At 41.6% G+C, this 57,671-nt stretch carries 56 protein-coding genes and 1 rRNA gene (1 of these 57 running past the window's edge); 42 read left to right on the top strand and 15 right to left on the bottom strand.

Annotation, left to right across the window (positions count from 1 at the left end; translation table 11 throughout):
• The first annotated feature begins 4 nt into the window (after positions 1–4).
• From rrf to hisC, 8 genes are all read left to right on the top strand, one after another.
• Positions 5–119, top strand: a 5S ribosomal RNA gene (rrf, locus tag FTU66_RS04280).
• Positions 120–339: 220 nt separating this feature from the next.
• Positions 340–1,794 carry an RNA polymerase factor sigma-54 gene (locus FTU66_RS04285; protein WP_154320393.1) on the top strand — a complete coding sequence of 485 codons (1,455 nt, stop codon included), beginning with the start codon at positions 340–342 and terminating at the stop codon, positions 1,792–1,794.
• A gap of 166 nt (positions 1,795–1,960) precedes the next feature.
• Positions 1,961–2,293: a ribosome hibernation-promoting factor, HPF/YfiA family gene (gene hpf / locus FTU66_RS04290; RefSeq protein WP_004975196.1), complete on the top strand. Its 333-nt coding sequence runs from the start codon at positions 1,961–1,963 to the stop codon at positions 2,291–2,293.
• 138 nt (positions 2,294–2,431) lie between these two features.
• Positions 2,432–2,683 (top strand): BolA family iron metabolism protein IbaG, encoded by a 252-nt coding sequence (gene ibaG / locus FTU66_RS04295; protein WP_004975198.1) that lies wholly within the window; start codon positions 2,432–2,434, stop codon positions 2,681–2,683.
• A gap of 7 nt (positions 2,684–2,690) precedes the next feature.
• Positions 2,691–3,947, top strand: a complete 1,257-nt coding sequence (gene murA, locus FTU66_RS04300; RefSeq protein ID WP_180112366.1) for a UDP-N-acetylglucosamine 1-carboxyvinyltransferase — start codon at positions 2,691–2,693, stop codon at positions 3,945–3,947.
• Complete coding sequence (gene hisG, locus FTU66_RS04305) at positions 3,947–4,651, top strand: ATP phosphoribosyltransferase (protein ID WP_167846233.1); 705 nt, start codon at positions 3,947–3,949, stop codon at positions 4,649–4,651. The genes murA and hisG overlap by 1 nt, the downstream gene beginning before the upstream one ends.
• 186 nt (positions 4,652–4,837) lie before the next feature.
• Entirely contained in the window at positions 4,838–6,142 is a 1,305-nt protein-coding gene (gene hisD, locus FTU66_RS04310) for a histidinol dehydrogenase (protein WP_180112367.1), read from the top strand.
• A gap of 135 nt (positions 6,143–6,277) precedes the next feature.
• Entirely contained in the window at positions 6,278–7,366 is a 1,089-nt protein-coding gene (gene hisC / locus FTU66_RS04315) for a histidinol-phosphate transaminase (protein WP_180112368.1), read from the top strand.
• Between the two features lie 66 nt (positions 7,367–7,432).
• On the opposite strand, the gene pabB is transcribed toward hisC, so the two are convergent.
• Positions 7,433–8,773, bottom strand: coding sequence for an aminodeoxychorismate synthase component I (gene pabB / locus FTU66_RS04320; protein WP_180112369.1), 1,341 nt, complete (start codon positions 8,771–8,773; stop codon positions 7,433–7,435).
• 255 nt (positions 8,774–9,028) lie between these two features.
• Here pabB and FTU66_RS04325 point away from each other — a divergent pair, with 255 nt between their 5' ends.
• From FTU66_RS04325 to FTU66_RS04350, 6 genes are all read left to right on the top strand, one after another.
• A complete protein-coding gene (locus FTU66_RS04325; protein WP_180112370.1) occupies positions 9,029–10,060 on the top strand; it encodes a DUF6160 family protein in 1,032 nt (343 codons plus the stop codon).
• A 192-nt stretch (positions 10,061–10,252) separates the two neighbouring features.
• Positions 10,253–11,086, top strand: a complete 834-nt coding sequence (locus FTU66_RS04330; protein WP_096902113.1) for a C39 family peptidase — start codon at positions 10,253–10,255, stop codon at positions 11,084–11,086.
• Between the two features lie 46 nt (positions 11,087–11,132).
• Positions 11,133–12,263: a hypothetical protein gene (locus FTU66_RS04335; protein ID WP_180112371.1), complete on the top strand. Its 1,131-nt coding sequence runs from the start codon at positions 11,133–11,135 to the stop codon at positions 12,261–12,263.
• Positions 12,264–12,275: 12 nt separating this feature from the next.
• Positions 12,276–13,940, top strand: a complete 1,665-nt coding sequence (locus FTU66_RS04340) for an OmpP1/FadL family transporter (protein ID WP_070154334.1) — start codon at positions 12,276–12,278, stop codon at positions 13,938–13,940.
• Positions 13,934–15,286, top strand: coding sequence for a putative pilus assembly protein FilE (gene filE, locus FTU66_RS04345; RefSeq protein WP_180112372.1), 1,353 nt, complete (start codon positions 13,934–13,936; stop codon positions 15,284–15,286). Before FTU66_RS04340 ends, filE begins: the two co-directional genes overlap by 7 nt.
• Before the next feature lie 20 nt (positions 15,287–15,306).
• A complete protein-coding gene (locus FTU66_RS04350; protein ID WP_180112373.1) occupies positions 15,307–17,217 on the top strand; it encodes a flagellar protein FilF in 1,911 nt (636 codons plus the stop codon).
• 101 nt (positions 17,218–17,318) lie between these two features.
• Here the strand turns inward: FTU66_RS04350 and FTU66_RS04355 are convergent, their stop codons facing one another.
• Positions 17,319–17,867 carry an NUDIX hydrolase gene (locus FTU66_RS04355; protein WP_026438436.1) on the bottom strand — a complete coding sequence of 183 codons (549 nt, stop codon included), beginning with the start codon at positions 17,865–17,867 and terminating at the stop codon, positions 17,319–17,321.
• 123 nt (positions 17,868–17,990) lie between these two features.
• On the opposite strand from FTU66_RS04355, the gene FTU66_RS04360 reads away from it, so the two are divergent.
• From FTU66_RS04360 to FTU66_RS04400, 9 genes are all read left to right on the top strand, one after another.
• The gene (locus FTU66_RS04360; protein ID WP_004975226.1) at positions 17,991–18,587 is read left to right on the top strand and encodes a CoA pyrophosphatase; all 597 of its coding nucleotides are present in this window, start codon (positions 17,991–17,993) and stop codon (positions 18,585–18,587) included.
• 31 nt (positions 18,588–18,618) lie between these two features.
• Entirely contained in the window at positions 18,619–19,149 is a 531-nt protein-coding gene (locus tag FTU66_RS04365; protein WP_180112374.1) for a gamma carbonic anhydrase family protein, read from the top strand.
• A gap of 160 nt (positions 19,150–19,309) precedes the next feature.
• A complete protein-coding gene (tsaB, locus tag FTU66_RS04370; protein WP_180112375.1) occupies positions 19,310–19,975 on the top strand; it encodes a tRNA (adenosine(37)-N6)-threonylcarbamoyltransferase complex dimerization subunit type 1 TsaB in 666 nt (221 codons plus the stop codon).
• A 12-nt stretch (positions 19,976–19,987) separates the two neighbouring features.
• Complete coding sequence (locus tag FTU66_RS04375; protein WP_004975233.1) at positions 19,988–20,812, top strand: undecaprenyl-diphosphate phosphatase; 825 nt, start codon at positions 19,988–19,990, stop codon at positions 20,810–20,812.
• Positions 20,806–21,627 carry a class I SAM-dependent methyltransferase gene (locus tag FTU66_RS04380; RefSeq protein ID WP_179993981.1) on the top strand — a complete coding sequence of 274 codons (822 nt, stop codon included), beginning with the start codon at positions 20,806–20,808 and terminating at the stop codon, positions 21,625–21,627. The genes FTU66_RS04375 and FTU66_RS04380 overlap by 7 nt, the downstream gene beginning before the upstream one ends.
• Positions 21,628–21,773: 146 nt before the next feature.
• The gene (locus FTU66_RS04385; RefSeq protein WP_180112376.1) at positions 21,774–23,183 is read left to right on the top strand and encodes a C13 family peptidase; all 1,410 of its coding nucleotides are present in this window, start codon (positions 21,774–21,776) and stop codon (positions 23,181–23,183) included.
• An 18-nt stretch (positions 23,184–23,201) separates the two neighbouring features.
• Positions 23,202–24,041 (top strand): S-formylglutathione hydrolase, encoded by an 840-nt coding sequence (gene fghA / locus FTU66_RS04390; RefSeq protein WP_180112377.1) that lies wholly within the window; start codon positions 23,202–23,204, stop codon positions 24,039–24,041.
• 168 nt (positions 24,042–24,209) lie between these two features.
• A complete protein-coding gene (locus FTU66_RS04395) occupies positions 24,210–25,313 on the top strand; it encodes a YjgN family protein (RefSeq protein ID WP_180112378.1) in 1,104 nt (367 codons plus the stop codon).
• Between the two features lie 14 nt (positions 25,314–25,327).
• Entirely contained in the window at positions 25,328–26,359 is a 1,032-nt protein-coding gene (locus FTU66_RS04400; RefSeq protein ID WP_180112379.1) for a M48 family metallopeptidase, read from the top strand.
• A 10-nt stretch (positions 26,360–26,369) separates the two neighbouring features.
• On the opposite strand, the gene FTU66_RS04405 is transcribed toward FTU66_RS04400, so the two are convergent.
• Entirely contained in the window at positions 26,370–26,651 is a 282-nt protein-coding gene (locus FTU66_RS04405) for a DUF2218 domain-containing protein (protein WP_026438437.1), read from the bottom strand.
• A 229-nt stretch (positions 26,652–26,880) separates the two neighbouring features.
• Here FTU66_RS04405 and rpe point away from each other — a divergent pair, with 229 nt between their 5' ends.
• From rpe to FTU66_RS04445, 8 genes are all read left to right on the top strand, one after another.
• A complete protein-coding gene (gene rpe / locus FTU66_RS04410) occupies positions 26,881–27,567 on the top strand; it encodes a ribulose-phosphate 3-epimerase (protein WP_004975246.1) in 687 nt (228 codons plus the stop codon).
• Positions 27,568–27,993: 426 nt separating this feature from the next.
• Complete coding sequence (locus FTU66_RS04415; RefSeq protein ID WP_373684816.1) at positions 27,994–28,515, top strand: hypothetical protein; 522 nt, start codon at positions 27,994–27,996, stop codon at positions 28,513–28,515.
• A 45-nt stretch (positions 28,516–28,560) separates the two neighbouring features.
• The gene (locus FTU66_RS04420) at positions 28,561–30,528 is read left to right on the top strand and encodes a multicopper oxidase domain-containing protein (RefSeq protein WP_180112380.1); all 1,968 of its coding nucleotides are present in this window, start codon (positions 28,561–28,563) and stop codon (positions 30,526–30,528) included.
• Positions 30,515–31,432 carry a copper resistance protein B gene (locus tag FTU66_RS04425; protein WP_180112381.1) on the top strand — a complete coding sequence of 306 codons (918 nt, stop codon included), beginning with the start codon at positions 30,515–30,517 and terminating at the stop codon, positions 31,430–31,432. Before FTU66_RS04420 ends, FTU66_RS04425 begins: the two co-directional genes overlap by 14 nt.
• A 122-nt stretch (positions 31,433–31,554) precedes the next feature.
• Positions 31,555–32,616 (top strand): cation transporter, encoded by a 1,062-nt coding sequence (locus tag FTU66_RS04430; RefSeq protein WP_180112382.1) that lies wholly within the window; start codon positions 31,555–31,557, stop codon positions 32,614–32,616.
• A 146-nt stretch (positions 32,617–32,762) separates the two neighbouring features.
• The gene (gene sugE / locus FTU66_RS04435) at positions 32,763–33,080 is read left to right on the top strand and encodes a quaternary ammonium compound efflux SMR transporter SugE (RefSeq protein WP_004975255.1); all 318 of its coding nucleotides are present in this window, start codon (positions 32,763–32,765) and stop codon (positions 33,078–33,080) included.
• Positions 33,081–33,175: 95 nt separating this feature from the next.
• Positions 33,176–33,667: a methylated-DNA--[protein]-cysteine S-methyltransferase gene (locus FTU66_RS04440; RefSeq protein ID WP_004975257.1), complete on the top strand. Its 492-nt coding sequence runs from the start codon at positions 33,176–33,178 to the stop codon at positions 33,665–33,667.
• Between the two features lie 51 nt (positions 33,668–33,718).
• Entirely contained in the window at positions 33,719–34,357 is a 639-nt protein-coding gene (locus FTU66_RS04445) for a nuclease-related domain-containing protein (protein ID WP_004975258.1), read from the top strand.
• Positions 34,358–34,420: 63 nt separating this feature from the next.
• Here the strand turns inward: FTU66_RS04445 and FTU66_RS04450 are convergent, their stop codons facing one another.
• Positions 34,421–35,188: a hydroxymethylpyrimidine/phosphomethylpyrimidine kinase gene (locus tag FTU66_RS04450; protein ID WP_180112383.1), complete on the bottom strand. Its 768-nt coding sequence runs from the start codon at positions 35,186–35,188 to the stop codon at positions 34,421–34,423.
• A gap of 88 nt (positions 35,189–35,276) precedes the next feature.
• Between FTU66_RS04450 and FTU66_RS04455 the strand changes: the two genes are divergently transcribed.
• Entirely contained in the window at positions 35,277–35,936 is a 660-nt protein-coding gene (locus FTU66_RS04455; RefSeq protein WP_019837216.1) for an HAD-IA family hydrolase, read from the top strand.
• 106 nt (positions 35,937–36,042) lie between these two features.
• The gene (locus tag FTU66_RS04460) at positions 36,043–36,405 is read left to right on the top strand and encodes a hypothetical protein (protein WP_180112384.1); all 363 of its coding nucleotides are present in this window, start codon (positions 36,043–36,045) and stop codon (positions 36,403–36,405) included.
• 105 nt (positions 36,406–36,510) lie between these two features.
• On the opposite strand, the gene hemJ is transcribed toward FTU66_RS04460, so the two are convergent.
• Together hemJ and FTU66_RS04470 are read right to left on the bottom strand one after the other, a co-directional pair.
• Positions 36,511–36,963 (bottom strand): protoporphyrinogen oxidase HemJ, encoded by a 453-nt coding sequence (gene hemJ, locus FTU66_RS04465; protein WP_004975266.1) that lies wholly within the window; start codon positions 36,961–36,963, stop codon positions 36,511–36,513.
• A 17-nt stretch (positions 36,964–36,980) separates the two neighbouring features.
• Positions 36,981–38,210, bottom strand: a complete 1,230-nt coding sequence (locus FTU66_RS04470; RefSeq protein WP_180038141.1) for a beta-ketoacyl synthase N-terminal-like domain-containing protein — start codon at positions 38,208–38,210, stop codon at positions 36,981–36,983.
• Between the two features lie 284 nt (positions 38,211–38,494).
• On the opposite strand from FTU66_RS04470, the gene FTU66_RS04475 reads away from it, so the two are divergent.
• From FTU66_RS04475 to rimI, 7 genes are all read left to right on the top strand, one after another.
• Entirely contained in the window at positions 38,495–40,003 is a 1,509-nt protein-coding gene (locus FTU66_RS04475; RefSeq protein WP_167846213.1) for an EcsC family protein, read from the top strand.
• A 139-nt stretch (positions 40,004–40,142) separates the two neighbouring features.
• Positions 40,143–40,517: a 30S ribosomal protein S12 gene (gene rpsL, locus FTU66_RS04480; RefSeq protein WP_000246374.1), complete on the top strand. Its 375-nt coding sequence runs from the start codon at positions 40,143–40,145 to the stop codon at positions 40,515–40,517.
• A gap of 179 nt (positions 40,518–40,696) precedes the next feature.
• A complete protein-coding gene (rpsG, locus tag FTU66_RS04485) occupies positions 40,697–41,167 on the top strand; it encodes a 30S ribosomal protein S7 (RefSeq protein WP_004975277.1) in 471 nt (156 codons plus the stop codon).
• Between the two features lie 131 nt (positions 41,168–41,298).
• Positions 41,299–43,434: an elongation factor G gene (gene fusA, locus FTU66_RS04490; protein ID WP_179990306.1), complete on the top strand. Its 2,136-nt coding sequence runs from the start codon at positions 41,299–41,301 to the stop codon at positions 43,432–43,434.
• Between the two features lie 94 nt (positions 43,435–43,528).
• Positions 43,529–44,719: an elongation factor Tu gene (gene tuf / locus FTU66_RS04495; RefSeq protein ID WP_179989672.1), complete on the top strand. Its 1,191-nt coding sequence runs from the start codon at positions 43,529–43,531 to the stop codon at positions 44,717–44,719.
• Between the two features lie 287 nt (positions 44,720–45,006).
• Positions 45,007–45,888, top strand: coding sequence for a metal-dependent hydrolase (locus tag FTU66_RS04500; protein ID WP_180112385.1), 882 nt, complete (start codon positions 45,007–45,009; stop codon positions 45,886–45,888).
• A 106-nt stretch (positions 45,889–45,994) separates the two neighbouring features.
• Positions 45,995–46,453: a ribosomal protein S18-alanine N-acetyltransferase gene (rimI, locus tag FTU66_RS04505; RefSeq protein WP_004975283.1), complete on the top strand. Its 459-nt coding sequence runs from the start codon at positions 45,995–45,997 to the stop codon at positions 46,451–46,453.
• 40 nt (positions 46,454–46,493) lie between these two features.
• Here rimI and FTU66_RS04510 read toward each other — a convergent pair whose 3' ends face one another.
• From FTU66_RS04510 to trxB, 3 genes are all read right to left on the bottom strand, one after another.
• Positions 46,494–47,309, bottom strand: coding sequence for an arginyltransferase (locus FTU66_RS04510; protein WP_180112386.1), 816 nt, complete (start codon positions 47,307–47,309; stop codon positions 46,494–46,496).
• A gap of 24 nt (positions 47,310–47,333) precedes the next feature.
• The gene (gene aat / locus FTU66_RS04515) at positions 47,334–48,065 is read right to left on the bottom strand and encodes a leucyl/phenylalanyl-tRNA--protein transferase (protein WP_096902699.1); all 732 of its coding nucleotides are present in this window, start codon (positions 48,063–48,065) and stop codon (positions 47,334–47,336) included.
• 107 nt (positions 48,066–48,172) lie between these two features.
• Positions 48,173–49,126, bottom strand: a complete 954-nt coding sequence (trxB, locus tag FTU66_RS04520) for a thioredoxin-disulfide reductase (RefSeq protein WP_004975288.1) — start codon at positions 49,124–49,126, stop codon at positions 48,173–48,175.
• Positions 49,127–49,467: 341 nt separating this feature from the next.
• On the opposite strand from trxB, the gene FTU66_RS04525 reads away from it, so the two are divergent.
• Positions 49,468–52,656 carry a DNA translocase FtsK gene (locus tag FTU66_RS04525; protein ID WP_104853253.1) on the top strand — a complete coding sequence of 1,063 codons (3,189 nt, stop codon included), beginning with the start codon at positions 49,468–49,470 and terminating at the stop codon, positions 52,654–52,656.
• Positions 52,657–52,786: 130 nt separating this feature from the next.
• Here FTU66_RS04525 and FTU66_RS04530 read toward each other — a convergent pair whose 3' ends face one another.
• The 6 genes from FTU66_RS04530 to FTU66_RS04555 all read right to left on the bottom strand — a co-directional run bounded on the left by FTU66_RS04530 (position 52,787) and on the right by FTU66_RS04555 (position 57,400).
• Positions 52,787–53,074, bottom strand: coding sequence for a PA4642 family protein (locus FTU66_RS04530; protein ID WP_004975291.1), 288 nt, complete (start codon positions 53,072–53,074; stop codon positions 52,787–52,789).
• A gap of 299 nt (positions 53,075–53,373) precedes the next feature.
• Positions 53,374–53,646: a cell division topological specificity factor MinE gene (gene minE, locus FTU66_RS04535; RefSeq protein ID WP_096902698.1), complete on the bottom strand. Its 273-nt coding sequence runs from the start codon at positions 53,644–53,646 to the stop codon at positions 53,374–53,376.
• Between the two features lie 2 nt (positions 53,647–53,648).
• Entirely contained in the window at positions 53,649–54,461 is an 813-nt protein-coding gene (gene minD / locus FTU66_RS04540) for a septum site-determining protein MinD (protein WP_096902697.1), read from the bottom strand.
• A gap of 69 nt (positions 54,462–54,530) precedes the next feature.
• Complete coding sequence (minC, locus tag FTU66_RS04545; RefSeq protein WP_096902696.1) at positions 54,531–55,256, bottom strand: septum site-determining protein MinC; 726 nt, start codon at positions 55,254–55,256, stop codon at positions 54,531–54,533.
• A gap of 143 nt (positions 55,257–55,399) precedes the next feature.
• The gene (locus FTU66_RS04550; RefSeq protein WP_004975298.1) at positions 55,400–56,458 is read right to left on the bottom strand and encodes a hypothetical protein; all 1,059 of its coding nucleotides are present in this window, start codon (positions 56,456–56,458) and stop codon (positions 55,400–55,402) included.
• A gap of 15 nt (positions 56,459–56,473) precedes the next feature.
• Positions 56,474–57,400 (bottom strand): acyltransferase, encoded by a 927-nt coding sequence (locus FTU66_RS04555; protein ID WP_154320414.1) that lies wholly within the window; start codon positions 57,398–57,400, stop codon positions 56,474–56,476.
• A gap of 256 nt (positions 57,401–57,656) precedes the next feature.
• Here FTU66_RS04555 and FTU66_RS04560 point away from each other — a divergent pair, with 256 nt between their 5' ends.
• Positions 57,657–57,671 carry the 5' end (the start) of an OmpA family protein gene (locus FTU66_RS04560; RefSeq protein ID WP_180112387.1) on the top strand. Its footprint extends 639 nt past the window's final position, so the window shows 15 of its 654 coding nt (coding positions 1–15); the start codon lies at positions 57,657–57,659; its stop codon lies off the right edge, out of view.

Here is a 57,671-nt window from a genome sequence, read left to right on the forward strand (position 1 = left end):
TTGTGCTGGCGACCATAGCAAGAGTGAACCACCTGATCCCTTCCCGAACTCAGAAGTGAAACCTCTTCGCGCTGATGGTAGTGTGGGGTTACCCATGTGAGAGTAAGTCATCGCCAGCTCATTATTCTAAACACCCTCAACTAGCGTTGAGGGTGTTTTTTTATGCAAGAGAGAAAATAAAGTTAGAAAAACAATAATAAATTGAATAGAACTTCTGATTAAAATCTTTATGTCTTTTGATAAATCTGTGCTATACCTAATAAAACGGCATAGAAATTGCTTATCAAAAACTTATATATTAAGTTGTTGAAAAACATAAATTTAAAAGAGTGGGTGAAAATGAAGTTATCGGTTGGATTAAAAGTTGCAAACTCCTTGTCACTGACACCGCAGTTACAACAAGCCATTCGTTTGCTTCAACTTTCGAGCTTGGAACTTGAACAAGAAGTTCAAATTCAGTTGGACAGTAATCCCTTATTAGAAAAAGTCGAAGAACAAAGTAGTGTCGAAAGTTTATCCACCTTAGAAGAGCAAGAGCATGATCAAAAGGATTTGACTAAAGAATTAAATGCAGATCATCTACCGAATGACTTGCCTGTCGATACAGACTGGGATGATGTGTACACTCATTTACCCACGAGCTTGGGCGCAGCAGAATATGAAGAGCGCGAGGATAATCGTCAGGGACATTTAGGTTTAAAAGAGCACATGATGCAACAAATCAATCTGTTGCATTTTTCTCAAGTCGAGCAGCTCATTGCCTACTGTATTGTCGATGCTTTGGATGACAATGGTTTCTTGGATTGTGAAATATCTGAAATCACTACATCTGTGCAACATTTATTGATCTCCATGGAATACGAAGATGAAGTTGAAGACGATGAAGTTTTGGTCGTTTTGAAACATATTCAGCGTTTAGAGCCGATTGGTATTGGTTCGCGTAATTTGGCGGAATGTTTATCTATTCAGCTTGAAAGTTTGGCTACAGATGTGCCTTATCGGCAGGAAGCACTGCAACTCTTGCAGCATTATGAGTTATTAATTTCGAATGATTTAGCCAAGTTAATTAAGCAAACGGGTTTAAGCGCAGATCAGCTACAGCATGCAGTGGCTTTATTAAAAACCTTGAAAGCGCATCCTGGTACAGCATTTGAAGATCAGGAGTCAGATTATCAAATTCCAGATGTAGTGGTCAGTAAAAAGCAGGACCATTGGCAGGTGCAGCTGAATCCTGATGTTGTACCGAAGCTTAGAATCAATTCATTTTATGCCAATATGATTAAACGCGCAGATCAAAGCGAAGACAATCAATATTTGCGCAATCAAATGTTGGATGCAAAAAACTTTATTAAAAGTGTCGATGAGCGTCATAAAACTTTATTAAAAGTCGCAACCTGCATTGTGCAACATCAACGTGAATTTTTAGAAATTGGTGCTGAAGGAATGAAACCGTTGATTTTGCGTGATGTTGCCGATGAGGTGGAGTTGCATGAATCTACAGTTTCACGGGTGACCACTAATAAATATATGTTAACTCCACGTGGTTTATTTGAATTGAAATATTTCTTTTCAAGTCATGTTGGAACAAGTTCAGGTGGAGAAGCATCCTCAACTGCGATTCGCGCCAAGATAAAAAAATTAATTGCAGAGGAAAATCCACGTAAACCTTTGTCAGACAACACAATTGCAAACCTTCTTAAGGAAGAGGGAATTGATGTAGCACGCCGAACAGTTGCGAAATATCGTGAGTCATTAAATATTCCGTCATCTTCTGAACGAAAAGTCTTGATCTAATTTTTAAAATCGGTCTATTCTAAGGATTCATTATGACCAAATAATGAATCTTTTTTGAAGGAATAGTTAGACATGATTTAAAGTGACCGCTACAGTGATCTGTTATTTGGCAATCAATCATGTGAACTATGCCTTCCTAATCCTAATGAAGGTGAGGGATAGAATTATGCAAATAACAATTCGTGGACATCACTTAGCTATCACCCCTGCAATTGAAGAAAATATTCGACTTAAATTTGCACAAATGACCAAACATCTGGATCAGGTCAATAGTATGCAGGTGAAATTAAGTAAAGATCATCAAATCGATAAACATTCTAAAAAAGGCAGCGCCAATCATATTGCAGAAGCAATTATTCGTTTACCTGGAACGGAGCTTTTTGCGCAGGCTAGTGCAGATGATATGTATACTTCAATTAAGATGATGACAGAAAAATTAAAACGTCAGTTAGAGAAACATCGGAAGATGCAGTTGGATTATCAGCCTTTAGCCATCTAGTTAAAATATGATTTAAAAAGAGGTTTTGGATAAACCTCTTTTTTTATTGCGATAATGTATAGGATTAATGAATTATTTTTTCTATTTATAGTAAAATGACAGGTTTTTACACCGTTGGTCCTATAAGAGGTCTTTGTGATGAATAGTGAACAGCTCACTGAAATTTTAAAAGCTGCTTTTCCAGAGGCTGAAGTTGCTGTAAGTGGGCAAGGCGGCAAGTTTGATCTTCGTATTGTAGATAATCAGTTTGAAGGTAAGCGTCCTGTTGCTCGTCAACAAGCAGTGTATGCACCATTGAATAGCTATATTGCCAGCGGTGAAGTTCATGCGGTTACAATTCGTGCAATGACACAAGAAGAATGGCGTAAAGCAAGCTTATTTGGAGCTTAATAATTTAATGGATAAATTTTTAATTCAGGGCGGTAATAAGCTCGAAGGTGAAGTGCGTATTTCTGGTGCAAAAAATGCAGCCTTGCCACTTCTTGCTGCAATGATTCTTGCAGAAACGCCAATTACATTGAAAAATGTTCCAAATTTAAAAGATGTAAATACCTTGGTGAAGTTGATCGCAGGCTTGGGCATTAAAATGTCTTATGAAGGCGATAAAGTCATTGCAGATACATCAACGTTGAACAACCAATTTGCACCTTATGAATTGGTAAAAACCATGCGTGCTTCTATTTTGGTGCTTGGCCCATTGGTCGCGCGCTATGGTAGTGCAAAAGTATCTTTGCCAGGTGGTTGTGCAATTGGTTCACGTCCTGTCGATCAGCATCTTAAAGCACTTGAAGCTTTAGGCGCAGAAATTGAAGTTGAAAATGGCTATGTGAATGCCAAAGTTAATGGTCGCCTTAAAGGTGGCGAAGTGGTCTTTGATATGGTCACTGTTGGCGGAACAGAAAACATTCTCATGGCTGCGGTATTGGCAGATGGTGTTACCACTATTCGTAATGCTGCACGTGAACCTGAAATTACCGACCTTGCGCAAATGCTCATCAAAATGGGCGCTAAAATTGAAGGTTTAGACACCGATACTTTAGTGGTTACAGGTGTTGAACACTTGCATGGTTGTGAGTATTCAGTAGTTGCTGACCGTATCGAAACAGGTTCTTATTTGGCTGCAGCTGCAATTACGGGCGGTAAAATCAGAACCACACATACCGATCCTGCCTTGCTAGAATCTGTGTTAGATAAGTTTGAAGAAATGGGTGCGGAAGTCACACGTGGCGATGACTGGATTGAACTGGACATGATGGGCAAGCGCCCTAAAGCCGTGAGTTTCAGAACTTTACCACATCCTGAATTTCCAACAGACATGCAAGCACAGTTAATGGCGGTGAATGCGATTGGACGCGGTTTTGCTACCATTTCGGAAACTATTTTTGAAAACCGTTTTATGCATGTCCCTGAGTTGTCACGTATGGGTGCCAATATTCAGGTAGAAGGCAATGATGCGGTGGTGACAGGAGTAGAAAAACTTTCTGCTGCACCTGTTATGGCAACCGATTTACGTGCCTCATTCTCGTTGGTGTTAGCAGCATTGGCGGCAGAAGGCGAAACATTGATTGACCGTATTTATCATATTGATCGCGGTTATGAAAATGTAGAACAAAAGTTACAAGGTTTAGGCGCCCAAATTAAGCGAGTAAATTGATGAATGACATGAGAAACGATGATCCAAATTTTGACGTCATGGGCAATTTTGATCATGGTTTAACTTTGGCATTAAGTAAGGGGCGAATTTTAAAAGAAACTTTGCCTTTATTGGAAACTGCGGGAATTAATTTACTGGAAGATCCAGATAAATCACGTAAGTTGATTTTTCCAACCACACATAAACAAGTGCGTATTTTAATTTTACGTGCCTCTGATGTACCAACTTATGTTGAAAATGGTGCGGCAGATATTGGGGTTGCGGGTAAAGACGTGCTGATGGAGCATGGCGCTCAAAATGTATATGAGCCGCTGGATCTGAAAATTGCCAATTGTAAATTAATGACTGCGGGCAAAGTTGGTATGCAGCGTCCAAAAGGTCGTTTAAAAATTGCCACTAAATATGTGAATTTGACCCGTCAATATTATGCCAGCTTAGGTGAGCAGGTTGATGTCATTAAACTCTATGGCTCAATGGAATTAGCACCATTGGTCGGTTTGGGTGATTACATTGTCGATGTGGTTGATACAGGTAATACTTTACGTGCCAACGGTTTAGAGCCGCTAGAAGAAATCTGTAAAGTATCTTCACGTTTAATTGTCAATAAAGCCAGTTTTAAGCGCAAGCAAGATTTGCTCAATCCAATTTTGGCACAACTTGAAAAAGCAGTGGTAGAACGCGAGTTGGCAAAACAATCTGCTTAACTTTGCATCCATCATCCTGCTTTCTCAAAAAACCGTCATTTAATGACGGTTTTTTTATGTCCACCCATGATTCTGTTCTTGAATGATTTTGAACGTGAATTTCCATCAAAACATACTGCTTTCGCCATGTATAGATTCCCACAAAGCCCTAGAAACAAGGTAAACTAAACTTTTCTATCAAACCTTGTGGGTAAATTGATGCGACGTTTATCGACTCAAGATCAAAGCTTTAAACAAGCCTTTGCAGACTTGTTGGCTTTTGAAACTGTCAGTGATCCTGAACTTTTAAAAACTGTAGATCAAATTATTGCTGATGTGCGTCAGCACGGTGATGCTCAGGTTCTTAAACTCACTCAACAGTTCGATCGACATCCAGCGCATCAATTTTCAGAACTTGAGTTAAGTCAGGAACAACTGAAAGCCGCATTTGATGCTTTAGATAACGAAGTTCGTGAAGCTTTGGAATTGGCTGCTGTACGTATTCGTGAATTTCACCAAGCGCAAAAGCAGGATGGCTGGACTTATGTTGATGCTTTGGGCAACACGCTTGGGCAAAAAGTCACGCCATTAGATCGCGTTGGTATTTATGTACCTGGTGGTTTGGCATCTTATCCATCTTCTGTGCTCATGAATGCCGTGCCTGCGCATGTTGCTGGTGTACCTGAAATTATTATGGTGGTACCTGCACCGAATGGTGAACTCAATCCATTGGTTTTGGCGGCTGCATATTTAGCAGGGGTGACTCGTGTATTTACCATTGGCGGAGCGCAAGCTGTTGCTGCATTGGCTTATGGTACAGAAACCATCCCATCGGTAGATAAAATTACGGGGCCAGGTAACCGCTTTGTGGCGGCTGCAAAACGTGCTGTATTTGGTCAGGTTGGCATTGATATGATTGCTGGGCCATCCGAAATTTTGGTTTATGCCGAAGGTGAAAATAATCCTGAATGGTTGGCGATGGATTTACTTTCCCAAGCCGAGCACGACACGGTTGCACAATCTATTTTTATTACACCAGATGCGCAATTGCTGAATCAGGTTGAACAAGCGATTGAACAGCACTTGGCGAATTTGCCTAAAGCTGAAATTGCCCGCACTTCTATTGCAAATCGTGGTGCATTGATCTTAGTCAAAGATCGTCAAGAGGCGATTGAATTGATCAACCAAGTTGCGCCCGAACACTTGGAGTTGTGTATGCATGATCCACAAGTGATGGCAGAAGAAATTCGTCATGCGGGTGCGATCTTTATGGGGCGCTATACACCAGAAGCGATTGGTGATTATTGTGCAGGGCCAAACCACGTATTACCAACGTCGGGTACAGCACGTTTTTCATCGCCATTGGGTGTTTACGATTTCCAAAAACGCTCAAGTCTGATTATGTGTTCAGCTGAGGGCGTGAAAAGTTTGGCGAAAACCGCTGATATTTTAGCGAAGCAGGAAAATCTGGATGCGCATGCACGATCAGCACGTTATCGTTATCAATCATAAATAGCATTACAACCTCTCCCCGACCCTCTCCTAATAAAGAGAGGGGAATTTAAACCACACAAATTTTGTGTCTTTAGTAATGAAAATTCCTCTCCCTTTGGGAGAGGTTAGGAGAGGGTTTAAAGAGAATACAAAATGAATATCACAGCAGAACAAATGCGTTTTTGGAGCCCTGAAGTACGTGAGCTAGAGCCTTATGTACCGGGTGAGCAGCCAAAAATTCAAAATTTATTAAAATTGAATACCAATGAAAACCCGTATCCACCTTCGCCTAAAGTGGTGGAAGCGGTGCAAAAGGTTTTAGAAAACTCGGCAGATGCACTGCGTTTATATCCAGATCCAGATGCGTCTGAGCTTAAGCAAGCCATTGCGAAACAGCAAAATGTAGCTGTTGGAAATGTCTTTGTTGGCAATGGTTCAGATGAAGTCCTTGCACATATTTTTAAGGCTTTTTTTGTTCAGGAACAGCCGTTACTGTATCCGGATATCACCTATAGTTTTTACCCTGTATATAGTCAATTTTTTGGGGTAAAAACTAAAATTTTGCCTTTAAATGATGATTTTGAAATTGTGGTTGATGATTATAAGCAAGCCAATGGCGGCATCATCATCGCCAATCCGAATGCACCGACCAGTATTGCTTTGGGTTTAAGCGCGATTGAAGAAATTTTACAGGCCAATCCAAATTCAGTGGTAGTGATTGATGAGGCTTATGTCGATTTTGGTGCAGAGTCTGCAGTAAAATTGGTAGAAAAGTACGATAATCTTGTGGTGTGTCAAACCACATCTAAATCACGTTCTTTGGCAGGTTTACGTGTTGGTTTTGCGATTGCGCAACCGCATTTAATTGCCGCACTGGAAGCCGTGAAAAATAGTTTTAACTCCTATCCAATGGATCGTTTTGCCATTGCAGCAGCGGTGGCATCTTTTCAAGATCAGGCGTATTTTGAAGCACAATGCCAAAAAGTTATTGCAAGCCGTGAGAAATTGGTGACGGATTTAACGAGCTTGGGCTTTAAGATATTGCCATCACAGGCCAACTTTATTTTTGCATCACATCCTCAACAGGATGCGGGTGAATTAGCTGCAGCATTACGTGAACGCGGTATTATTGTGCGTTATTTTAATAAACCACGCATCAATCAATATTTGCGCATTACGGTTGGTACAGATGATCAAAATCAACGCTTAGTAGATACTTTAAAATACGATATTTTGGCTTAATTGTTAAAATATCGTAGAGGCGAGTGAAGCATTGAATTCACTCGCTTTTTTTGTTTTTGCGACATGCTATTGCGCAGGTTTGTACCAGCGGTTCAATAAGTCCAACATCGCTGAAACCTTGTCAAAACATTCTTGATATTCTGCTTCACAAACAGATGCAATCGTGACGCCACCACCAGCCCATAATGAAACATCTTGCTGATATTTCTGAATAGAACGGATCAGGATATTCCAAGAACCCGTTCCATCGGCATCAAAATAACCCATAGAGCCGCAATAGGCGCCACGTGCTGCACCTTCGAGTTCATCTATAATTTGCATGGCACGAATTTTCGGTGCGCCTGTAATTGACCCACCTGGCAAGGCAGACATCAACACATCAAAAGGATTCATCTCGGCTTTTAGTGTTGCGGTCACTTCACTGACCATGTGATGCACTTGGTTAAAAGACTCAATATTGAATAACTTTGGCGTTTTGACGCTGCCAGTTTCGGCATAAACACTTAAATCATTACGTAATAAATCCACAATCATCACATTTTCAGCCTGATCTTTTTCAGACTCACTTAATTGTTGTTTCGATTGTCGGTCTAATTCAGGATCGCCATAACGTGGCATCGTGCCCTTAATGGGTTTTGTGGTAATTTTTCGATTTTCCTCAAAATCGATAAAGAGTTCGGGCGAACAACTTAAAATTTCAAAATCACCAATACGTAAATAACCTGCATAAGGTGCATTGGTCAGTTGCCAAAACTGAGCTGCAGTCTCTAAAAGTTGACCTTGAGCCTCAGCGCTAAACTCTTGCGTAAGATTAATTTGATAACAATCTCCTGCCACTATATAGTCTTGAACATGTTGAAAGGCGCGTTGGTAATCTGTGAAATTCCAGCGTGCTTGACACTTTTGGCTTAATTGGAACTGTTCAATTATGGTTGATTGAGTATATAAATTTAAAATAAAATCAAAGATTTGAGTAGCAGCATCGTCTGAACTATAAAAATACCAGCCATCAGTTTCTTGCTGTAAATAGCTTTTAAATTGACCTAAAAAAACACTTGGTTGGGCGCGGGATTGCATATTGATGTGTTGCTGTGCTGCTGCATCATACGAAACAAACCCCATTACACTGCAAAATGGGGCGGTGTCAGCATCTTCTAAAGCACCGAGATGAGCTGTTAAATCTAATTGAGTTGGACTTAATTCATATTGATCCAATGCCGTTTTTTGAAAGTAAAAATGTTGATGGTTTTGCTGCACACAATAGCGTTCAGCCAAAAAAGCAATACGTGCCTTTCCATTATTTTGCAAATAAATACAATGTGAAAGTGCTGCCAAAGCTTGCAAAATTCTTGCAGCCTCATATTCAGGTTCACAGAATAATTTTTTAAAATGAGTAGGATAGGACATAAAGCGTAAACAGCTGAGAGATTTTAAAAGGCTATTTTACATGATTGCAGCAGATAAAAAGCAAATAACCGTTTGTCGGTTAGATGTGGATTGCGACCAACAGCAGTTGAACAAAAAATAACTCAGATATACCTTTGTATGTGCAAACCGGCTACTCAAGGAATGTGTGTCAGTGTTGTCCTCATCAAATAAAAACACAATCACTGGCACTGAGTGGTAAAACCAAAAAAATAATACTCTCGGGAGAGTAACAAGATGAAAAAATTTACTAAACTTGCTTTGGTATCATCAATCGCGTTAACAACAAATGCAATGGCAATGCAGGCAATGGACGATACTGCATTAAGCGCAACTACTGGTCAAGATGGTTTAAGCATCGGGATTGGTATTTCTAAAATCGAAATCGAAAAACTTTTAATCCATGATAATGATGGTTTACGTGTTGATGCTACCACTCCAGGTAAAGCTGGTGCGATTGTAATTAAAGGCAATGGTATTGCTGGAGATGCAAACGAAGAGCATGGTATTGTGATTGGTGCAAACTACGATGATAACGGCAATTACTTGTTAGCTTCTCGTAACTTAGCAGACTTGGTTATTGATACGGATGCAGGTACAAGTGCTACAGGTGGTGCATTTATTAATGTTGCGGCTCAAGTATCTGGTTTAGATATCAAGATTGGTGAAATTGGTGTATCTGCATCAAATGCTGAAAATACAAGTACAACCTCTATCCGCCGTGGTAATGATGATAAGAACTATAATGCAATTTTATCAGGCTTGGAGATCAAAACTGGTAAAATGGATGCCAACATCCAATTAGGCGCAGCGCCACAAGGTGCAATGGTTAAATTGAATACCAAAATGATTGGTGGTTTAGAAATTAAAAACTTAGGTATTTTGGATAACTCAACTAAAGGCAAAGCAGTTGGTTCTGTAAATGTTGGTGGCAATCCAACAGCTGTGAAAACGAAGGAAGCGGGTGAAATCTTTATTGAAAGCATTAAAATTGCAGATGCAGATAGTAAAGATTTGACCCTAAATCAAGATATCCAAGTATTTAATGATGCTTATGTTGGCGATAGTACTACTCTTGGTAAGGCGGCGCATATTCGCATTGTAAGCAATGACACTGGTGCCAAAGACCAATATATTAAAGGTATTCATTTAGGTAGTCGTACTGCTGCTTCTATTGGTGATATGGAAGTTCAAGGACTTCAAACTTACTATAGTACTTCTCAGGGTAGCTATACCAAAGGTGCTATTATCACTATTTCTGGTCACTAATTTAAAAACTGAAAAAGCGCGTGAATTCACGCGCTTTTTTTTACAAATAAACTGATGAGTTCGCAAAAAAATAAAGAAAGCTCTTTTTTTTTTCTATAAAACGAGTATCTTTCTAAATACAAGGAAGTAGAGTGAAAACTCTAAAATAAAAATATTAGGCAGGTATTGCCGAGAACTAAAAAGTAAAAATATATGTTAGAGATCGCTTTGGGCTCGGCATTGATCTATTACGCTGCCACACAAGCCTTTGATTTAAAAGAACAGCATCCTGAAACTGTGCGTTACACAGAAACTTTGGATTCTAGAAATAATTCCTTTACCCGTATGCACAGAGAGCCTGTGCAAATTAAACCTGCTTTAGAAGATCAATTTCGCGGAATTGTGCGCCAAGCCTATGACTACAGTTGTGGTTCTGCAGCTTTAACAACCTTGCTGAATGGTTATGTAGGAACACAATTAAACGAGCAACAAACCATGAGTGGCTTGCTGCGTTATGGAGAATACGACCGAATTATTGAACGTCGTAGTTTTTCGCTATTGGATATGAAGCGCTTTGTCGCAGCTTTGGGCATGGAAAGTGGTGGATATCGCGGGGAGTTTTCGGATTTAGTGAAACAAGGACAGCCTGCAATTGTGCCGATTTCCTATGCAGGTTTTAAACATTTTGTGGTGTATAAGGCATATAAAAATGGACGTGTCTATGTGGCAGACCCTGCATTAGGCAATATCAGTTTCGATGAAGAACGCTTTAAAGAAGTTTGGGAGAATAACACCTTATTTCTAATTAATGTCGCACCGCAAAATCGTCAAACTATGTTGGCATTACAAGAAAAAGACTTGCGTCATGTGGAAGACGCAACAGTGAATCGTTATGCCTTTGTTGATATTCAATATCCACAATTTGCGATGGAAAAAATAGCCGATAAAGCATCGACAATACGTCTAGAGCGTAATGTAAATAAAGATTCTGAAAATTACGGACAGTACGAGCATCGTTTTTTAAGACTCTACTACAAAAACAAATAATCAGTTGTTCACGAAATACAAAAATAAAAAATGGAAGGGGTAAATCATGGATCGTAAATGGATGAATAAAACCTTATTGGCTCTCAGTATTCAAATGGTATTTGGGGTGGCTTATGCCGCAGAGGAGTCGCAATTAGGGGAATATGAAACCACAACTGAACAGGCAGAAGTATCAGATACAGCAGCATCCACTGCAGATACAAGTGCTGAAACAAATAGTGCGGTTGTCGCTGCAAATGGTGCACAAGCAGCATCATCTGCTTTGCAACAGCAAGAGGGCGACGCAACCAAAGAGGCGAATTTAGAGGAAGTGTTTACCTCGAATGAGCGTCAATATTCCCTTATGAGACAAGGTGAAATTTCATCTTATTATGATATTGATTATACCTATCATCGTGATACGCAGCTCGACCTTGAAATGGCTCAAGGTCAGTTGTATCAGCTTCGTGTGCAAGAAAATGCGTCCCACGCATTAACTAACACCTTCACCGCACAATATGGTTTGCGTGACAATTTAACTTTATCTGCTTCTGTACCATTGGTTGCAAAGTCAGACTTGTTAAAAGATGCCACGGCAGCAGGCTTGGGGGATATTTCTTTAGGTGCACGTTGGGAGCCATTCCCATTAAAAGCAGGGCGTTTACCTTTAATTTTATTCGCAAATTTATCGACCAAAACAGGTGATAGTCCTTACGAAATTAACCCTGTCAAAGATTTGGCCACAGGGAAAGGCTATTACTCGGTCGGTTTTGGGGCAAGTACCCGTAAATATATTGATCCTGTGGTCTTGTTTGCCTCAGCATCTGCCAACTATGGTTTAAAAGAAAGCGGCTTGAATCAAATTCGTGGTAGCCGTATTATTGAAGAGTTTGAGCCAGGTATTAGTGGTGGTTTTGCTTTTGGTTTTGCTTATTCGTTTAACTACGATGTGTCGATGACCATGTCCTATCAGCAAAGCTTTAATACAGGTTCGGAGTTTACTTATCATACGGGTGAAAGCTATTCACCTGCAGACCAGACCAGTTCGACTTTGGCTATTTCATTAGGCGTTCGCGTTTCACCTGAAACCATTGTGAATGGTACGGTAGGAATCGGTCTGACCGAAGACGCGCCAGACGTATCACTTGGTTTGTCATTCCCACTGGATATTCTCGGTTTCGGTAAAAAAATTCGCTAAGAGGCTAGTCGCATGAAAATGATACGACTTCGCCCGTTAGTGACTGCAATTATACTGTCGGGCTGTTCAGGGGCTGCTTTTGCGCAGCTTGGACAAAACTTATCTGTCGATATTCGTTCTTTGACTATGGGGAATGCGGTCACTGCAGATCCTCCTGGTATTAGTGCGATTCACTTTAACCCTGCTGCACTGACCAAAATTGAAGGTTTGCAAACAGATGTGCAAGGGGTATTGGCACATTTTGATGTACAGCGTGAGCTTTCTGTTCCAGCAGGTTATGACGTATTTGGTTATTCTGATGACCCTGTGGTGTGTAACGATGGGCCAGAAATTTTGGCCGATTTTTGTACCGATTTTAAAGGTACAGTACAAGCCGATGTAGAATATCCAACGCTGTATGTCCCGATTCTGAAAAAATTTGTCGATTTGGGTAAAGGCATGCCACTGGCAGCGCCAACCAACGGTATTGCCTATAATCCACCAGGTTCCAAAGTGACCTTTGCCACCGCATTATATGCGCCGTTGATTGCGGGCTTTGGTGCCGAAAATGGTAACCCTGGTAACTTTATGGGACAACAGGTTGCCTTAGAGCGTATTACTTATCTTTCTCCATCTATCGCCTATCAAGTCAATGATGAATTGTCAGTCGGTGCGTCAATAGGGATGTCTTACCAAGCCATCGCCATGAATACCGATTTACGCTTCCCGAATGAACTGATCGGGATGTTACGTATGGTGGATGAAGTGGTCTGTACGCCATTTAAAGAAAACGCCAATATCATCACCGATATTTTGTTGCTCGGGATTTGTAATGCCGAAGAAGGCATGAATCCATTTTCCCGTTTTGGGCAAATGCAACTGGCGGTTGAGCAAAGTTTAAGCCCGAGTTATAACTTGGGTATTTTGTGGGAACCGACAGAAGATTTTAGCTTTGGTATGGTGTATCAGAGTGCAGCTAAAATGCGCTTGAAGGGCAAATATCATATTGATAACTCGAAAGCACCGCGTGAGTTAATTAATGGTTTGATGTCTTCACCAACAGGGCAGATTTTAGCGGCAATTTTAGGTTTCCCAAGTTATATTCCAGCCAGTGAGTCTGGTTTGGTTTCTATGGATTTTGAATATCCTGCGCACTTTCAAGCGGGGATAAAATATAAAGTCATGCCTGATTTACAAGTCAATTTTGATGTGGGCTGGACTGACTATAAAGCATGGGATAAATTCAAATTCGAGTTTGACCGTCAAATCTCGGCATTAAAAATTGCAAAATTGCTTTCGGAGCATGTGTCTGATGACAGTTTAGCTTTGCCATTAGAGTTTAAGTCACCGTGGAACTGGGGTGTTGGCATCGAATATTCAGCCACAGACCGTTTAAAACTGCGTGCGGGTTATGAACCACGTGGTAGTGCGATTCCTGACAATAAACGTAACACTATGGTACCAATTAATAATGCACGTTTATTCGGTCTGGGTGTGGGATATCGTTTTGATGCAGATACAGACCTTGATTTATCCATCGGCTTTTTACAAAGTAAGGATAAAATTCCAGCCAATACCAGTAGCTTAGCCAATAAGGAAGGTGTGAATAACCTGCTGTTAAACCCTTATGCGGGTTTGAATGTGAAAACGGATACAAAAATTACAATTCTTGGATTGAGTTATAGAACACGATGGTAAGTTCAGTACGGAAAATAAAACGGACTTTATTTTCAAAGTCGATACTCACACTGATTTTCAGTATGGGATCGGTGTGTTACGCGAATCAGTTTTACACCATTATTGGACCAGATGGTCGTCCAATTGTGGTGCAGCGTAATGCTGCAGAAAAAAAGCAAACGATACAGGCGTTGGAAACCGCACAACAGCAAAAGCAAGTCCAACAAAAGCAACTACAAGAAAACCAACAACAAGACCAGTTTAAGCAAGACAAGGTGTATCAAGTACAGCAGATAACTGCTCAAACATCCGTTCAGGTATCTAAAAATATTTCTGTTCAGGCGAGCAAGCAACTGAATCAGTCTAAGCCGAATATCTCAGAACAATCCGCTATGTCACAAAATCAGGCTAGTCAAAGCAAAGAGAACTCATCATTGCGTGCATCACACACTGAGCCAAATGCAGCGCAGCAAGAAATTTCCAGTGCGGAATCTGTTCATCAAACAGGATTGGCAAAAGAAGCAGCGATCAACAAAGTCGCGGTAAAACCATCTGTACTAGAGGATTTACAACAGCTTCCTCAGCAATTTGCGATTGATCCATCCACAGTGTCTGTCTCTAAAAAAACACCAGATCAAGCATCGCATACATCTGCCCAACAAACGGGTTTTATGGAGATGGCGGGTGAACAGTATGTTAAAAGTGAGTATTTGGAAGATCAGGAGTTTAATTTAGAAGGAAAAAAACGCTTTTACAGTATGCCAGAAGGCATGATTGACACAAAAAATGGCGGCGGTACTCGCATGCAAGTGGTCGAACGTGAACGTGGTGTAAGCCGTTCCATTCTCAATAAATTATTTAAAAAGCAATCGGTTGCTGAACCTCAAGCCATTGTTTTGGCTGCAGACTATTATCGTGTTAATCAAGCTGAAGCAATTGAGGGTTTGGGGCAGCAATGTTTTGCTGAAAGCAAAAAAAATAAAGCTAAAACCTTAAAAGCACAACAAGATTTAAATTTGTGGCCTAGAGCTCCCTTAACCGAAAAATTTGATTATGAATTGGTGAAGTTAGAAGGCAATATTCAAAATATTCAAATCAACTCTTATGCCATGAAGCAAAATCAACCGACCTTTTATTGGCCGTTTGTGGTTTTTCTGGATCAAAAAGGCTGTGTGATTGAAGGTGCAGGTGGTTTTAGAAATCAGGATACTGCAGGCAATGTCTTACGACACGAGGTAATAGAAGGTATGCTGCAACTTCCAAAAAATAGCCACTATGTATTATTAACGCCATTGGCTTCTGCAGTGGATATGGAACATCGCGCGCTCAGTAACCAAGGGCAATTAAAACTCATTGCGATACGCTAACAACAATAAGAGAATTCAGGATGAAAACAAGACATATTTTACCTTTTGCAACGACAGCATTGATGGCGGCCTTGAGTGGTTGTGGTGGAGAAAGTGCCAATATTAATCCAGAGCCTAATGCTGTGGCGTATATCAACGGGAGTTGTGCCAGTACAGCAAAAAACTGCGTGGAATTTGCATTGGATTATCCTGTGGATGGTTTGAATTTTACCTGTAGCAGTGATACCAGTAAAACCTACATCACCATGATTGAGCCGAAAAGTAATGCGGCAACAGGTAAATGTAGTGAAGGAGATAAAGTCCACTTCTTTATTCAGGAAAAGACCAATCAATATATTGATTTAGGGACAGTATCATTGTCTGATATTGGAATGGTCAGTACTGCAGGTGCGGGTTATCCACGTTTAAGTGTGTTAGATATGGCACGTGGATTAACAGGACGCCAAGCAACGAGTTTAAGTAGTAGTGACGAAACGATACAGGTCGCGACTGCAATTGTACGCTTGCTACAAGCACTTTCTGTTGAAGGTGGAGGAACCATTGCAGGTGATATTCAGCCTTTAACGATTACGACACTCAAAAAAGAACAATTGGCAAATATTGCTGAGTCCGTTGAGGTTGGTGACTATCGTTCAGGGGCTTATGCCAGTATTTTACGCCCGTGGGTAGATGTGTCACAGGTATCTCAAGATGATGCTTATCAAGCATTAAACACCTTGGTTTACATGAATAACTCGGCATCTTATCAAGCTAACTATCCAATTTTAGCCAAAGAAGATTCACAATTACCACAAGGTTTATATGGCTGTAATTTGGCAGACTGTAAATCTACGGTCGCAGATTTGAAACACCTCATTGGGCAATATCAACTAATCACAGACCGTTCTGGATATACCTTCGGTTATGGTATGCAATGGAAAGGTGCGGTGTCTGCGAACACGACTAACCCAATTTTAACGGTGAGTGGTGAATTGATTCGTAAAGTGCGTCCTGAGCGTATGGTTGCAGCAGCACAAACCACATGGGTCAACCCATTGAATAAACGTATTCAGGAGCCATTCCATTTTAGTGTGAATGACAATACGGCTGATGATTTTAAAATTACCCAAGGTAAGGTGTTTAATGATTATTTAATTGCGGGCACGGAAGGTTTTTATAAATTATTGACCAAATCTACAACAGCGAATCCTGCAGATTATGGTCAATGGCAACAAACTATAGGCACTGATCAGTTCAAAGGTTCTTTTGATGCCTATAAATTCTTTTCTGTGAACTTTTTGGATAATCGCGTTTTTAAAACCCAAAAAAATGTACCTTTAGGCAGTCGCTATATTTTCCCAATTTATGCAACCTTGACCTTTAATTTTGATGGCGGAACGACGACAGATAGCATCAAATTAGGTGTTGTTTTAGATGAAGATGGCAATATTCGTACAGATATAGCACCAAATCCCACAGAAACCGATATGTCTGGTCAGTGTGCAGCAATTCGTCAGTCTGGTGCTGAATATGTTGATACAAATGGTGTGCAGCAATACCGTATAGGTGTGTTAGGTGCAACCGATATCGACAATAAAGCAGTTACTTTGCGTATGATTTTGGCCAATCCAATATTTCATAAACTTGATGGCGCAGTCATTGGTTTGAATACCAAAATTGAAGCGGTTGAAGGTGGAAATGGTCAAGTGGTGGGCGGTGCACGTGCCAATATTGGCAATTTAGTTGCAGCCAACTCTACACGTATTACATTGTCTGATTTCAATGGCTCAACAGTGAAGTGGAGCAATATTTATCATGCGCAACTTGCAACTTACGTGGCTCAAAACCCAGCTTTAGCAACTGATGCAGATAAAGCTTTGGTGAAAGCCCAAGGTGGAGCTGTAAGTCTAGATGTTGCCGAATGTTATAACCCAGATAAAGTGCGTATTTAGCATTAATTTCCTATGATATAGAGATGAAAATAGCTCACTACTCAGTGGGCTATTTATTATTCAGATTTTAGCTTGATTCAAATGAACATCATGTGGGGTTTTTAACCCGTATGATCGGTACGTGAACCTAAGGTTTCTAAGTGGGTCGTGAAATGGTTGTTTTTTCGATCTGCAAAGTAGTGTTGTAAAGTACGTTCTACACTTGGGAAAGCCAATTCAGACCACGGAATTTCATCTTCACTAAACAAGCGTGATTCGATGGTTTCTTCACCTGCACCAAATTGACCATTCAACAATTGAGCTTTGAACAGCACATAAATTTGCCCAATCCGTGGAATGTTATACATGCAATAAAGTTGTTCGATTTCAATTTCCGCTTCGGCTTCTTCGCGGGTTTCACGGGCAGAACCTTGCTCCATGGTTTCAAACATTTCCATATAGCCTGCGGGTAAAGTCCACAAACCATAGCGTGGTTCAATTGCACGACGACACAACAATACTTTATTTTCCCAAACGACCAATGCCCCACAAATGACTTTTGGATTGACATAGTGAATATTGCCACATGCGCTACACACTTGACGTAATTGCTGATCGCCAAGCGGAATTTTCGTTGTTGTTTTTTGTCCACAATTTCCACAAAAGTTCATAGTGATCGTCATTGTTGAAGGGAGTTCTCAGAATAACTGAAAATTTCAACTTTGGCATCCTCTCTATCTATTGCCCACCTATTTCAGCTATGATGAAAACTTAGACAAGGAGAATTATAAGGCATGATTGATCATTCGCTCACGCATCTATTACAGCAACGTTTGCGCTTTTCTAAAACGTTCATGGAAGCGCATGCAGCGGTATTGATTGCCATTACCGACGAGTCTGATCCAAAGGTATTGCTAACCCGCCGTTCTACCTTACTCAATAATCACGCGGGTGAGGTGTCTTTCCCTGGTGGCAAACGCGATCCGCAAGATACCAGTAATATTGTGGTGGCATTGCGTGAAGCGCAGGAAGAAACCGCATTAAATCCATTTGAAGTGCAGTTGATTGGTGACTTGCCAATGCAAAAAGCCCGTAATGGAATGTTGGTTAAGCCTGTGGTGGGGCTGATTCCTCCAAAAGTAGAATTAATTCCACAACCTTCAGAAATTGATCGGATCTTTTTTGCCTCTTTGCAGCATTTAATGGAAGCGCCACCAACGCCGTATGAAGTGAGCTTTGCACAACAAAAATTATATTTTCCGAGTATGCAGGTTGAAGATGAAGTGGTTTGGGGCTTAACAGCGCGGATGTTGGTGTCTTTATTTGAATATGGTTTGGATTATCGTAAAGAATGGCCGTTTTTGTTAAATTCACCAACATTTAAGAAATAGAAAAATTTTGATGTGAAGATAGGAAGGAACCATGTTGTATAAATTTAAAGGATATGCCCCGAAAGCAATGCAGCAACCGTGGGATGGTTGGGTGGCGGATAATGCCACGGTCATTGGTCAGGTTGAGTTGGGACAGAAAGTTAGTATTTGGTTTGGGGCTGTGGTACGTGCCGATAACAGTAAAATCAAATTGGGTAATTTTAGCAATGTTCAGGAAAATGCTGTATTGCACACCGATGCAGGCATTGAAATGCAGATTGGTGATTATGTGACTATTGGACATCAGGCGATGTTACATGGTTGTACCGTGGGCGATAACAGTCTGATTGGCATTAATGCAGTGGTACTGAATCATGCGGTGATTGGTAAAAACTGTATTATTGGCGCGAATGCTTTAATTCCTGAAGGGAAAGTGATTCCCGATAATTCTGTGGTGATGGGTTCTCCCGGTAAAGTGGTTAAGATTTTGGATGAGTCTGCAGAAGCACGTTTAAAAATGAGTGCGCTGCACTATGCTGAACATTTTCAGCATTTTGTAAACCTAGAGCCTGCAACACTCTAAAATTGAATTTGCATCGTTTAGTCAAACGCATATTTTCGCTGTAATTACATAGAAATTTATACTCAGGAATTGCAATCTAAGGGATGTAAATCCTCGCGTGAATTTCAGGAGTGGAGTATCATAACGCCAATTTTTGATATTTACTCCTTGAAGGTTGTGCATGAAATTGCTGGCATTGGAAACTGCCAATGAGCAGTGTTCCGTTTCGATTGTAGATGAAACACAGGAACTCTTTTTTCAATTAGATGCGCGAGCAAAAGCACAAACGCAAACCATCTTACCGATGATTGAGCAAGGCTTTGCTGAAACTCAAATTAGTACGGCTGATCTGACTGCAATTGCCTTTAGCCGTGGCCCGGGTTCTTTTAGCGGTGTGCGAATTAATGCGGCAGTCACGCAAGCTTTGGCGTGGGCGCATGATGTGCCTGTAATTCCTGTATCGACTTTGCAGGCATTGGCGCAGGCGGCTTATCGTCTTGAAGGATTAACTGCGGTTACGGCTGTGTTGGATGCACGCATGAATGAGGTGTATATCGCCAGTTTTGAGCTAGATGCACAAGGGATTATGCAGGCGGTTGATCAGGAACAATTATTGAATTATAGCGATGCTATACAGACGGTACGCTTTCAATTGGTCGGTTCTGGTGCAGGTCTGATTGATCAAGAACAAATACAATACAAAGGCTTAAGTGCAAGCGCACAAGATATTGCTACTATTGCACGCGTCTGTGCACAGCAACAGCAATGGGTCAGCGCAGAACAAGCATTGCCTGTCTATTTACGTGACAATGCTTGGAAAAAAATTCCAGAACAAGGCAAGGCATAATTAGGGTTATTTATGGATCTTTTACTGCTGCTCAAAGCGGCAATTATGGGTATTGTAGAAGGGATTACCGAATTTCTACCCATTTCTAGCACAGGACATTTGATTCTCGCTGCAGAGCTGATGGACTTTTGGACCAAAGAAAAAAGTGATGTATTTGTGATTGCCATTCAAATGGGAGCAATTGCAGCGGTCATTTATGAATACTGGACACGTCTATGGGGCGCAGCCACAGGTATGTTTACTGGCGAAGAAAAAGGTCGACGCTTGGGCTTTGGTCTGATCATGGCATCTATTCCAATTATTTTGATTGGATTGGCCTTTGGGCAGACTGTAAAAGAATTACTCTTTAATGATGTTGCCGTGGCGATAGGTTTGATTATTGGTGGCTTTATCATTATGTGGATTGAAAAACATCCACCGCAAGTACGTGCCCATGAGGTTGAAGACCTAACTTATCGAGATGCTATTTGGATTGGTCTAATTCAGGTATTGTCGCTGATTCCGGGGACTTCGCGTTCAGGTGCAACCATCATTGGTGCGATGTTCTTGGGTGTATCGCGAAAAGCAGCAACTGAGTTTTCCTTCTTTTTGGGAATTCCTGTCATTATTGGCGCAGGCTTGCTCGACTTATATCAAAGCTATGATGTATTCCAAACTACTGAAGATTGGACCGTACTCAGCTTCGGGATCATCGTCTCTTTTGTTTCCGCACTTTTGCTGATCCGTGCATTGGTGGCTTATGTGGCGAAACGTGATTTTATGATTTTTGCTTGGTATCGTATTGCTTCAGGTTTAATCATTTTATTGTTCGCATTCACAGGCTGGAAACTATGGTAAGCGAACTTCGCTTATACACCGAAGCCGAGTGGCTCACTCAAGCACAGCATTATTCTGCTGTGCTTTTGTCTAGAGGTGTGCAAACGCGCATTGAAACAGTAGAAAAACTCAATGCGCGTTTTTTGCGTTTGAACCCTGAATTGGCATTGTGTGTAGATGCTGAAGGGTTGTGGTTGTGTGCCAATGGCATGAAAATGCAACCCGATTGGAAAGCTGAAGTTGGGCGATTGAAACGTGCCTCTTTAAAATCGGAAATGATTGCTCGTGCCTGTAATTTGTCGGAAAAACCAAGCCTAATTGATGCTACGGCAGGATTAGGACACGACAGCTTACTCATGGCACACTTGGGTGCTCAGGTCACGTTGTTGGAGCGTCATCCTATTCTTTTTACTTTGTTGGAGGATGCTAAACGCCAAGCCGCAGATGATCCTTTTTTAGCAAGTGTTGTTGCCCGTATCCAGTTGGTTTTTACAGATTCAGCAGATTATTTACGCAACTGCGCAGCGCAGGGCAAAGTGGTTGATGTGGTGTATTTAGATCCGATGTTTCCGCAGCGAGATCAACATCAACAGGCGCAGAAAAAGCAGGCACAAGTCAAAAAACAAATGCAGTTATTACATTTGCTGTTACCTGAAGATGGCGAAATGGATTTAGGTGATCATTTACTGGGTTTGGCACAGCAAATTGCCAAACGTGTTGTGGTGAAGCGCCCACGTTTGGCTGTATTTTTGGCGGGGCAGGAAACCACACATCAATGGCAGGGTGATGCTTGCCGATTTGATGCTTATTTCCAAGCAAATTTGAACAACGGGTAGATTTCTACCACTAAAGCAGTGGCAAGACGTTCAATGCTTCTATAATGAGCAAAGATTTGTTATATAGTTAAAATTGACAATTGATAATTACGACGACAAGCATAAACTTGGAGTGTGGAAACGCGAGCTGCGATTAACAGAATCCTATGATTGACTTCAAACCCTCCATTAATTTTTGGCACGATTTTAAAAGCAACCAAGCCGCGGGTGTTTGGTTATTTTTGGGTTCGCGACGCTCTTTGCAAATTATTCGTCCCTCTATCTTACAACTGATTTTTTGGGGGATTTTAGGTGGCCTTGCCAATACCTTATTCAGTTGGTTGGTCGCAGGAGAAGTGGGCGAATTTAACCCACAGGGTTTGGTCAGTTATGCCTTATGGCCTTTTATTGCTTTAATTGTCGGAATCATTCTTTCTCAGCGTGTCAATAACCCGCGTTTATTGTTAGTACCTGCTTTGTTGTGGTTGGTATTAGATACTCACGTTGCTTTATTGCAAAGCTTGATTCAATACATGGGCATGATGGATGTCTTGCCGTATGTGTTATATGACTATTTACCTACCATTTTTATGGTGCTGTTTGTTTGGCAAAGTTTGGCAGTAGTGTGGGTGTTTTCACGTGAGCTGCATTGGCCGTGGTGGGAACGTGCGCTGATTGTTTTAGCGACCTTATTCACTTTGGTGGTTTGGCAAATGTCAGTGATAAGTCAGCCCATTTGGAAGGTAGAAGAAGTTCCACCAAGTCTAAGCGAAGAAGCTTTTTATGCACAAAGTCGTGTACTCAATAAAGCTTTAGACAGTATTCAATATGGGGAATTTGCTCAATCGCATTGGTACTTTTTAGGGGTTGCAGGGGCGAGTTATCAAGACGTATTTATGTCTGAAATAGAACGGATTCGTGAACAGTTTGATACTCGTTTTGGTACTTTTGGGCGTTCGATGGTGTTAATTAATAACCCAATGACCCGCAATGTAATTCCAATTGCTTCACAAACTAGTATTGAATTAGCGCTGCGCCGTATTGGACAACGCATGAACCGTGAAAGTGATGTGCTGTTTTTATATATGACCTCACACGGTTTAAAAGATCATTTTGAAATTGAAAATGCACCACTTGACTTAAATCAGGTCGATCCGAAATGGTTACGCGATACTTTGGATAAATCGGGTATTCGTTGGCGTGTGATCGTCATTTCAGCCTGTTATTCAGGTGGCTTTGTATCCGCCTTGCAAGATGATAATACCTTGGTGATTACTGCATCGGCAGCAGATCGTGAGTCGTTTGGTTGTTCAAACGAAGCTGATTATACTTATTTTGGTCGTGCCTTTTTTGATCAGGCTATGCGTGAACAAAACTCTTTTGCTAATGCTTTTAATGAAGCCAAAGTGACTGTGGCGAAATGGGAGCAAGCGCAAGGTTTTGAACCTTCAGAGCCACAATGGGCGATGGGTAAAAATATGGAATTGATGTTGCCACAATTAGAGCAGCGTTTGTTTCCACAAAAAAATGTTGCAACATCGGCTGAAATTCAATTGAGTGCACAATCTGTTCAATAAGCCAAAGAGGAGAGGGTGATGGAGTTAATTCAGAACAACCGCTGTTTTGAGGGTGAGCAACGGATTTATCGTTTTCATTCAAATGCTTTACAGACTGAAACTCAGTTTGGCATTTTTTTACCAGAACAAGCTTTGGCGGGGCAGGCGTGTCCTGCGGTATTTTATTTGGCGGGTTTAACGTGTAACGAAGAAACCTTTGCGATTAAAGCACATGCGCAGCACATGGCAGCACAATTGGGACTAATTTTGGTTAGTCCAGATACTTCACCACGTGGTGAAGCTGTTGCGAAAGGCGACCATTGGGATATTGGACAGGGTGCAGGTTTCTATATCAATGCGACACAAGCACCGTGGGCGGCACATTATCAAATGGAAACGTTTGTAGCCGATGAGCTTTATCAGTTGGTATTGCAACAGTTCCCAATTCAGGCACAGCACGTTGGCATTATGGGGCACAGTATGGGCGGTCATGGTGCATTGACCCTCGCGTTTAAATATCCTGAAAAATTTAAATCCGTGTCTGCTTTTGCTCCGATTTGTGCGCCAAGCCAATGCCCGTGGGGTGAAAAAGCATTTTCTAATTATTTAGGTACAGATCAGCAAGTATGGTTACAGCACGATGCGACTGCTTTGGTGCAGGTCAAAGGTGCATTGTTCAGTGAAATTTTGATTGATCAGGGATTGAAAGATCAATTTTATAGTCAGCTCAATCCTGCATTATTTCAGCAAGCTTGCGATGCGGTTGGGCAAAAATTGAGTTTGCGGGAACATGCAGGCTATGATCATGGCTATTATTTCATTCAAAGCTTTATAGATCAGCATTTGCAATTCCATGCGGTACAATTGCAAGCGGACTAAGCCAAGTACTCAATTTTACGCATTGATTTTTAAACTTTTCTAGGCAAGTTGTTCACTTTTTATTAGAATGGTGAACACTTGCTTTTTTACCATTTGGAAAGATTGCTCATTTGGGTTTGAGTGTCTGGGTAAAATAACGACCGCACAATAAAATAAATAAGGCATCACATGCACAATTCAGAATGGGATTCACCACAACAAGCAATGCCATCTTCCCCCTTTTTTGCAGCGGAGCCTACGACGCCACCCGCACGGAATCCATTACTTGGACGGATTCATCATTTTCAGTTTCATGGTAGTGCCTCAGAGTATTTTGGTATTTGGATTGTCAATATTTTGTTGATGATCGTGACCTTTGGGCTGTATGCACCGTGGGCAAAAGTACGTCGTTTGCGCTACTTTTATGGCAATACCGAATTAATCAAACGTCGTTTTGATTTCACGGGCATCCCACATAAAATTTTATTGGGACGTTTAATTGCTATTGGAATTTATGTTGCGATCTCGGTGATTTCCAATTATTCAGTCAAAGCAATGGTCATTGGCGTGGTGGCTTTATATTTGGCTGTGCCGTGGTTGATTCGAGCAACCATTCGTTTTAAGGCGCGAAATAGTAAATTTGGCAATGCCCGTTTTTATTTTTCAGGCAGTAACAAAGAAGCCTATTGGGTATTTCTAAAATGTATCGTAATTAATTTGTTTACTTTGGGCTTATTTTTTCCTGTGTTGGTGTGGATGTATAAGCGTTATTGCCTAGACCATTTATATGCAGGACAGCTTAAATTTAAGCTGAAAGCAGATTGGCCAGCATATATGCGCGCGATGTACATACCTGTTTTTTTGTTCTTTGGCATTTTGCTTGCAGTCGGGATGATGTTGGCTTTGGCAGGACAGTTGAGTCGTAATCCTGCGCAGTTGATTTGGTTATTTGTAGCGGTTTATCTGTTGGGGTTGTTTTTAATTTGGCCATTAATGTCGGCGCGAATTTTTATCACTACATGGAACAATACCAGTATCAGTCGTAGTGAATTTCAGACCGATTGTGGGCAGTGGCACTATACTTGGATTGTGGTGACCAATTGGATTGTGAAAGTCCTGAGTTTGGGTTTAATGACTCCATGGGCAGCTATTCGTTTATATCGCTATCAGGTTGAGTCTTTAAGTCTACATTTAAAAAATGATCCAGATTTGATGATCAATCAACTGCAAGCTGAACATAGCGCACTAGCAGAAGAAATCAGTGATATTTTTGATATTGATGTATCGCTGTAAGGTAGGAGATGAAGATGGCGGCACAGATCGTGGATGTGGTGTTTTATGATGGTGTGGTGTCTAAACCATGGGCAGCTAAAATCTCTCCTATAGATGCTCAGTCGGTATTTATTCGTTATGGTGAAAATTTAGAGCAACAGCGGCGCTATCATTATCAAGACATGATGTTGGTGGGGGCACTAGGTAAAATTCAACCTGTCATTGAACTCAAAGATGATGCGCGTATTGAATTTTCCCAAGCCTTGCCTGAGTGGTTTCAACTGCGAAATAAACAGGTGCAGCATTCCATCTGGAAATTGGAACGCACGCCAAGTCTGATAGTATTTAGTCTGGTTTTTGTGTCGTTGATGGTATTTGTCACAGTGCAATGGGGCATCCCAAGTGCATCAAAATACGTTGCCTTTCAATTGCCTGCGAACACCTTAAATCAAATTGGTGATGAAGCAGAGCGTTATATTTTAGATATGACAGCGCCAAGTCAATTGCCCGCAGTACGTCAGCAGAAAATTTTGGCAGATTATCGCAAGCTCATTGCAGGAGACACGCCTGCTAAAGTGCTGTTTCGACAAGGTGATCGCTTAGGCGCGAATGCTTTGGCAATTCCGAATAACACTATTATTTTGACCGATGAATTGGTGGAATTGGCGCAGAATGATCAGGAAATCATTGGCGTGTTGGCACATGAACAAGGGCATTTGGTAGAACGACACAGCTTGCAACAGGCTTTATCGAGCTTAGGGTTTAGTATTATTTTGCTCGCGATTACAGGAGATGGTACAGATTTAGTTTCGACCTTGCCTGTGGCGCTCGTGGGGGCAAATTATTCACGTAATTTTGAATCTGAAGCAGATTATTATGCTTTAAATACGATGCATGCTCAGGGCATTCCAACCATTCATTTTGCCCATTTTCTGGAGCGTTTGGCAGAAGATGCAGGTGAAGACACCGCCAAAAGCCCTTTGGATTTTTTGCAAAGCCATCCTGCAACACAAAAACGTATTCAAGCGGTTAAGGATTTTGAACAAACGCAGCGTTTAGCGCCTTAACATGAAACAGTTAGTACCGTTGCCAAACCGCGCTCAATTCTGTTTGTCCCATACGACTTAAATGATCAAGCACGACTTGTTCGAGGTAACTTAAATCTGTTTCAGTATTTTTTACCTGAATTTCAACTACAAGCTCATGTGTTTGGGGTATAAGTAGAATTGTGGCACTTGGCATCATAATTTGGTATTGGGTTGCGCTTTCTGCAACGTCAAATTTATGTTTCCAGTGGTTGAGTAGACGCTTGGCAATACGGCTTGCTTGCGTTGTTTGAATATGGGCAGAACTGTTTATCATCTGTTGAAACCAGCATGTTGTTCAAATGAGTAATGGTGTTCACCATAACAAAGCCAGACTGAAAGAACAGTGGAGTGCTGCAACAGAGCGTTGCGGAGATAGAATTATCAAATTGGCTGATCGACCTGAATCATCGAACTGAATGATCCAATCGTAACAGAATCCACCACACCAAGCAGTCTTTGCTATAATGCGCCACAATCCCAATATTTAGCTAGGTTCTCCCATGTCCAAGCCTTATTTAATTGCGCCGTCTATCTTATCTGCAGATTTTGCTCGTCTAGGCGAAGAAGTGGAAAATGTACTTCAGGCGGGTGCCGATGTGGTGCATTTTGATGTGATGGATAATCACTATGTACCGAATTTAACCTTCGGTGCAGGTGTATGTAAGGCATTGAAAAACTATGGCATTACTGCACCAATTGATGTGCATTTAATGGTGAAACCTGTAGACCGCATGATTGGTGATTTTCTAGAAGCGGGCGCAGACATTATCACGTTCCATCCTGAAGCTTCAGAGCATATTGACCGTTCATTGCAACTGATTAAATCGGGTGGGGCAAAAGCGGGTTTGGTCTTTAACCCTGCTACACCGCTGCATTATTTAGATTATGTACTTGATAAAGTTGATCAGATTTTACTCATGAGTGTGAACCCTGGTTTTGGTGGGCAAAAATTCATTCCAATGACTTTAGAGAAATTACGTCAGGCACGTCAAATCATTGATGCTTCAGGTCGTGATATCCGTTTAGAAGTCGATGGTGGTGTGGGACCTGCCAATATTCGTGAAATTGCAGAAGCGGGCGCAGATATGTTTGTTGCAGGCTCAGCAATTTTTGGCAAGCCAGACTATAAAACGGTGATTGATGAAATGCGTGCTGAATTGGCAAAAGTTGGCGCAGTCGAAGTATAAATTTCTACAATCACAAGTGCTTATGCTGTGGATAACTTTGTAGATAACCGTATGGATATCTATGTTGATAACACTATGGATAAGCCGATTAATTTATAAACATTTGTACATCAATTGTTTATGACTTATACAAAATAAGTATAAAAAGGATTCAGTCGAATCCTTTTTGTTTATTTTAAATACACTGAATTTATTGAGTATTTACTCAGTTAATTATAAAAATAAGTTGCTTAATATATAACTTGATTGTTTTAGTTGGCTTTTAAATCGCACGGATTCACTCTGTTTTTCAATGCAGAAGATATTGTGTATAAGTGGGGCTTGAATTATATTGAGTGCATTGTAGATTGTGGATTGTACTTGGCAAAAATGTTCAATTCTTGTGCAAGTTCAGGTCTGCATCTTTCATACTCAGGAATTTATTTAGTGCTGACTCAACCCTACAAACAAATGTGGTTTGTTGTCCTGATGGCATTTGTCATAGGGTGGAGTGGTATTGTTAGTGCTGCGGTAAAACCTGCACATGATTGGATGATGTCAAATCAGGCAGCAGGGTCTGAGATTCGACATTCTGCAACCGCAGCGAGTGAAATGACATCTTTGCCAGATTGTCATACCGCAGCTTTACAAACGCATCCTGAAACCAAGCAGCATATATCTGGGCATGATGCCAAGGCCAACCATCATCTCAGTCAGCACACATCCGCAACGGATACCGATTTAAATGCGGCAGATTGTTATGGCTCGGCTGATTTTTCTACTGCAAAGATGAATTGTCAGGACTGTGCGCAGTTGCATTGTCAAAGCTTAAACAGTGTGTTGAATGTGCAAGTCCCTGAACTGATTCAACCTGTAGCACTTTCATCTGTCAATATTCTGTTGCCTGCTTATCAAGCTCAACATTTACTTGGGCATTGGCAGCAAATTTTACGTCCACCCAAAGCTTAATCCTGAATTCAAAACACTTTTACGTTTTATTTTAAGGATTAAGTCATGTCTAAATTTTATCAGCCTGCGCTGTTTTTAACAGTCTGTGCATTGTGTTCGAGTTCTGCATTTGCTGCGGTCAAGGAATATCACCTGACCATTGCAGAACAAACGGTCAATATCACGGGAAAACCTGTTCAACGTATTACAGTCAATGGACAATTTCCCGCGCCTGCACTCGAATTTGAAGAAGGCGATGAGGCGGTAATTCACGTTAATAATCAATTAAAAAATCAGGACTCATCTATTCACTGGCATGGTTTATTGTTGCCCGGTTTGATGGATGGTGTGCCTGGATTTAATGGTTTTCAAGGGATTAAGCCACAAGGACATTTTGTTTATCAATTTAAAGTACGTCAAAGTGGTACCTATTGGTATCACGCACATTCCAAAGGTCAGGAACAAGATGGTCTATACGGCTCTTTGGTGATTCATCCTAAAGCCAAGCCAGCCGTAAACGCACATGAATACACAGATCGTGATTATGTGGTGATGCTGTCAGATTTTCATGAAAAATCTAGCAATCAAATTCAGAAAGATTTAAAAATTTCAGCCGAGTTTTATCAAAATCAGCGTGAAACCTTAGGTGATGTTTGGCGTCAAGTACAGCGTGATGGGCTAAAAGCCACATGGTCAGACCGCAAAATGTGGAATCAGATGCGCATGCTGAAAACCGACCTTTCCGATGTCACAGGCTATACTTTTTTAATGAATGGCAAGACACCTGAACAGCACTGGACAGGTGCATTCAAGCCAAATGAAAAAGTGCGTTTGCGCTTTATCAATGCCTCTGCCATGTCGTTTTATGATGTGCGGATTCCAAACTTAAAAATGACAGTGGTCAGTGCTGATGGTCAGCCAGTCAAACCTGTCACAGTGGATGAATTTCGTATAGGCACTGCGGAAACTTACGATGTGATTGTTGAACCTCAAGCAGCACACTATCAAATTGAAGCAGAATCGATAGACCGCTCGGGTTTTGCAGTGGGGAGCTTGCAGAGTGAATTTCATTCTGCAACATCAAATCTACAGCTACCGGCAGCGCGTCCGCGTGCTTTACTCACCATGCAAGATATGGGGCATGCCACAGAGCATTCAGGTGATGATCATTCCAAAATGAATCATGCATCAATGTCTGAGATGGATCATTCCAAGATGAGTCATGTTGCGATGTCTGAAATGAATCACTCCAAAATGAATCATGCGGTAATGTCTGAAATGCATCACTCTAAAATGAACCATGCAACGATGTCTGAAATGGATCATTCCAAAATGAATCATGCAGCGATGTCTGAAATGGATCATTCCAAAATGAATCATGCATCAATGTCTGAGCCGGATCACTCCAAAATGAACCACGCTGCAATGTCTGAAAATGCCAATACACAACATCGTATGCCTTCAGCAGAACACAAAAATGCGATGGTATATGGATGGGCGAATGCTTCTACACCTGCAGGGCATAGAGCCTTGCACTATGAAGATTTGAAATCGCTGCAGCCACAAGCAGATACACGTGAACCCAGCAGTGAATTGGTCGTGCGTTTAGGCGGTACGATGGAGCGTTATATCTGGACAATCAACGGTAAGAAATTTAGTGATGCCACACCACTCAAGGTGAAATATGGTGAGCGTATTCGGATTAAATTTATCAATGACAGCATGATGGCACATCCAATGCATTTACATGGCATGTTTATGCAGTTGGAAAATGGTCAAACGGCAGCAGAAATGCCGAATAAACACACCTTAATTGTGCCGCCAGGTCAAACTGTAACTGCACTGCTTACTGCAGATGAATTAGGTGAATGGGCAATACATTGTCATTTGCTCTATCACATGAGCGCGGGAATGATGAATAAATTGATTGTAGCGCAGGTGAGTGAAAATGAACCGCTTTCAACCACAGCAATTCAAGCCACTCAAACCCCTTCAGCGACAGCGCAAAAAGGAGCAGCACATGCACAACATTAATCTTTTTGCGAAAACAGTTTTAAGTATTTCTGTCTGCTGCATCAGTACAGTTGGGCTAGCAGCGACAGAGGTGCATAGTGCACATGCCAGTTCAGCAGAGATTGCAACAATTGCAGCTCAGGCTGATACTCAATCGCATCAATCGCATCAATCGCATCAATCGCATCAATCGCATCAATCGCATCAATCGCATCAATCCGATTCGTCCGTGCAAGAGTCGCAGTCACACGATCATCGTAAAGAACATGGTGCGCAGGTGTACGCGGTGAGCACTTTAGATACGCAATGGCAAGTGAATGATCATGCCGAGGGAGTGCTCAAATCTAAATTACAAACTCGTATCGGAACTGATGAAAACAAGTTGTTTGTGAAAATTCATAGCGATAAGCAAGAGTCACAAGCGACTGAATATGATGCCAAGTTGTTATACAGTCGTATGATTTCAGATTTTTGGGATGTGCAAGCAGGTGTGCGTTATCGACACGAAGTGAATCAGCAAGAGCATCAAACAGACCGAGAAGATAAGTTTGACGCTGTGTTTGGCTTACATGGTTTAGCTCCATATTTTTTTGAAACCGATGCTTATTTTTATTTGGGTGAGGATCAATGTGCGGCTTTGAGTTTGGAAACCACACGGGATCTGTTATTGACTCAGAAATTGATCGCACAGCCTTATTTAGATGTAGATGTTATTCTGCAGGATGATGCCAAATATGCGAAAAAAACAGGACTCAACCGCGCAGCTGTGGGTGTGGAAATGCGTTATGAAATCAGCAAGAACATCATGCCGTATATCAGTGCAGGTTATGAGTATACGAAAGGTGATCAACACACTGCTTGGCAGTCTGCAACCGATTCCGAGCAGAGCGGCTTATATGCGATAGGCTTGCGTTTCAGGTTTTAATGATTAGGGGTATTTATCAATGATTAAGTCAATGGATCGTTGCTGCTTCTAAATAGAATAGATTGTCCCTAAATACATAGGCTTGGTTTATACTGAGCCTATTGTATTTTTGGGTGTGGCGTATGTCTTCATCAACTCAAGATCCTCAATCGAATCAAGATAAAAACTTAGAAAACCAAAATCTAAACAATACTGGCTGTGGTTGTGATACGCAAAAAAATGTAAACCAGCCTTGTGCAACTGCGCCTACACACTCCAAGTCATGTGGCGATACAGGCTGTGGTTCGTCTTGCGATACAGAAAAAAGCTGTGCTGATCAAAATAGCTGTACATCTGCAACGACTGCCAAGACAGATAAAGCAACAATTTTGGATTCGGAACTTTTGAGTCCGTGGGTGAGTGCATACCATATTCCTAAAATGGATTGTGGCGCAGAAGAACAAATGGTGCGGATTGCTTTGGCAGATCATAATGATATTGCAGCCTTGTCTTTTGATTCACCTGCACGACTTTTAAAGGTTTATCACAGCAACCAATCTGCCACAGAAATTACCCATAAATTAGAAGCATTGGGTTTGGGTGCTGTGTTGCAACAGACTGAAGCCAATACACAAACTGAACTGCCTGTATCTAACAGCGCTGCACAACAAAAAGTGCTATATGCCTTGCTTGGTATTAATGCCGCTATGTTTTTGGTGGAATTAATTGCAGGTTTAATTGCATCTTCGACTGGGTTAATTGCTGACTCCTTAGATATGTTTGCCGATGCCGCCGTGTATGGTTTGGCTTTATTTGTCGTGGGTCAATCCGCCAAGAAACAGCTCAAAGCTGCACATTTGTCTGGTTGGGTACAACTGGGTTTGGCTGCACTGGTTATCTTTGATGTCCTGCGCCGTTTCTTCTTAGGCAGTGAGCCTGAATCCATGTTGATGATGGTCATTGGTGCTGTGGCATTGCTGGCAAACGTCACCTGTTTATGGCTAATTTCAGGGCATAAAGATGGTGGAACCCACATGCAAGCCAGTTATATTTTTTCCGCCAATGATGTGATTGTGAATTTAGGTGTGATTATCGCGGGCGGTTTGGTGATGCTGACAGGGTCGAATTATCCAGACCTGATTATTGGCTTAGGTGTGGCCATGTTTGTATTGAATGGTGCGCGCAAAATTTTAAGTTTAAAATAGACGGATCATCGCTGCGCGGTGGCTTAAATTGCAACAGGAGGAACGACCTCCCTTGTTTGGGTTTTTAGAAATAGTCAAAGTGACTGAACACTTGACAAGAAAAATCTTCAGGACGGCCTGATTTCATGCTATTGAAGGAGGGCGTTATGGCCTGGATGATGTTGATATTGGCGGGTATTTTTGAAGTGGTTTGGGCATACTCCATGAAGTTGTCTGACGGCTTTAGTAAATTAACGCCCAGTATCGTGACTATCTTTTTTATGATTTTAAGTTTTGCACTTTTGGCCTATGCCATGCGTACTTTGCCATTAGGCACGGCTTATACGATTTGGACAGGTATAGGCGCAGTCGGTTCATTTTTAGTCGGTATTTTTGTTTTAGGCGAACCTGCCAGTGCTATGCGTATGTTGGCTGCAGTTCTGATTATTTCAGGTTTGGTGCTTATGAAAATTTCATCCAGCTAACTTGGAATGCAGTCTTTTAGTGTGTACTCAATAACAGATCGGTTTGAGTTAAAAACAGGATGACCTGATACCCAACCTGCTTGAGGAGAAAAATAATGCAATTGGCATTTACTGAAATGGACACTCCTGTAGGCGTGCTTAAATTGGTGGCTCACGATCACGCATTGGTTGCGGTAATGTGGGATAACGAAGATCATAAACGGGTACGTTTAGCCAGTTTAGTTCGACAAGATGATCATCCAATTTTGCTCAAAACTCAGCAGCAACTCCAAGAGTATTTTGCAGGTCAGCGTCAGCAATTTGATGTGCCTCTTGATTTTGAAGGCACTGAATTTCAGAAGAAAGTCTGGCAGGCGTTATTAAGCATTCCTTTTGGGGAAACTCGTAGTTATAAGCAAATTGCCGAACAAGTTGGTAGTGAGAATGCGATGCGTGCCGTAGGGGCGGCAAATGGCAAAAATCCAATTTCGATTATTGCACCGTGTCATCGGGTGGTGGGTGCAAGTGGAAAATTGGTGGGCTTTGCAGGCGGGTTGGATAATAAAGCGATTTTGTTAAAGTTAGAATCTTCAACTTCAAAAGTTTAAATGACTGAGATTCAACAACAATTTTGATCAAAATAAAATAGAGCAGGGGAAATGTTAAAAACATTATTGTTGCAGTTTTGGTGGCTTATTCTGCTTGTTGCAGGTGTAGGGCTGATCAAAATTTTCAAACCTTTTCTAAAGGGAAAGGTGGGGGAACTCGCAGTAAGTACGCATGTGAAGTTGTATTTAGATGAACGTTATATCTTGTTGAATGATGTAACTTTGCCTGATGAGTTCGCAGGAACAACTCAAATAGATCATATTTTATTGAGTCCTTTTGGGGTTTTTGTGATTGAAACAAAAAACTATAAAGGCTGGATTTTTGGTGGAGAACGCCAAAAAGTATGGACACAAAAAATTTATAAAAAGACCTACAAGTTTCAAAATCCTGTCTATCAGAACTATAAGCATATAAAAGTTTTGGAATCAGTATTGAGCGATATTGTCGAGCCTGAATATCTGCATTCTGTGATTGTATTTATGCCAGACTGTGAGTTTAAGACCTCTTTGCCCAACAATGTTTTTAAAGGCAGTGCATGGGTTGAGTATGTCAAAGGTTTTCGGCATGAAGTCATTTCACCGATGAAACTGAAACGTATTCAGCTGAGAATTGAAAAAGAACTACTTGATAAGTCTTGGAAAACCAATCGTCAACATGTCGAAAATTTGAAACAACGGCACGAACGTTAAAAAGTTGCAATGAAAAACCCTGATACAAGGTGATCAGGGTTTGAAGGAGTTGAACGATAAGCACTAAAACCTTTTCGGAATTTTCTGTCCGTTCGGTACAGGCGTTTCCGCATATTTAAGCACACCAAACAACCAAGTTTCAGCATGTTGTACCGCTTGTTTCAGTTGATCTCCCATTGCCAAGCGCCCTGCAATAAAGCTCGCCAATGAACAGCCTGAACCGTGATATTCACCTTCAAGCCGTGGACAGCGGGTTTCTGAAACCATTTCATTGTTAATATACAGTGCATTACGAATATGATCAGGGGTATCTTCATGCCCACCTTTGACCAAAACGGCCTGCGCGCCCATTGCAAATAATTTAGCTGTTGCGCGTTCTAAATCATCTTCACCCGTTAAGGCACGTAATTCCACAGTATTTGGCGTGATTAAAGTCGCCAGTGGAATCAACTCGACAAATGCCTGAACCAAAGTCGCTTGATCACCTAAAGAACCACCACTATTGGCAACCAAAACAGGGTCAAGCACATATAAATAATCAGGATGTGCACGTAAAAAATCTGCCAGCGCTGCAATATTGTCAGTGGTGCCCAACATGCCCGACTTTACGACTTTAATGGGCAAATCATTCACCACCGCATTGGCTTGTGCCAATAACAACTCTTTCGAAGTGGCTTCAAAGCCAAACACTTGCTGAGAGTTTTGAATAGTCAGTGCTGTGCAGACAATCGCTGCATGTGCACCGCTATTGCCAACGGCTTCAATATCAGCCTGTAAACCAGCACCACCCGAAGGGTCTAAACCAGAAAAACATAGTACTGTTGGTCGCACACACATATCCTTAATTGCTTCTATTTACGTTAGTATAGGCAACTTTGGAGTAACACTCGATAGTCATTTAGGCACATAGGCTGACATTGTGATAAAGAACCTTTTAATTGATTTAGATGGCACGCTGACCGACCCGAAAGAGGGCATTACCGCTTCTGCACGTTATGGTTTGGCTAAGGTTGGACATCCTATTGCAGATACGGAAAATATTGATTGGATTATCGGGCCGCCCTTAAAAGCCTCTTTGGCAAAATTACTTCATGTAGATGTGCATGACGTATTGGCAGAGCAAGCCTTAGCAGGCTATCGAGAGCGTTTTGCTGCAACAGGCTTATTTGAAAATCATGTCTTTGAAGATGTTGCTGCAACATTGGCAGATTTAAAACAGCAAGGCTATCGACTGTTTTTAGCAACAGCCAAACCTGAAATTTATGCACGCCAAATTTTAGATCACTTCGATTTATTGCAATATTTTGAATATCCCTACGGTAGCGAACTAAATGGTGAGCGTACCAATAAAGCGGATTTAATTGCCTATATTTTGCAGCAAGAACAATTGCAACCTGAACAATGTTTAATGATTGGAGATCGTGAACACGATATTTTAGGTGCACGAGCCAATGGAGTCGATTGTGTTGCAGTCGAATACGGCTATGGTTCGGCTCAGGAGTTAGACTTGGCTGCACCAAAACATAGAATTCAGTGTTTTGCGCAAATTTTGTCGGTGCTTGAACAGTTATCTGGATGAGCGAGATGCTTACATCTGTTTGCATTTCTAGCGCAGTGTTATTGCAAAGATCGTGCTTCAATATTTAATTTGAATATTTAATTTTAATATTGAAAGAGGGTATGTGATGAAGATATTTAGTCAATCTATTGCAGTAGTAGCGGTTTCAATACTGATGACTGCATGTGCCAATCATGCTGCTACATCCACAACACCTACTGCGCAGGTCGAAATGTACACATCATTGCAACATCGACAGTGTGAGCCAGATTCAGGTTTAACCCTTACGGAAATTGTTCAGCGTTTACAGCAAGCACAGATTCAGGTGAAGCGGGCCAGTGTAGGTTCAGATGGGCGGATGTATGCACAGGTCTGTGGTGGTGCAGATGGAAAAATTGCTATTGTCACGATTCCTCAATCTCAGCAGAAACAAGCAGAAGCCTTAGGGTTTAAGTCTTATCACGCAATCCAATCTATCAAAAATAAATAAGGCTGAAGTCAATAAAAAACCTCAGTTCATATAGAGCTGAGGTTTTTTTCTAACTCAATTGCAATTGAGTTAAGTTGGACGTATCTAGATGTTGAGGTTTAACGCTTAGAATTGCGGCTTAACCACCACTAAAATCACAATTGCCAGTAACAAAACTGTTGGCATTTCATTGAAGAATCGCCAGAACTTGTGTGATTTATAATGCGCATTGCCAATCAGTTTTTGGCGGTAATAGCCACAAACCAAATGGTAAATCACCAATAAACCGACCAATGCTACTTTCAGGTAAAACCATAACGCATCGTGGTAATTGCGGGTCGCATCGCCCCAATCTACCAAAAAGTGTGCCGTGATGAGGGTGGCAATCATAGACGGCCACATAATCCCTCGGTACAACTTGCGCTCCATGATTTCAAAACGCTGATGGCTCAGTGTATCTTCACTCATGGCATGGTAAACATATAAACGTGGTAAGTAGAACAATGCAGCGAACCAGCAAACCACGGCAATAATATGTAATGCTTTTACCCATAAAAAAGCATCAGAAGGTGCATCCATCGATCATCCTATGGAGATTATTCATCCCACTTCTTGAAAATAAGGCAGGCATTTACACCGCCAAAACCGAAACTGTTACTCATCACAGTATTCAATTTTGTGTCACGTTTTTCAAGTACGATATCAAATGCTTTCGCGCCTTCATCAAGTTCAGTGACGTTGATGTTTGGTGCAATGAAGTCGTTTTGCATCATCAAGACAGAATAAATTGCTTCTTGAACGCCTGCAGCACCCAAGCTGTGACCAGTCATTGACTTCGTTGAGCTAAGAGCAGGCACTTTACCTTCACCAAACGCACGTTCCATGGCTTTCAATTCAGTCACGTCGCCTGCTGGAGTAGAAGTACCATGTGTGTTCACATAGTCAATTGCGTCTACACCGTGTTGTTTCGCTTCGTCTAAAGCCATCAAGATACAACGTGTTGCACCTTCACCGCTTGGTGCAACCATGTCTGCACCGTCAGAGTTTGCAGCATACGCAACCACTTCAGCTAAAATATTTGCACCACGTGCTTGTGCGTGTTCAAGTGATTCAAGAACCACGAAACCACCACCACCTGCAATGACGAAACCATCACGGTCTGCAGAGTACGGACGAGATGCTGTTTCTGGTGTGTCGTTGTATTTAGAACACAAAGCACCCATCGCATCAAACAATAAGCTTTGTGACCAGTGATCTTCTTCACCGCCACCTGCAAGCATTAAATCTTGTTTACCCAATTGAATTAGGTTGTAGGCATAACCAATTGCATCGGCAGAAGTTGCGCATGCACTGGTAATTGAGTGCGCGATACCTTGTAATTTGAACGCAACACCCAAGTTTGCCGTAATGGTGTTCGACATGTTACGTGGTACGAAGAACGGGCCAATTTTACGTGCGCCTTTTTCTTCAAGTAGCTCAATCATTTCTGCAACAGATGCAGTTGAGTTACCGCCTGAACCACCCGCGATACCGTAACGTGGGTTGCCTGCTAAATCTACTTGCTTTAAGCCCGCATGTTCAATGGCATCTACTGCAGCGTTGTAAGCGTACATCGCACACACGCCCATAAAGCGTTTTAATTTACGGTCAATGTGGTTAAAGTTTTGTTCTGCTGCTGCACTTACGTGGCTTTTGAAATTAAGTTCAGCATAAGTTGGGTTGGAACGTGTCCCAGAAATACCGTTTTGTAAAGAATGAGTCACAGCTTCTAAAGTATTACCAATGCACGAGTTAATGCCCATGCCGGTGATTACAACACGTTTCATCTACAGATCCCTTTTATGGTGATAATGTTGAGCCGAACACCGTGACTGCCAAGCAATCGCTGATACGGTATGACTCATGTCTTACAATTGCGTTCATAATAGCAGAAAGAATTTTGAATTCTTATGGCAAATATGATGCCACTTTGCAGGGAAGATCAAACCGCAGCGAAGCGGTAAATGAGATGCAGGAAGCCAACCAAAAGATACACAATCATATTGAGATAAACTTAGACTACACCTAGTATCTACCCATAAATCATAGAAATTAAAAATGAGGAGTAAGAATGTCAGATTCCAAGAATAAACAATCAAGCGGATTCTTCTCGAATGCGATTGGGGTGGCTAAAAAGCTCAGCAGTACAGGCATCCATGTATTGCAGCAAGTTGCACCGGGTACTGTAGCGAAGGATGAGCACAGTGCAAAATCAGGGCAAATTATTGAAGGTCAGGCACGTAGTTTTAGTGCTTTTCAAGCGCGTCAGTATGACAATCCTCAACACATGCTCAGACAGCATGTGCCACAAGTTTCACGTCAGCTTTTAGGACGTCACTATAATCGCGTCAATCAGGTAGCGAGTTTTGTGTCGCCCGATTTTTCCGACAAAATTTCAGATTATTTATTTGATCAGCTGAATAGTTTTACCTCCAATATTAGCTCTGTTGATGATGTGCTTGATCAAGCAGGTGTGCGCGATTTAGAAGAATTGACTCAAGATGTAGATCGTTCTAAACGAATTAGTCAGGCACTTGCAGAACAAAATAAATGGATTGCATCACTGCAAGGCGCATTGACAGGTGCAACAGGAGTAATCGGTTCAACCATTGATGTGCCTGCATCTATTGTGATGTCTTTACGTACCATTTATCAGGTTGGGCGTGCCTACGGTTTTGAACTGAATAAAGACACCGAGCAAGAAATTGTTCAGTTTATTTTTAAACAAATTGATTTAGGCGTCATTGCAGAAAAGCAAGCAGTGTTGATGGGGCTAAAAACCTTATCTAATATGCTGCAAACTCATGATGTGCATCAATTACAAAATATGCTCGGTTCAAGCAATGATTATGAGGTATTAAAGAAATACTTCTTAAATGAGCAAGGTCAAGTCAAATGGCCGTGGTTGAATCATGTACCTAAGTTTTCCATGTTGAATAAACTCACGCCTGTAGCAACCGCATCGGTGAGTGCGGTATATAGCTGGAAATTAGTGGAAGATGTGCATCACAAGGCACAGCAAGTATTTTCCAATGCCCGTAGCTATTTAATTCAGCATAAAGACAGCAATTTATCTGCCATTCATGCGTATGAAAAATCGTTGGAATTGCTGGCACAGGCTGCGCCTAAACTCTTAGAGCAGTTGAAGGGCAATGAAGCCAAACATGCAGAGCAAGATGCATTAGTAGAGGGGCAAGAGAGAGCAGAATCTGCGCCGTCAGATGCTTTGCTGCAAACCGTATCAGACCATGAAAGTATCAGAACGGTAAAAGTGCAGAAAAAATCGAACAAAGTGGAAACAACTGCAGCACAACTCGATGAAAATATTCAGCAAGGTCTAGAAGAATTGGCAGATCAAATGCTAGAGCCACATGCTGAAGTTGCACCGCAAAAACCTGCTGTACCTGCAGAAGAAATTGATGAATATAGGCTGGAAGATGCTTTGGAGCCAGTGGAAGATTCAACTCAAGTGGCTGAAACTGTTTCGGAAAATCCAGTAACATCAAGCAAAGAAACTGCAAAGCAGGTTACAAAAAAGCCGAGAACTCGTACAAGTGCTCGCAAGCCAAAAGCTGAATAAAAACAAGTGATAAGTAGAAATTTGGTTGGTATTTTAACTGCCTATGAAATATTGACCATTTTTCTATCTTCGCTTACAATTGCATGCCCTCAAAAAGTAGTATGTTTTTGGGGCTTTTTATTAACGGGAGAATTGCCACATGGCAACAACAAATCAGTTGATCCGTAAGGGTCGTACGACTTTGGTTGAAAAATCAAAAGTTCCTGCGTTGAAGGCTTGTCCACAACGTCGTGGTGTTTGTACACGTGTTTACACAACTACACCTAAAAAACCTAACTCAGCAATGCGTAAAGTTTGCCGTGTTCGCTTAACTTCAGGTTTTGAAGTTTCTAGCTACATCGGTGGTGAAGGTCACAACCTACAAGAGCACAGTGTTGTTCTTATCCGTGGTGGTCGTGTTAAAGACTTACCAGGTGTACGTTACCATACCGTTCGTGGTTCTTTAGACTGTGCTGGCGTGAAAGATCGTAACCAGTCACGTTCTAAATACGGTGCTAAACGTCCTAAGAAATAATCTTTTAAAGATTAAACTCTTAGTTCGTAGAACTGCAATCCTTTATCGTCTCGCTTGTCTGATTTCTGCATTTAATTTTGTGAAATTCAAGCGACGTGTAGTAAGGCCAGCGAAATGCACACGACACTTTGTGCTACGGCTGGATCACCCTGAAGTGTCATATTTATAGGTAGTTTAAAATGCCAAGACGTCGCGTAGTCGCTGCTCGTGAAATCCTTCCGGATCCTAAATTCAGCAGCCAAACAATCGCTAAATTCATGAACCACGTAATGCAAGATGGTAAAAAGTCTATTGCTGAAAGTATCGTTTACGGTGCTTTAGACCGCGTTCAAGAAAAATCTAAAGTAGACCCAGTTGAATTTTTTGAAGCTACGCTTGAAAAAGTTCGTCCAATGGTCGAAGTAAAAGCACGCCGTGTTGGTGGTGCTACTTATCAAGTTCCTATGGAAGTACGCCCATCCCGTCGTACTGCTTTAGCGATGCGTTGGTTGGTAGATGCTGCTGCTAAGCGTTCTGAAAAAACTATGGCGTTACGTCTTGCTGGCGAGTTGCTTGATGCATCTGAAGGTAAAGGCGCAGCGATCAAAAAACGTGAAGATGTGCACCGTATGGCTGAAGCCAACAAAGCCTTCTCTCACTACCGTTTCTAAGCGGATAAAACAGGCCCTAATCAGGAGGGTGATGAATCAGTTGTCACTGAGTTGTCATCAAATCGCTTTAAGTTGCTAAGCAGCTTAAAGCGTCCTGTTTTAAACAACAAAATTTAGGAATGCTAGAAATCATGGCACGTCAAACCCCAATTTCTCGTTACCGTAACATTGGTATCTCTGCGCACATCGATGCGGGTAAAACAACAACTTCAGAACGTATTTTGTTCTATACAGGTGAAAGTCACAAACTTGGTGAAACTCACGAAGGTTCAGCAACAACTGACTGGATGGAACAAGAGCAAGAACGTGGTATTACTATTACCTCAGCAGCTGTAACATGCTTCTGGAAAGGTATGGGTAACCAATTTGACCAACACCGTATTAACGTAATTGACACACCGGGACACGTTGACTTCACAATTGAAGTTGAGCGTTCTATGCGTGTTCTTGACGGTGCATGTATGGTTTACTGTGCTGTAGGTGGTGTTCAACCGCAGTCTGAAACTGTATGGCGTCAAGCAAACAAATATAAAGTACCTCGTTTAGCGTTCGTTAACAAAATGGACCGTACTGGTGCAAACTTCTTCCGCGTAGTTGAACAAATGAAGACACGTTTGGGTGCTAACCCAGTGCCTATCGTTGTTCCAGTAGGCGCAGAAGACACATTTACAGGTGTTGTTGACTTAATCGAAATGAAGTCAATCATCTGGGATGAAGCTTCTCAAGGTATGAAGTTTGAATACGGCGAGATTCCAGCTGATCTTCAAGCAACTGCTGAAGAATGGCGTACTAACATGGTTGAAGCTGCTGCTGAAGCATCAGAAGAACTCATGGACAAGTACCTAGAAAATGGTGAACTTTCTAAAGAAGAAATCATTGCTGGTTTACGTCAACGTACATTAGCGGGTGAAATTCAACCTGCAATGTGTGGTTCTGCATTCAAAAACAAAGGTGTTCAACGTATGTTGGACGCAGTAATTGAATTCTTACCTGCACCAACTGACGTTGAAGCAATTAAAGGTATCTTAGACGACAAAGACGAAACTGAAGGTTCTCGTGAAGCGTCTGATGAAGCACCGTTTGCTGCGTTAGCGTTCAAAATCATGAACGACAAATTCGTTGGTAACTTAACGTTCGTACGTGTTTACTCAGGTGTTCTTAAAGCGGGTAGCCCGGTTTATAACCCAGTGAAAATGAAGCGTGAGCGTATTGGTCGTATCGTACAGATGCACGCAAATGACCGTCACGACATCGAAGAAATTCGTGCGGGTGATATCGCAGCGTGTGTAGGTCTTAAAGATACAACCACTGGTGATACATTGTGTGACGAAAACGCAGTGATTACACTAGAGCGTATGGAATTCCCAGAGCCAGTAATTGCATTGGCTGTTGAACCTAAGACTAAAGCTGACCAAGAAAAAATGTCAGTAGCTTTAGGTCGCTTGGCGAAAGAAGACCCTTCATTCCGCGTACGTACAGACGAAGAATCTGGCCAAACGATTATTGCGGGTATGGGTGAGCTTCACCTTGACATCATCGTTGACCGTATGAAGCGTGAATTCAACGTTGAAGCGAACATTGGTAAACCAATGGTTGCTTACCGTGAAACGATCAAAAAGTCTATCGAACAAGAAGGTAAGTTCGTACGTCAAACTGGTGGTAAAGGTAAATTCGGTCACGTATTCGTACGTTTAGAGCCGCTTGATCCTGAAGCTGGTAAAGATTACGAATTCGCTGAAGAAGTTGTAGGTGGTGTAGTACCTAAAGAATTCTTCGGTGCAGTAGACAAAGGTATTCAAGAACGTATGAAGAATGGTGTCTTGGCTGGTTACCCAGTTGTAGGCATTAAAGCTACATTGTTCGACGGTTCTTACCACGATGTCGACTCTGACGAATTATCGTTCAAAATGGCAGGTTCTTACGCATTCCGTGATGGTTTCATGAAAGCAGATCCTATCCTTCTTGAACCAATCATGAAAGTTGAAGTAGAAACTCCAGAAGACTACATGGGCGATATCATGGGTGACTTAAACCGTCGTCGTGGTATGGTTCAAGGTATGGACGACTTACCTGGCGGTACTAAAGCAATTCGTGCTGAAGTTCCACTTGCTGAGATGTTTGGTTACGCAACTCATATGCGTTCTATGTCTCAAGGTCGTGCGACTTACTCTATGGAATTTGCTAAATATGCTGAAACTCCACGTAACGTGGCTGATGGCATTATTGCTAAATTCCAGTCTGGTGGTAAAAAAGGTGACGACGAGTAATCTTTCGATTACTATAAGCGCAAACTAATTCATAGTTAAAAACCTAATGCTCATGGAGTGATCCTCCATGAGTCGTTTTAAAAAGGAAGATCTCATGGCTAAGGCTAAGTTCGAACGTAATAAGCCACACGTTAACGTGGGCACAATCGGTCACGTTGACCATGGTAAAACAACTTTAACAGCTGCAATTGCAACTGTATGTGCAAAAAAATTCGGTGGTGAAGCGAAAGACTACGCTGCAATCGACTCTGCACCAGAAGAAAAAGCACGTGGTATTACAATTAATACTTCTCACGTAGAATACGACTCTCCAACTCGTCACTACGCGCACGTAGACTGCCCAGGCCACGCCGACTATGTTAAAAACATGATCACTGGTGCTGCTCAGATGGACGGTGCGATCCTTGTTTGTTCAGCGACTGATGGTCCAATGCCACAAACTCGTGAACACATCCTTCTGTCTCGTCAGGTAGGTGTACCTTACATCATCGTATTCTTAAACAAATGCGATATCGTAGACGACGAAGAGTTAATCGAATTAGTTGAAATGGAAGTTCGTGAACTTCTTTCTACTTACGACTTCCCAGGCGATGACACTCCAGTAATCCGTGGTTCTGCTCTTGCAGCACTTAACGGTGAATCAGGTCAATACGGCGAAGACGCTGTTGTAGCTCTTGTTGAAGCGCTTGACACTTACATTCCAGAGCCAGTACGTGCAATCGACCAAGCATTCTTAATGCCAATCGAAGACGTATTCTCAATTTCTGGTCGTGGTACAGTAGTAACTGGCCGTGTTGAAACTGGTATCGTGAAAGTAGGCGAAGAAGTTGAAATCGTTGGTATCAAAGACACAGTTAAAACAACTGTAACTGGCGTAGAAATGTTCCGTAAACTTCTAGACGAAGGTCGTGCGGGTGAGAACTGTGGTGTTCTTCTACGTGGTACTAAGCGTGAAGACGTACAACGTGGTCAAGTACTTGCTAAACCAGGTACAATCAAGCCACACACTAAATTCGATGCGGAAGTATATGTACTTTCTAAAGAAGAAGGTGGTCGTCACACTCCATTCCTTAACGGTTACCGTCCACAATTCTATTTCCGTACAACTGACGTAACTGGTGCAATCCAGTTGAAAGAAGGCGTTGAAATGGTAATGCCAGGTGACAACGTAGAAATGTCAGTAGAATTAATCCACCCAATCGCAATGGACGCTGGTTTACGCTTCGCGATCCGTGAAGGTGGTCGTACTGTAGGTGCGGGTGTTGTTGCTAAAGTAACAGCATAATCGCTGTATAGTCTGAAAAAGCGCTCCATTTGGAGCGCTTTTTTTATGGTTATTTTTTATCTATATCACAAAAAAATTTAAAGCCTCGCTATTTGTGCTTTTGCACCACAAAAACAATTTCACTCATCATTATTTTTGTCCCTCATGTCCTGAACTGACAATTTGCTGTCCTTAACTGCACTTAAACAAAAACGAGAAAACTTTAAGATGAAAGCAAGTCAAAAATAAGAAATACGTCGGTTACTGAATAGATGTATTGGTTTTACAGTAATCGAGGGAGATAAAATATGAATGCTAAAGTCAGTATTAGTCAGCGAGCAGGAGCAAGTTTCCCTGTACGTCGCATGAATTTTAACTTTGATGCAGTGCCAGAATATTGGATGAGTGGGAATGCTGGTCTTACCCATTTTATGACTGCATTATCTGCTTTATTCCCTGCAGGTGAGAAGTTCTTTATAGACAGTGTGCGTGCTGTGCGTTATCACCCAATGCTGAAAGACAATGCAGATTTACAGAAAGAAATCAGTGCATTTATTGGACAAGAAGCCATGCACACGCATGAGCATGTCGGTTTTAATGCCTCTGCACAGAAATTTGGGCATGATGTTGATACTTTGGATTGTTATACAGATACTGTGATTCAAACTACACGCAAATTTATGGCAAAGTTGGCTAAACCGATTGGCATTACACAGAAAATGGTAGATTTAACTGCGACCACTGCGCTAGAACATTTCACAGCTACGATTGCCTCACAATTATTGACCAATTCACATATTCAAGAATTGATGACCGATGACACCATGAAAACTATGTGGTTGTGGCATGCGATTGAAGAAAACGAACATAAAGCTGTTGCGTATGATGTATTTGAAGGTGTGTTTGGCAAAGGTCTGAAAGCCTATGCACTACGTACAAGTTCTTTGGTTATTTCGATGCTGACTTTATTTTTTGTACAAAACTATTTTTTGTGGCGTTTACTAAAACAAGACAAGCAGTTGAATTTGGAAAATTTACGCATGATTTATCGTTATGCCTATAGTCCATCTAAAGGGATTATTACAGGCATGGGCAAAGAAATGTTGTTCTATTTCAAACCGAATTTTCATCCTAACGATTTTGATACCACAACATTATTAAATACTTGGAAAGCTAAATTAGGCTTTTAAACTTTTCCTTTTGGTCAGGCAACGTAAGTTGCCTTTTTTTTTGCTCGATTTTTTTGTCGTGAAATCTATAATGCCTACATCTTAGAACAGCACAAGATCATTTCTTATGATTCGTTTAATGCAAGCCCATGATGTCGCCGATGTGGTTGCGATTGAAAATTTGGTACAAAGTCATCCGTGGAGTGCCAAACAATTTGCCGAAGCGGTAGAGAGTTATCACAGTACCGTGATTGAACATGCAGGGAGAGTGGTGGGTTTTTGTATTTTGCAACCTGTGTTGGATGAAGCAAATTTGTTGTTGATGGCGGTGCATCCAAGTCAGCAAGGCAAAGGTTTAGGTTATCAACTGCTAGAACATTCTATTGCAGGTTTGAAAAACCAACCTGTGCAGATTTTTTTAGAAGTACGTGAAAGTAATTTAGCTGCGATAGCCCTGTATGAAAAGTCAGGTTTTCATCAAATTGATTTACGTAAAAATTATTATCCTAAAACGGATGGCACACGGGAGCATGCCATTATTATGGTGAAATCTTGTAGCGATGATTTTGCCAGTTTGTTTAAGTGAATCTGATCGATGCAAAAATCAGTATTGCATCATTACATTTTTATTTGATGATGGAGTTATTCCAGCCTAAGGGCAGCGTCGTCATTAAGGAGTTTCCCAATTGCTGAACCTCATCTGCATTTAGACTGCGGTTAATGCGTCGCCATTGACCATCTAAAAGCAGTTCAAGTGGCACATATTGGGACTTGTAATTCATTTTGTTTGAATGTGGCACCCAATAACCTAAGTAAACATATTGCAGTCCCAAATGCTGTGCCTGTTCAATTTGTTTTAATACCGCAAATTTTCCGAGTGAGCGACGACTTTCGTCTGGGTCAAAAAAGGTATAGACCGCAGAAATACCATCATCTAAATAATCACAGGTCGATACTGCAATTAAGCGATCATCTTGCCAAACCTCTAAAAAGAAGCTGCTGGTACAACTGTGGATTAGGAATTTTTCAAATTGGTCACGGCTGGCAGGGAACATATCGCCATCGGCATGTCGTTCATTGATATAGCGTTCATACAGCGCATAATGCAAATCACCTGCATCTTGTGGCTTGGTGATTTTGATCTGTAAATCGTGATTGCGTTTCCAAGCTTTCTTTTGCGTGCTGTTCATTTTAAATTCAGCGACAGGAATACGTGAAGAAAGGCATTGGCGGCACAAATGGCATTCAGGACGATAGACAAAATCGCCACTGCGACGAAAACCGACCCGAGAGAGTTCAGACAAAGTCAGCACATCAATTTTATGTGCAGGGTCTAAAAAAACCATCCGCGCAGATTTTTCGGGTAAATAGCTGCAATCATGCGGCGGAGTAATGTAATACTGCAAATCATTTAGCAGGGATTTTGGGTGATATGAATTCATTTTCAAGATCCCTCTCTGTTATTGTCATTCAAATAGGCGCGCATACTGCGCTATTGTTTTACTTGAAAATACACTGTCCTGATATTTTTTCCAATTGATTGCAGGCTGTTTTACAACATCTTGTAACGATTTAAGATAGTCTTGGCGAGAAAGTGTACATGCGCCCAGACTAATTAAATGATCATTGACCAATTGACAGTCAATCCAAGGCAATTGTTGTTCTTGTCCGAGCAGCATCAAACTATAAAATGCCATTTTAGATACATCAGTGCGATGGCTAAACATGGACTCACCAAAACAGCCCTTGCCAATGCTGACCCCATATAAACCACCGACCAAAAGATCTTGCTCCCAAACTTCGACACTGTAGCCATAACCTGCTGCAAAAAGCTGACTGTAACCTTGAATGATCTCTTCAGAAATCCAAGTTTCATTGGCATAGCTACGGGGCAAGGCACAATTGCGAATTACCTGTTCAAAGGCATGATTGACAGTAATGCGATAATCCATTTTTTTCATGTTGCGGATTAAAGACTTACTCGGCTGATAATGTTGCGGAATAATCACGCAACGTGGCTCAGGACTCCACCAACAAATAGGATCACCTTCTGAAAACCATGGAAATAAGCCATGTGTATAGGCTTCATATAAGGTTGAAGGGGAAAGGTCTGCACCTACACAAATCAAGCCTTCACCCTCAGGATCAACTTCAATGGGATCGGGGAAAATGAATTGTGAAGCCGGGAGCGTGTGCATATCAATTGCCGTATGAAGTTTTACGATGAACTTGATTTCATCATACCTAAAAATGCCGTGATAAAAAAACCGCTCAAGGAGAGCGGTCTTTAAACTTGGTCACTAAATTATTCACCAAGTGCATCTAAATATTTTTCTGCATCCAAAGCTGCCATACAACCTGAACCTGCAGAAGTAATCGCTTGGCGATAAATTGAATCGGCCACATCACCTGCAGCAAATACGCCAGCCACAGAAGTTTGAGTCGCATTGCCTGAAGTGCCGCTTTGTACTTGGATATAACCATCACGCAAGTTCAATTGACCTTCGAACATGCCTGTATTCGGTTTGTGACCAATCGCAATGAATAAGCCAGACACATCAACAATTTGAGTAGAACCATCGGTAGTTGATTTTAAACGTACTGAAGTTACGCCTGTGTTGTCGCCCAAGACTTCATCAACTTGGTTATTCCAAAGAATACTGATTTTGCCTTCTTTTTCTTTGGCAAATAAATGATCTTGCAAGATTTTTTCAGAGCGAAGTGAATCACGACGATGCACCAATGTCACGTGTGATGCAATGTTAGACAGGTATAATGCTTCTTCAACAGCCGTGTTACCACCACCAACGACCATCACTTTTTGGTTTTTGTAGAAGAAACCATCACAGGTAGCACAAGCACTTACGCCTTGACCCATAAATGCTGCTTCAGATTCTAAACCTAAATATTGTGCAGTCGCACCTGTGCAAATGATTAAAGCATCACAGGTAAATTCTTCCATATCACCTTTCAGTACAAATGGGCGCACATTCAGGTTTACTTCATTGATATGGTCATACACGATTTCTGTGCCAAAGCGTTCCGCATGAGCTTGCATACGTTCCATTAACGCTGGGCCTGTTAAACCTTCAGGATCACCTGGCCAGTTATCAACTTCCGTAGTTGTGGTGAGTTGACCACCCAATTGTAAGCCTGCAATTAAAGTCGGTTTTAAGTTGGCACGTGCAGCATATACTGCAGCACTATAACCTGCAGGGCCTGAACCTAAAATAATTAAACGTGAGTGACGAGCGCTCATGCACAGCATCCTTTTTTTATTTAGAAATTTATGGAATTATACGTGAAACAGGATGAGTTTGCTGTGTGATTAAAGTTGATATTACTGATCATGTAAATCGATTTGAGCTATATAGAAAAAGTTAACAACACACTTCAATAATCTTGCATCTTTTTCTAGGCAACACATGCATAATAGAAGGTCTGTTATAATTTATAGCTTGCTGTGTGGTGAAGCTTGCATCGTGAAATGCAACTTAAATGACACAGCTAAATGAAATACAGACGCTCCGAATCAGGTGGCTTTTTAAGACCATCGAACAAACAAAAAACATTGATGAAGAATTGGCGACAGGACAATATATGACTGCGGTGTCGGGTGCTTATGCACATCGCTTAATAGCGACATTATTTTTGGTCTCTTTTGGAATATATCTGTTCCTTGCAACGGTGACCTATACTCCATTTGACCCAGGTTGGATGCACATTTCCAGTGACACCCAACAGGTTTCAAATGCGAGTGGAATCGCAGGTGCGTGGATTGCCGATTTACTGTTTGGCTTTTTAGGTTGGGCGAGTCTGCTTCTTCCTGCTTATTTTTTTATTGAAGCCTTACAAGTCTGGTGGCCACGTAGTTTTTTAAACCGACCATTTCGTTATGCTGCACAATTCTTCATTTTATTGGCAACAGCAAGTTTGCTGTATTTATTTTGGCAAGTACCTGCCGATACGTTAGACAATGCCTCAGGCGGCATCATTGGTTTTGAACTTGGGAAAAGTTTATCGCAAATTTTAACCATTTATGGAGCAACACTTTTTTTAGTCGTCTTTTGGATTTTCTTATTTACCCTCGCATTTGGGGTGAAGTGGAACAGAACGTGGGCAACTTTAAAAGCTACACCTGCTTATCTGCAAGATTTGTTCTATCGCAATGTACCTGAAGCAGAATCTGACTTTGACCGTTCTACACCACAGGTGAAAAAGACCGTTGTCGCTGCTGCACCTGTGGTTGCTGTTGAAGTGGCATCAACTGATTTAGAAGCAGCAAGTGAACCCGTGGTTGCACAGGCGAAAGAAGCTGAAACAACTGCGCCACATCCTGCGGCAGAGCGTATGTTTAATCACATGCAGCAACGTGAAGAAGAAGAGCAACAGGCGCAGCAACAGCTATTGGTGCAAGATGAAATTGATGATGTTGAGTTAGAAAAAACCATCGAAAAGGCGCATCGCTTAGAACAAGACAGCCAGCGTATTGTTGCGACAGGCGAAGTGTGGCGTGCTTTACAAGAAAATACCGACAGTCAGCATAACCAAGACATTCATGCATTATTACGTGCTTCTGAAGAACCAGAGCCACATCTACAATCGAATCCTTTTGATGAAGTGCGTCCTGCATCTACGGCATCTCAAGCCACTGCAAAATCTTCGTTAGATTGGGATGATGATCAAATTTTTGATGAATTGCTCGCAGCAGTTCCGCAAGGCAAAGCTGCAAGTGATTTACACAGCCCATTCCAAAACAGCGGGGCAATGGATACTTTAGATGAGTCTGTGACCCAGCAAGAAACTGTGCATCCGCACTCGAATCCTACGGCTCACAATTTTAACGATGATCTCAGCAGATTTGAGTCAGATTTTAACCCGCCATCGTCAAGTGCTTCGAATACGCAAAATCATGCTGTACGCCAAGAGCGCCATTTGCAGCATGATTTAGACAGTTTAGATGACTTGTTGGTGGATGATCTTTTGGGTGATGAGTTACAGCAAGATGCATTTCAAGATCAAGCGCCTGTAGCGCGTAGTACCAGTAGCTATGCACAAAGTTCTGCTTTTGTTCAGGCACCTATTCAGACGGCAGCCACTGCCGCAGTGATGGCAAACGCAGCGACTGCTACACAGGCTGAACAAGCAGAAAAAGTGGCGTTATCCAAAGAAGCATTTATCGAAGCTTGGCAGGAAACCGCAGGCAAACCACTAGACGAAGATGACTTTGATTTTGATGCGCCGCTGACCGATGCACATGGTCGTCCGATGTCACGCGCCATGCAGGTTGCAGAAAAACGTCGTGATTTATCGCCATTACCGGGTTTGGATTTGCTTGATAAAGTCGATCCAAACAAAAAAGTGAACTTCACCGCAGAACAATTATCGCGCTTGTCGGAATTGCTGGAAATTAAATTACAGGAATTTAATGTCAAAGCCAAAGTGGTTGAAGCACAGCCTGGTCCTGTCGTGACCCGTTTTGAGCTGGATTTGGCACCTGGGGTCAAAGCTTCAAAAGTAACCAATATTTCTCGTGACTTGGCGCGTTCAATGTCGATGGCATCGGTACGTGTGGTCGAAGTGATTCCGGGCAAACCGTATATTGGCATTGAAGTACCGAATAGTTCACGTGAAATGGTACGTTTGATTGAGTTATTACAAACGCCTGCTTTTGAAGATCCAAACGGCATTTTATCTATGGCGATGGGGAAAGACATTTCAGGCAATCCTGTGATTACTGAATTGGGCAAAGCACCACACATGCTCGTAGCAGGGACAACGGGTTCAGGTAAATCAGTGGCAGTGAACTCGATGATTTTGTCGATGTTGCTGAAATACAAGCCTGATCAATTACGCTTAATTTTGATTGACCCGAAACAATTGGAACTCGCCAACTATAACGATATTCCACACTTATTGACGCCTGTAGTGACTGATATGAAAGATGCCGTCAGCGCTTTAAATTGGTGTGTCAATGAAATGGAACGTCGTTATAAGCTAATGTCTTTCCTGAAAATTCGTAAATTAAGCGACTATAACCGTAAGGTTGAAGAATCTATTGCCAATGGTGAAGATTTAATTGATCCAACTTGGAAGCCGGGAGATTCAGCAACGCAAGAACGTGCACCGCGTTTAACACCATTGCCATCTATTGTGATTGTGGCAGATGAGTTTGCCGACATGATCATGCAAGTGGGCAAGAAAGCGGAAGAAATGATTACCCGTTTGGCACAAAAATCACGTGCAGCAGGGATTCACTTACTCTTAGCAACTCAGCGTCCATCGGTGGATGTGATCACAGGTCTAATTAAAGCCAACATTCCAACCCGTGTAGCTTTGCGTGTGAACTCGAAAATTGACTCACGTACTATCTTGGATGCGGGCGGTGCAGAAGACCTGCTTGGTCATGGTGATATGCTATTTTTAGGGCCGGGTAAAATTGAGCCAGAACGTGTGCATGGCGCATTTATTTCGGATGATGAAGTCAACCGTATTTGTGATGCGTGGCGTGAGCGTGGCGATCCTGACTATGTCGATGAAATCTTGACGCCATTTGATGAAGAACCATCTTCACGTGGTTTTGAAGATGGTGAAGGCAGTCCAGACCGTGATGTGTTGTATGATCAGTGTGTAGCATTTGTTTTGGAAACACGTAAAGTGTCGACCTCATCTTTACAGCGCAAATTTAGCTTGGGCTATAACCGTGCGGCACGTATTGTCGATCAGATGCAAGAGCAAGGCATTGTGAGCGAGCAAGGAGCAAATGGGAAACGTGAAATTTTAGTGTAAAGCTTTCACTTTCTGTTTGATTTTGAATCAAGTAGTGCTATAAAAAAATCCCGCAATTCAATTGCGGGATTTTTTCTTTTTACACTCAATCTTTTTGGCTGAATTTAGCCAGAGATTGTGTTTAAACAGTTTAAGCAAACTTGGCTAAAACTGCTAAAAAACCATCTTTTTGACGTGGAAATTCAGCAATCACATCGTGAATACGCTGACCTTCAGGATTAGTGGCATTGACATCGCGACCATCGGCAACAAATTGTGTCAATAGACGTTCATAGTCGCTTGGACGCATGTGTTTAAATGCGTGATAGAGTACGTGAAAATCTGCATTCACACCTGCAGGTGGAAGTTGATTCAAATAGGCAAATACACGTTCATCCGACCATGCTTCGTTAAAGGTCGCAGGTTGAGATAATGCCATGGCAATCTCCAGGTATTGTTCTATAAATAAAAAAGGCAAAATATGAGTTCACAAGCGGAAAAGTGTTTTAGTACACTTTATCTCGAAGCATAGCTTCTCGTCTTGCGACGGCAAAGTAAACTTTGTACATCCAGTCCACTCGAAGCACAGCTTCTCGTCTTGCGACGGCAAAGTAAACTTTGTACATCCAGTCCACTCGAAGCACAGCTTCTCGTCTTGCGACTGGGCAAAGCAGTGCTTTGCTATTCCAGTCTCATATTCTGCCCTGATTCAATTTGCTTGACTAATCAGTATTCAGATTATCGCTCTTCAGGCAAATTGATATTCATTTCCAACATTTCAATATTGGCTTCTGAACGCACAGACATTTGAATATGTTGTTCATCGACACCACGCACGTAGCGATTTACCACTTGCATGATTTCTTTTTTCATCTGATCAATTTTGTCTTGGCTTAAGCGTTTACCTAGACCTTGTTCAGAAGCAACAATCACTTTTAAGCGATCTTTTGCTGTTTGTGCGCTAGATGGCTTGTCTTCACCGCTAAATAATTTGCTCCAAAATCCTGCCATGTCTACGCTCCAAATAATCGTGCTAACCAACCTTTCGGTTTTGTTTCAATATGACGAAACGGACGTTCTTCACCCAAGAAACGTGCAACTAAGTCATCATACGCCTGACCTGCAGCAGCATCGCTATACAGAATGACAGGTTTACCTTCGTTAGATGCTTGAAGTACGCTCTTACATTCAGGAATCACGCCTAAAGTTGGTACACGTAAAATATCTTTAGAAATGTCGTCAATGGTCAGCATTTCTTGTTTATCGGCACGTTCTGGGTTGTAACGTGTAATACACAAGTGCTTACGCACACGACCTTCATTTTGTTCTACTTTTTTGGTTTTGCTGTCAAGCATACCAATAATACGGTCAGAGTCACGTACTGAAGAAATTTCAGGGTTAGTCACAATAATCGCTTCATCGGCATGGTACATTGCAAGAATGGCACCGCGCTCAATCCCTGCAGGTGAGTCGCAAATAATGTAATCAAACTCTTGTGCCAACTCATCCATAATACGTGCCACACCTTCATCGGTGAGGGCATCTTTATCACGGGTTTGTGAAGCTGGAAGAATATAAAGGTTTTCGATATCTTTATCGCGAATTAATGCTTGTTGTAAACGCGCTTCATTATTTAATACATTCACAAAATCATAAACAACGCGACGTTCACAACCCATAATTAAGTCAAGGTTACGTAAACCCACGTCAAAATCGATAACAACAGTTTTGTGACCACGTAGGGCTAAACCTGTTGCAAAAGATGCACTTGTAGTGGTTTTACCTACGCCACCTTTGCCTGATGTTACGACAACAATTTTCGCCACCGAATCCACTCCTGTTATGGTTTAAATTCCCCTATATTTTTTCGGGGATTTTTGGTGATTATTTATACATTAAAATTGTAGAGCTTCAAATACAAGCTCTTGGTTATCATTTAAGTAAATATGCACAGGTTTTTTAGTCACATGCTGAGGAATATCGTCCGCCACGCAATACGTGCCTGCAATAGATACCAATTCTGCTTCTAGGGAATGACAGAAAATTCGTGCTGCAATATTCCCGCCCGCGCCGGCAATGACTCTACCACGTACACTACCATAAATATGTATATTTCCTGAAGCAATCACTTCAGAACCGCTGTTAATGCCTGCGGTTAAAATAATGTCGCCCTGATGTTGTACCAAGCATTGGCCTGTACGCAAAATTTCATCGTGATAAGACGTAATATGCGCCACAGCAGGTGCAGTTTCAGCGACTTGATTTTCCGTCTGTTGCTGTTCTGCCGCAGGTTCAGGTTTTACTTCAACCACTTGTTCTTTGGTGGCTTTCACTTCCTGCAATGGACGGTCTTGCGGGATGACAGGGAACTGAATAGCACGTGCCTGATCTGCCATAATGCCTTCAGTCACAGCAATTGGCTGTGCTTCTAGGCTAATTAGCAATTGAATTAGCGCAATCAATTCTTGTTCGACTGAACTTTCAATGACCACCAAAACCCCTGGTGGAAATGATTTTTGCAACATTGGGCTTAGTTGCTGGCGGATCGCATCATGATCATTGGTGTCTAAGCTAATGCGAATCGCATTGACCAATCTGCCTTTTATCCGTATGTCAGCCATAATAATTCCTTAACACTTCTAACTTTGCTGGTTGTTGAAGTCATCTTATAAATAGAGCAAATCCTAGAACAAATTGGGTGAATTCTCTAGTTCAGTTACTAAAAATATTTCACATTGTTTTAGCTGAAATTATCGAAAGACCTTTATGAAATATCGTGTTGTTGTCCTTCATTTAAAATTTGTTGCCATTGTTTAACTTTTACTTGTTTGCGAATCGCTTCTAAACTTTCAAATATTGCCGATTCCACTAATTTATCAATATGCTGATTATGTTCAATCTCAATCTGACTAATTTTTTCAGCAATCATTTGATAAGTTGGATTTTGTACTTGTTGATGCTGCTGTGCAAAAGGTTCAATTAAACCTTGGGTGATATTTTCACCCAATCGCTGTCCGATACTTTGAATTTGCTGTTCAATACGTCCACCGACCAATGGAATCAGGCGCAGCAATTGCGTCAGTTCAGGCGTATCTTCAATGGCTTGATTCACCACCAACCCGACATTTTTCGCAATCATGTGACGCTGCATTTGTAATTCTTTGCCTAAGGATTCCTGCAAAATATCGGCTAGGGCAATCGCGAGTAATTGACGATGATGCTCGACCAAATCATCAATAAATTGTTTGTGAGTGGTACTGGTGGTCAATTCACGTTGCACACCATTAAGTACCGTGAGCACCACACGGCTACTCAGTTCTTCCATTAGCAAGTTGTAGTAAAAGTTGCCGCGTTTATACCAACTGTCTGGAATGACTTTATAGCCATGGCTATGCAGGTTGTAACCAATCGCGATGGCACGTAATAAACGTAAAAAACGCAATTGCGGAATAATTGCAAGAATTTCATACCAGTGAATAAACGGGAAAAACCACCAACGCTGATGATGTTTGAAAATAATTGCAATACCCCAACGCACGCCCAACTCTACAATTAAAAACGTGGTAAACCAGCCTTCGGTAATCACCACCCAAGGGCGCAATTCTGTTCGATAAAACTGTAAAATTTCAGGTAGACGAATAAAATCGAACAACCATTCGCCAAAATCACTCATTAAAATGGCATTGGCACTTAAACAGAACAAGTTAAAGATGATTAAACCCATCAAAAACAAGTCATAAGCCAAGGCAATTTTCCATCCCCATGAATCTTTACGCAGGGGATGAAAAGAGGATTTGATGACAGGTTCTTCAGACTTTTTCATGGCGTACCTGAATGGTTATGCAGTCGGAGCTGCAAGTTTTTGTTGCATGCTTTCAATCAATTGATCTTTTTCCAGCCACAGTTCATGCACCCATTGCTGAAAACGCTCACGATATTCAGCATCATCTTCGTAATTGCCGCCCAACACCCAATCTGGAATATTAATTTTGCGTAAATTCACCGCAATGCGCGGCACCTCACCTAACCAAAACTCGCTATAGCCCGGCACGCCATCTGGGTACACAATGGTCATATCTACCAAGGCATCAATTTGATCACCCAAAATATTCAATGCCAAAGCTAAACCACCAGCTTTTGGCTTTAATAAATGTTGATAAGGCGATTGTTGTTGATCATGTTTTTCTTGGGTAAAGCGTGTGCCTTCTAAATAATTCAGCAGGGTAAAGGGCTGACTTAATAACTGTTGGCAGGCTTTACGCGCTTCTTCCATATCGTGGTCTTTCAGCTCAGGTTTTTTGGCAATTTGTGCTTTGCTGTGACGCTTCATCATTGGGAAGCCTAAAATTTTAAAGGCTTGTCCTACAAAGGGAATAAAGATCAGTTCCCACTTGGTAAAAAAGCGGGTCAATGGCATACGGGTTAAGCCAAAATACTGATTTACTGTGGTATCGACCCAACTTTGATGGTTACAGGTCATGAGATAACGACCTTGCATGCTCAGTTGCAAATCTTCATCAATGCTGATATCCCATTGGGTATTGGGTAATACATGATCAATCAGCCAGTTGTTTACACTGAGCCAACTGTTGGTAATTTGAATATTGGTTTCATCGACCTTACGTGACTGCTTTAACAGTTTGGTTAAGCCCAAAGCCAACACAGGAGGGCCGTGAAAAAATGTACTGCCAGTGATGACTGTACCCACGGTGAGACCTTTTGTGATTTTTTTTAATAAAGGGTGTTTCTTTGCTTGCGATGACATATAAATCAATCCTGAAGATAAATCGTCCAATGCGTCACGTATTTGTAGATGACTCCACTATAAATGTTGTTTTTAAAATAAAAAAGTGTAGAAGTGAAAGTGTGTAGAAATTGTGATGATGTTATGCCCAGATTTGTACATGATCATGTATATTTGTAAGTAAAAGTTTTTTTATTAACAAAAAATCAATGGTCTAAGTATATTTTTTCATTCAATATTCAGCCTGTACAACAAAACACAAGTAAGGAGGCATGCCATGCGTGCATTAGTA

The organism is Acinetobacter sp. YH12131, from assembly GCF_013418635.1.
Lineage (GTDB): Bacteria > Pseudomonadota > Gammaproteobacteria > Pseudomonadales > Moraxellaceae > Acinetobacter > Acinetobacter towneri.

What these genes read in the sequence shown, in the direction of transcription:
- FTU66_RS04430 (WP_180112382.1), top strand. Translation starts at nt 31,555, where the DNA reads ATGTCTTCATCAACTCAAGATCCTCAATCGAATCAAGATAAAAACTTA.
- FTU66_RS04500 (WP_180112385.1), top strand. Translation starts at nt 45,007, where the DNA reads ATGAATGCTAAAGTCAGTATTAGTCAGCGAGCAGGAGCAAGTTTCCCT.
- sugE (WP_004975255.1), top strand. Translation starts at nt 32,763, where the DNA reads ATGGCCTGGATGATGTTGATATTGGCGGGTATTTTTGAAGTGGTTTGG.
- FTU66_RS04395 (WP_180112378.1), top strand. Translation starts at nt 24,210, where the DNA reads ATGCACAATTCAGAATGGGATTCACCACAACAAGCAATGCCATCTTCC.
- aat (WP_096902699.1), bottom strand. Translation starts at nt 48,065, where the DNA reads ATGCACACGCTCCCGGCTTCACAATTCATTTTCCCCGATCCCATTGAA.
- FTU66_RS04550 (WP_004975298.1), bottom strand. Translation starts at nt 56,458, where the DNA reads ATGAAAAAGTCTGAAGAACCTGTCATCAAATCCTCTTTTCATCCCCTG.
- FTU66_RS04380 (WP_179993981.1), top strand. Translation starts at nt 20,806, where the DNA reads ATGGTAAGCGAACTTCGCTTATACACCGAAGCCGAGTGGCTCACTCAA.
- trxB (WP_004975288.1), bottom strand. Translation starts at nt 49,126, where the DNA reads ATGAGCGCTCGTCACTCACGTTTAATTATTTTAGGTTCAGGCCCTGCA.
- fusA (WP_179990306.1), top strand. Translation starts at nt 41,299, where the DNA reads ATGGCACGTCAAACCCCAATTTCTCGTTACCGTAACATTGGTATCTCT.
- FTU66_RS04285 (WP_154320393.1), top strand. Translation starts at nt 340, where the DNA reads ATGAAGTTATCGGTTGGATTAAAAGTTGCAAACTCCTTGTCACTGACA.
- hisG (WP_167846233.1), top strand. Translation starts at nt 3,947, where the DNA reads ATGAATGACATGAGAAACGATGATCCAAATTTTGACGTCATGGGCAAT.
- FTU66_RS04555 (WP_154320414.1), bottom strand. Translation starts at nt 57,400, where the DNA reads ATGTCATCGCAAGCAAAGAAACACCCTTTATTAAAAAAAATCACAAAA.
- fghA (WP_180112377.1), top strand. Translation starts at nt 23,202, where the DNA reads ATGGAGTTAATTCAGAACAACCGCTGTTTTGAGGGTGAGCAACGGATT.
- rpsG (WP_004975277.1), top strand. Translation starts at nt 40,697, where the DNA reads ATGCCAAGACGTCGCGTAGTCGCTGCTCGTGAAATCCTTCCGGATCCT.
- FTU66_RS04325 (WP_180112370.1), top strand. Translation starts at nt 9,029, where the DNA reads ATGAAAAAATTTACTAAACTTGCTTTGGTATCATCAATCGCGTTAACA.
- FTU66_RS04475 (WP_167846213.1), top strand. Translation starts at nt 38,495, where the DNA reads ATGTCAGATTCCAAGAATAAACAATCAAGCGGATTCTTCTCGAATGCG.
- FTU66_RS04525 (WP_104853253.1), top strand. Translation starts at nt 49,468, where the DNA reads ATGACTGCGGTGTCGGGTGCTTATGCACATCGCTTAATAGCGACATTA.
- FTU66_RS04385 (WP_180112376.1), top strand. Translation starts at nt 21,774, where the DNA reads ATGATTGACTTCAAACCCTCCATTAATTTTTGGCACGATTTTAAAAGC.
- hemJ (WP_004975266.1), bottom strand. Translation starts at nt 36,963, where the DNA reads ATGGATGCACCTTCTGATGCTTTTTTATGGGTAAAAGCATTACATATT.
- rpsL (WP_000246374.1), top strand. Translation starts at nt 40,143, where the DNA reads ATGGCAACAACAAATCAGTTGATCCGTAAGGGTCGTACGACTTTGGTT.
- murA (WP_180112366.1), top strand. Translation starts at nt 2,691, where the DNA reads ATGGATAAATTTTTAATTCAGGGCGGTAATAAGCTCGAAGGTGAAGTG.
- FTU66_RS04365 (WP_180112374.1), top strand. Translation starts at nt 18,619, where the DNA reads ATGTTGTATAAATTTAAAGGATATGCCCCGAAAGCAATGCAGCAACCG.
- minC (WP_096902696.1), bottom strand. Translation starts at nt 55,256, where the DNA reads ATGGCTGACATACGGATAAAAGGCAGATTGGTCAATGCGATTCGCATT.
- tsaB (WP_180112375.1), top strand. Translation starts at nt 19,310, where the DNA reads ATGAAATTGCTGGCATTGGAAACTGCCAATGAGCAGTGTTCCGTTTCG.
- ibaG (WP_004975198.1), top strand. Translation starts at nt 2,432, where the DNA reads ATGAATAGTGAACAGCTCACTGAAATTTTAAAAGCTGCTTTTCCAGAG.
- FTU66_RS04330 (WP_096902113.1), top strand. Translation starts at nt 10,253, where the DNA reads ATGTTAGAGATCGCTTTGGGCTCGGCATTGATCTATTACGCTGCCACA.
- FTU66_RS04400 (WP_180112379.1), top strand. Translation starts at nt 25,328, where the DNA reads ATGGCGGCACAGATCGTGGATGTGGTGTTTTATGATGGTGTGGTGTCT.
- FTU66_RS04510 (WP_180112386.1), bottom strand. Translation starts at nt 47,309, where the DNA reads ATGAATTCATATCACCCAAAATCCCTGCTAAATGATTTGCAGTATTAC.
- pabB (WP_180112369.1), bottom strand. Translation starts at nt 8,773, where the DNA reads ATGTCCTATCCTACTCATTTTAAAAAATTATTCTGTGAACCTGAATAT.
- FTU66_RS04470 (WP_180038141.1), bottom strand. Translation starts at nt 38,210, where the DNA reads ATGAAACGTGTTGTAATCACCGGCATGGGCATTAACTCGTGCATTGGT.
- FTU66_RS04530 (WP_004975291.1), bottom strand. Translation starts at nt 53,074, where the DNA reads ATGGCATTATCTCAACCTGCGACCTTTAACGAAGCATGGTCGGATGAA.
- FTU66_RS04340 (WP_070154334.1), top strand. Translation starts at nt 12,276, where the DNA reads ATGAAAATGATACGACTTCGCCCGTTAGTGACTGCAATTATACTGTCG.
- FTU66_RS04335 (WP_180112371.1), top strand. Translation starts at nt 11,133, where the DNA reads ATGGATCGTAAATGGATGAATAAAACCTTATTGGCTCTCAGTATTCAA.
- hisC (WP_180112368.1), top strand. Translation starts at nt 6,278, where the DNA reads ATGAATATCACAGCAGAACAAATGCGTTTTTGGAGCCCTGAAGTACGT.
- FTU66_RS04420 (WP_180112380.1), top strand. Translation starts at nt 28,561, where the DNA reads ATGTCTAAATTTTATCAGCCTGCGCTGTTTTTAACAGTCTGTGCATTG.
- minE (WP_096902698.1), bottom strand. Translation starts at nt 53,646, where the DNA reads ATGGCAGGATTTTGGAGCAAATTATTTAGCGGTGAAGACAAGCCATCT.
- FTU66_RS04360 (WP_004975226.1), top strand. Translation starts at nt 17,991, where the DNA reads ATGATTGATCATTCGCTCACGCATCTATTACAGCAACGTTTGCGCTTT.
- rimI (WP_004975283.1), top strand. Translation starts at nt 45,995, where the DNA reads ATGATTCGTTTAATGCAAGCCCATGATGTCGCCGATGTGGTTGCGATT.
- FTU66_RS04355 (WP_026438436.1), bottom strand. Translation starts at nt 17,867, where the DNA reads ATGAACTTTTGTGGAAATTGTGGACAAAAAACAACAACGAAAATTCCG.
- filE (WP_180112372.1), top strand. Translation starts at nt 13,934, where the DNA reads ATGGTAAGTTCAGTACGGAAAATAAAACGGACTTTATTTTCAAAGTCG.
- FTU66_RS04440 (WP_004975257.1), top strand. Translation starts at nt 33,176, where the DNA reads ATGCAATTGGCATTTACTGAAATGGACACTCCTGTAGGCGTGCTTAAA.
- FTU66_RS04375 (WP_004975233.1), top strand. Translation starts at nt 19,988, where the DNA reads ATGGATCTTTTACTGCTGCTCAAAGCGGCAATTATGGGTATTGTAGAA.
- FTU66_RS04350 (WP_180112373.1), top strand. Translation starts at nt 15,307, where the DNA reads ATGAAAACAAGACATATTTTACCTTTTGCAACGACAGCATTGATGGCG.
- hpf (WP_004975196.1), top strand. Translation starts at nt 1,961, where the DNA reads ATGCAAATAACAATTCGTGGACATCACTTAGCTATCACCCCTGCAATT.
- tuf (WP_179989672.1), top strand. Translation starts at nt 43,529, where the DNA reads ATGGCTAAGGCTAAGTTCGAACGTAATAAGCCACACGTTAACGTGGGC.
- FTU66_RS04460 (WP_180112384.1), top strand. Translation starts at nt 36,043, where the DNA reads ATGAAGATATTTAGTCAATCTATTGCAGTAGTAGCGGTTTCAATACTG.
- FTU66_RS04445 (WP_004975258.1), top strand. Translation starts at nt 33,719, where the DNA reads ATGTTAAAAACATTATTGTTGCAGTTTTGGTGGCTTATTCTGCTTGTT.
- FTU66_RS04425 (WP_180112381.1), top strand. Translation starts at nt 30,515, where the DNA reads ATGCACAACATTAATCTTTTTGCGAAAACAGTTTTAAGTATTTCTGTC.
- rpe (WP_004975246.1), top strand. Translation starts at nt 26,881, where the DNA reads ATGTCCAAGCCTTATTTAATTGCGCCGTCTATCTTATCTGCAGATTTT.